This window comes from uncultured Mucilaginibacter sp. (assembly GCF_937859865.1).
Taxonomy (GTDB): Bacteria; Bacteroidota; Bacteroidia; order Sphingobacteriales; family Sphingobacteriaceae; genus Mucilaginibacter_A.
The window spans coordinates 1-47,859 of record NZ_CALMAT010000084.1 but is presented as its reverse complement, the minus strand read 5'-3'; the positions used below and the strand labels follow the sequence as shown (position 1 = coordinate 47,859).

The following is a 47,859-nucleotide window of genomic DNA, read 5'->3' as shown; positions in this document are numbered from 1 at the left end:
GTTTGGTTATATTGACAAGGAAATTGCGAATGCCAAAAAAGGCAACAAGGCATACATGATCTTAAAAATGAACAGCCTGGCCGATGAACAAATGATTGCACGTTTGTACAAAGCCAGCAATGCCGGTGTTAAAATTACGCTGATTGTGCGCGGCATGTGCTGCCTTGTTCCGGGTGTAAAAGGCTACAGCGAAAACATTGAGGTGATTAGCATTGTGGATAAATATTTGGAACATGCCCGAGTTTATATATTTTGCAACGGCGGAAAGGAATTAATTTTTCTAACATCTTCTGATTTGATGACCCGAAATTTAGACCATCGCGTGGAAGTTGGTTTCCCAATCTACGATAAGGATCTGAAGCAGGAAATCCGCGACATCATCAACATCCAACTGCACGACAATACTAAAGCCCGCGAAATCAACAGTTTAAACAACAACCGTTACCACAAAACGGACGAAAAGATAAAAGTGCGCTCGCAGTTTGACATTTACACCTATTTGAAACAAAAAAAATAACATTTTGAGATACGCTGCCATTGATATTGGTTCCAACGCGATTCGGCTGCTCATTGCAGACCTGTCCGAAAACAGCGAACCGGTTACTTTTAAAAAAAACACGCTGCTCCGTGTGCCGCTACGTTTGGGCGATGATGCGTTTATCCAGAAAAAAATCTCCGAAAAAAAGATCAATGATTTGGTAAAAACCATGCATTCGTTCCGGCTTTTAATGGATGTTTACGGCGTTTCGGCTTATCTGGCTTGCGCAACTTCGGCCATGCGCGAATCAGAAAACGGGCCGGAAATTGTAAAACAGGTAAAAGAGCAGGCAGGCGTTGACCTGGAAATTGTTGGCGGCCAACGCGAAGCAAAAATTATTTACGCCAGCCATTTTGAAGAAAAGTTAGACCGGAAAAAGAACTACCTGTACATTGATGTTGGCGGCGGCAGCACCGAACTTTCTTTTTTTTCGGATGAGATTTTGGTGGCCTCCCAATCTTTCAACATCGGCACCATCCGTATGTTGGACAACCAGGACAAGGCCGAAACCTGGAAAGAAATGGAACGTTTCATCCAATCCAAAGTCAAATCTCATAAAAACATTACCGGTATCGGCACCGGCGGCAACATCAACAAATTGTTCCGGCTTTCCGAAGAAAAAGAAGGGAAACCGATGTCATTGTCTAAGTTAAAAAGTTTGTACAACCACCTCAATTCGTATTCCATGAAAGACCGCATCCAGGTTCTGGGTTTAAACCACGACCGTGCCGACGTGATTATTCCCGCTGCCCAGATTTTTATTACGGTAATGAAATGGGCAGGCGTGGCAAACATTTACGTACCGAAAGTGGGCATGGTTGATGGGATTATCCAAATTTTGATCGAAGAAAACTTTAAATAGCATACTGTTTTTACCACCTAAAAATTGATGAAGAAAAAAATTGTAGTGGCCATAACCGGCGCCAGCGGTTCTATTTATGCCAAGTTGTTGTTGCAGCAATTGCAGGTTTTGCAGGAACAAATTGCCGAAGTTGGCGTGGTCATGTCTGACAATGCAAGAGACGTTTGGCGTTTTGAGCTGGGCGATGAAAGCTACCAAAATATACCTTTCAAAATTTATGGCAAAACTGATTTTATGGCGCCTTTTGCTTCGGGTTCGGCCAGGTTTGACACGATGATTATCGTTCCCTGTTCGATGGGTACTTTAGGCCGAATTGCCGGCGGCATTTCCAATGATTTGACTACGCGTGCCGCCGATGTAGTTTTGAAAGAAAGGCGCAGGTTGATTTTAGTTGCCCGCGACACGCCACTCAACCTCATCCATTTACGCAATATGCAAACGGTTACCGAGGCTGGCGGCATTATTTGTCCGGCTGTTCCTTCTTTTTATAGTTTGCCCAAAACAATTGAAGATGTTGCTATGACGGTGGTAAACCGCATTATAGATCTCGCTGGTTTTGAACACGAAAGCTATCGTTGGAGCGAAGGGGGAAAGTAATAAAAAGCCGGTTTTTTGTCATCTCAACCAAAGGGAGAGATATTTTTCAAAGTAACTTATCTTCTTCAATTTTAGGTTGATAAAAGAAGTATCGGTTGAAAAAAGATTTTTCCCTTCGGTGCGAAATGACAATGCTTCTTTTACCATATAAAAATTAGTGCCTGTATTTTCCCATAAAAAATGAACCATTAACTATTATCCTACGATCTAACATACTTCTTTTAGCACACAAATTTTTATCTTTGCAACCTCGAATGAACAGGAAAGTTGCCTTTTACACGCTGGGTTGCAAACTCAATTATGCCGAAACTTCTGCAATTGGCAGACAGTTTAAACAGGCTGATTATGAAATTGTTAATTTTACAGACCAGGCTGATGTTTATGTAATTAACACTTGCTCGGTTACCGAAAATGCTGACCGCAAATGTAAAAAGGTGGTAAAAGAAGCATTAAAGATTTCTCCAAACGCTTATATCACCATTGTGGGTTGTTACGCACAATTGAAGCCAAAAGAAATTTCTGAGATTGAAGGCGTGGATTTAGTTTTAGGCGCTGCCGAGAAGTTTCAGTTGGTTGACCACATTACCGATCTTACCAAAAACCCAAAAGCACTTGTCTATAATTCGCCGGTAAAAGAAGCAAACCAATTTATCCCTTCTTATTCTTTTGGCGACCGAACGCGTACTTTCCTCAAAGTTCAGGATGGCTGCGATTATTCGTGTTCCTTTTGCACCATTCCGATGGCACGTGGTGCAAGCCGAAGCGATGCGATTGAAAATGTGGTCAAACAAGCGCAGGAAATAGTTTTGTCAGGCGTCAAAGAAATTGTTTTAACGGGTGTTAATTTGGGCGATTTTGGTTTGGTTGATGGACTTCGTCAATACCGGTTTCTCGACCTGATTAAAGTTTTGGATGAAGTGCAAGGCATTGATCGTATCCGTATTTCTTCCATCGAACCCAATTTGTTAACCGATGAAATTATTGCTTTTGTAGCCGCTTCCAAACGTTTTGTGGCTCATTTTCATATTCCTTTGCAATCCGGTTCCAACAAAATATTGAGTTTGATGCGCCGCCGTTACAAACGCGAACTGTATGTAGAAAGGGTTGCCAAGATCAAAGAACTGATGCCTGACTGCTGCATCGGCGTGGATGTGATCGTTGGTTTTCCGGGAGAAACGCGTGAAGATTTTATAGACACCTACAACTTTTTAAACGAATTGCCGGTTTCTTACCTCCATGTTTTTACTTACAGCGAACGCGAAAATACACCGGCAAAAGAACTATCCGGAGTAGTTCCGGGTTCAACACGGGCAGAACGAAGCAAAATGCTGCATATTTTATCCGATAAAAAACGCCGCGCTTTTTACGAATCCCAAGTTGGCACCACGGCCGATATTTTGTTTGAGCGCGAAACGAACGATGGCCTAATGCACGGTTTCACGCGCAATTATGTTAAAATTGAAACCGTTTACGATCCTTTATTGGTGAACGAGATTAGGCCAGTGCTTTTAACTGCTATTGCCGCATCCGGCCATATGGAAATTGAGGAAACAGCAGAAATTCTGGTTCATTAGTTTTATCTTCGCCCGAAACAGCGCCATCCATGTTTCCAACCATCACCGAACTGCTCCGATATTTAACCGGGTTAAACATTCCGCTTCCCATACAAACTTTCGGTTTTTGCGTGGCACTGGCTTTTATGTTTTCGTACTGGGCTTTCGAGCAGGAGTTTATCCGCAAAGAAAAGCTGGGTTACATTCATCCTTTTAAAAAAACAATTACCGTTGGCGAGCCTGCTTCTATTGGCGAGTTGGTTGGTAATGCGCTTTTTGGTTTTCTCATCGGCTACAAAATTCTGGATGCCGTTTTTCATTACCGTGCTTTGGTTGATAACCCGCAAGAATTTTTGCTTTCTACCCGCGGCAACCTGATTGGCGGAATACTTGTTGCCGCTGTTTTTGCTTATTGGGCTTATGCCGAAAAGAAAAAATACGCCTTAGCGCAACCCAAAAAAGAAGAAGTAACCGTTCATCCATACGAGTTGATGGGAACAATGCTGATTTGGGCCGCTTTTTGGGGTTTTGCCGGAGCAAAATTGTTTAACGGGTTGGAAAACTGGAACGAATTGATAAAAGATCCGGTTGGGATGCTGGTTGGTTTCAGTGGATTAACTTTTTATGGCGGCTTGATTTGTGGGGGTGCGGCGGTAATGTATATCGCCCATAAAAACCACATCAAACTTATTCATATGGCTGATATTGGTTCGCCGGGGATGATGATTGCTTATGGCGTTGGCCGCATCGGTTGCCAGCTTTCCGGCGATGGCGATTGGGGGATTGCCAATACTTCACCAAAACCCAATTGGTTAAGCTGGGCACCCGATTGGATGTGGGCTTTTCGTTTTCCGCATAATGTTGGCGATGAAGGCATTCCTATTCCGGGTTGTGTTGGTAAATATTGTCATCAACTGCCGGTTCCGGTTTACCCGACTTCTTTTTACGAATCTGTTATTTGTATTTTATTGTTTCTGTTTTTGTGGAGCATTCGTAAGTATATCAAAACGCCCGGTTTGATGTTTGGCATTTACCTCATTTTAAATGGTGTTGAACGTTTTCTGATCGAACTGATCCGCGTAAACACCAAATACCATGTTGCCGGTATTTCTTTTACCCAAGCCGAATTTATATCTGCTGTTTTGGTTTTAACGGGGATTGGATTTGTTGCCCACGCATTTTTAGGTGATAAAAGAAGCATTGATCCTCAAGTTTGATGGCCAAAAGTAACCGAAAACCTTTGATCAAAAAGCTGCTCAAAAATGAGATGGTTCGGTTCTTTTTGTCAACCGGCGTTGGTTTTATTGTTGATGCTTTGGTTTACTACTTCGTTTATCATTATATTTTTATTACGGCTGAAGTAAAAATCTTAGGCTTTCTTATTTCGAGGGATGTAATTTCTTTAATCATTTCCTACAGTTGCTGCATTGTTTGTAATTTTTTGCTCACCAAATACTTTGTGTTTGCGCATTCTAAGCTTTCTTCCCGAAACCAGTTTGCACGCTTTTTTACCGTTGCTTTTTTAGGTTTTTTTGCCAATTTATTGATGCTGCGGTTGTTTGTTTCTATCTTCAAAGTTTATCCGCCACTGGCCCGGATTATTGCCGCATTAAGTTTGGGCGTGGCCAGTTATTTCGTCCACAAGTTTTTTTCGTTCAATATTAAAAGGAACCCAAAATGAATTTAGAAATATTATGCCGGGAAGTTGTTGTCTTGGCCAAACAAGCCGGAACATTCATCAAAACCGAAGCCGGAAAGTTTAAGGCCGAAAGCGTTGAGTTTAAAGGTTTAAACGATATGGTTTCTTACGTGGATAAAACTTCCGAAGAAATGATTGTGGCAAAACTACAGCAACTTTTACCTGAAGCAGGATTTATCACCGAAGAAAAAACAGTGGTAAAAACAGCATTGCAATACAATTGGGTGATTGACCCGCTGGACGGAACAACGAATTTTATTCATGGTTTGCCGGTTTATTCGGTTAGTATCGCTTTAAAAGAGTACGAAGAACTGGTTTTGGGCGTGGTTTATGAGATTAACCAGGACGAGTGTTTTTACGCCTGGAAAGATGCGCCTGCTTTTTTAAACGGCAAACAAATCCGTGTTTCTGATAAACCAACCGTTAGCGAAAGTTTAATTGCCACCGGTTTCCCGTATTACAACTTCGAGAAAGCTGATGCGTATATGAATTTGTTTAAAGATTTGATGCAAAGCTGCCAGGGTTTGCGCCGTTTAGGTTCGGCCGCCGTTGACCTGGCTTATACCGCTTGCGGCCGTTTTGATGCCTATTACGAATACAACCTGAATGATTACGATATGGCTGCCGGCATCCTCATCGTCAAACAAGCCGGCGGACAAGTTTTTGATTTTACCGGTGGCAGAAACATGCTGAAAACGCGGGATGTAATTGCTACAAATGGCAAGGTTAGCCAGGAGTTGTTGAATAAGGTTTTGTTTGCGTTTAGGAAGTAAAACAGTAAATTAGCAATACAAAACCAGGGCGATACTTCTTTTATCGCATTAATTTTAATTCATAGTGCTGATTTAAAATTTACAAAATGGATATTAAAGCTATTATCACAGTAGATCAAGATATTCTTGGCGGCCAACCCGTTTTTAAAAACACCCGCGTGCCGGTGGAAAGTTTGTTCGACCATTTGGAAGCAGGCGTTTCATTGGACGAGTTTTTAGATGATTTTCCAACCGTTTCTAAAACGCAAGCCGTTGCATTGTTAGATTTGGCCAATCAACTTTTAACTTCTAAAAATGTAGAGCAATTGTATGCGGCTATTGCTTGATGAAAATTTGCCCAAACTTCTCAAGTTTGATTTTTCAGATCATGAAATATTCACCGTTCGCGAGATGCAATGGAACGGAATTAAAAACGGCGAATTGTTAAAGTTGATGGTTGCAAACTCTTTTGATGCTTTGTTAACTTTTGATAAAAACTTACGCTATCAACAAAATTTTTCAAAATATACCCTTACTGTTTTTGTTCTCACAGCTCCGATCAATCAGTACGCAGCACTCACCAAGTTGACACCAAAAATAAAGCAGTTTTTGAACCGTGGGAATTTACCTGTTGGACCTGTAATTATCTCTGCTGGTTAAGATTGCCTCACCGCTTTTACTTCCTCAGAAATTTCATCCATCATCATTTTAGAAAGTCCATACTTTGCTGCAAGCTCACCACATTTGTTTAAATTTTCACGCATCTATTCTTTTCTAACAAGATGAATCAAATCAATGAAAGTCAGCTCATCTTGCCTTATACCAAATTTGTTGAATTTAGAATCTGAAATAGAAATGTCTAAGAAGCTGTTTAAATTTCTCTCAAGAAAAATCCTGATGCTTCTTTTAGCACTAAAAAATTGGTATCTATGCTTTGCTGCCGCTACAAAAAGCAATTGGCCTTGATGGTTTTTAGGTGATAAAAGAAGCATTGCCAATAACTTGAACAAAATTTAAACAGCTTCTAAGGTTTTCATAACATGATATTAGTTTTAAATTTAACAATTATTTATTGTAAATTTTCGTTGCTTTTTTATTCTTACACTACACTCATTTTTGAATTTGTGTAGTTATAAATAAACAATTTTACAACAAAATAATACATGTTCATATCCAAATCAACAAACTTTATCAATGTAAATTTTAGTATATAAAAACAAAGGGTAAAAGAAGCATCCAAATACTTCTTTTACCCCTATAAATTCAATAAAACTTATTTCCTACAAAGCCTCAGAAACTACCTCCGTAACCTCTGGAACCATACGTTTGAATAAACTTTCAATGCCAGGTTTAAATTCAAAAATGAAAACAAGTTATTTTTACTTACTTAACTGATTTAGGTAAACCATTCAACCCATTTTTTTGAAAGAATGATTTAGCTTCTTCTACTTTCTTTACAACAAAAGGGTCGTTGCCATGATCTGTTATTGGTGATACGCTTGTTTGCGGCAATGCTATTTTTTTTGGAAGCCCAACTTTGGCAATTACTTCTTTTGCCTTTTCAACCTTTTCCGGGAAAAGCACAACATCGTTTAGTTCGTCTAATGACTTATCAATTATCACAATTGGCACTTTACTCGTATTTAGTTCTTCAATCGTTTTCATAATAGGTAAATTTAAGATAATTTTCGCTGGGCAAGAAATGCTAAATATTCTTTCCCTTTTTCAAATAATTCCCACTGGTCTTCCAATTGTCCATAAATTTCAAAATCGTCTTTAATTTCATCAAAATATTTCGCTAGTCCAATTCGGTATAATCTTGTTCGGGCAGGAGTACTGCCTAATGCAAAAATGGATGCTTCTGGGTGTTTATCGCAAAATGCATAAACAGCACTTACTACAGTTGACAAAACTTTTTCACTATCGCCATTATTGCTTACCACTAAGTCATCAATTTCTCCTGTTATCGGGTCTTTATCACCGAACGCAAGATTATAAACTTCCTCTTGGTTTAACAAAGTAAACTGAATACGTTTTTCAATAAGTCCCTTCGGTCCCTGGCTAATAAATTCATAACTTAATAATTCCCGCCCTGATTTTAGCTGATATTTTGGTAATTGCATTTAAAGCTAAAGATAGAAATCGCCTAAGATTTTATAGCAGTATCTCTCAACTTGCTTACATAAAGTTTTGTCGCCATTTTTGTTAAAAATTAAAGATGAAACTTGAAAATTTAAAAATAACAGGTTTAGATCTTCTAAATGTATTTCAAAAAAACAAAGGGTAAAAGAAGCATCATACTCCTTTTACCCCTATAAAGTTGATAAAACCTAAATCCTACAAAGCCTCAGAAACCACTTCCGTAACTTCCGGAACCATGCGTTTCAATAAACTTTCAATCCCTGATTTTAAAGTGATGGTGGAGGATGGGCAACCGCTGCAAGAACCGCGCAATTCAACGGTTACTACGCCATCTTCAAAAGATTTGTAGGTGATCGCGCCGCCATCCTGCTCTACTGCCGGACGAACGTAGTCGTGCAAAATTTGCTGGATTTTAATTTCGGCATCGTCGCCTTCAAAAGCAACCACTTCCTGCTCTTTTTCCTGCACGCTCAGTTCAGATTCTACCGCGCCTTTTACAAACTCTTTTAAAATCGGCTCCAAATCGTTCCAGTCAGAACCTTCGGTTTTGGTAACCGTTACAAAATTGCTGGCGAAAAACACACCGTTCACAAAGGAAAACTTAAACAATTCTTTCGCAAAAGCCGATTTTTCTGCGCTTTCCCGCGTTGCAAAATCCGCGCTTCCGTTGATCAGCAACTTGTTTACAATAAACTTCATGGTTGCCGGGTTCGGCGTGGTTTCGGTATATACGTTGATGTTCATGATGATCTTTTTTTATAAAATTACAAAATTTAAAACAGCTTGTTTAGAATGCTTCTTTTATCGCTACTTTTTTTACCACTTGTTGACTTAGCCACTAAATGCCGGTATAGTTGAAAGGCGTAATCGCCATCAATTCCTGTTTTAGCTCCGCAGAAACCTGTAAATTGTTTACAAATTCAGCAATCACATTTTCATCAACTTTTCCGGCAACACGCGTTAAATCTTTCAACGCTTCATACGGGTTTGGATAGCCTTCACGGCGCAAAACAGTTTGGATCGCTTCGGCCACCACAACCCAATTATCTTCCAAATCTTTGCGGATAACTGCTTCGTTTAACACCAATTTATTTAAGCCTTTTAAAGTTGATTTAAAAGCGATGATGGTATGCGCAAACGGGACGCCGATATTGCGCAAAACGGTAGAATCCGTAAGGTCGCGCTGCAAACGGGAAACGGGCAATTTTGCAGAAAGATGCTCAAAAACAGCATTGGCCAATCCTAAATTTCCTTCCGAATTTTCAAAATCAATTGGGTTTACTTTGTGCGGCATGGCCGAAGAACCAACTTCGCCGGCTTTAATTTTTTGTTTGAAATAATTGTTGGAGATGTACGTCCAAATGTCGCGGTTCAGGTCAATCAAAATCGTGTTGATGCGTTTCAAATTATCACATTGCGCAGCAAAATTATCGTAATGTTCAATTTGTGTGGTGAGTTGCGATCGGCTTAAACCTAAAACTTCGTTTACAAATTGGTTGCCAAAAGCTTTCCAATCAATTTGCGGATAAGCAACATGGTGCGCGTTAAAATTTCCGGTTGCGCCGCCAAATTTTGCAGAAAACGGGATTTGCTGCAGCAACTTAATTTGCGCTTCCAATCGTTCCACAAAAACCAACAATTCTTTGCCCAAGCGTGTTGGCGATGCAGGTTGCCCATGCGTTCTGGCCAGCATAGAAACGTCTTTCCAATCTTCGGCCAAAGCCTTCAACAGATTGATCAATTCATTCAAAGTTGGCAAATATTGCTCGTTCACAGCGAGTTTAAAAGAATATGGAATGGCGGTATTGTTAATATCCTGGGAAGTTAAACCAAAGTGAATGAACTCTTTATATTCACCCAAACCCAAACGGTCGAAATGCTTTTTCAAAAAATATTCCACCGCTTTTACGTCGTGGTTGGTGGTTTTTTCGATTTCTTTAATCTCCAACGCATCTTTCTCCGAAAAATCAACATAAACCTTCCTTAAATCCGTGTAATCTTTCTCATCGGTGTAATTCTTATTAAAAAATTTATGAAGCTGAGGCAAAGGCAGTTCGCACAGGCTGATAAAATATTCTACTTCTACAAAAACCCGAAATTTAATGAGCGCTGCCTCGGAAAAATATGGACTTAGTTGATTGGTTACAGCATAATATCGGCCGTCAACAGGCGAAATAGCAGAAAGGGGGGATAAAGGCATGTTGCTTAAACTTGTAGCTGCAAAAGTAGAAATAACCGCAACTGTTTACGCGGTTTCTTGATGCCGATGCTTCTTTTATGCCCTAAAAATTGGTGATACAAAAAAAGGCCGTACAAATTGCACGGCCTTTTTTTATAATTGGTAAAAAACTTATGGTTTTTTAGTAGTGTCTTTTTTAGTGGTATCTGTAGATGTTGTACCAGTTGTACCGGTAGTTGAAGTTGCTGAAGAATCAGTAGATGTTGTGCTGGTAGTGCCAACTGCTGAAGAATCAGAAGTGCCCATGGCTTTTTTATCAGAGCTGCAAGCTGCAACAGATAAAGATATTGCAAAGGCAACAAAGCCTAATTTAAATACGTTTTTCATAATGTTTGGTTAATGTTTTAAAAAAAATTGACAGAACTGGGTTTATAACACTAATAACCCAGTTCTGTTTTAACTATTAGTTTAGCAATTGCTAAAAATTACATTTTTTTCTTGGTAGAATCCATAGCTGAAGACATTGCTTTTTTAGCAGTATCTGCACCTGAAGCCATGCCTTTTTTGGTAGAGTCCATCATTTTTGATGAAGTATCGGTAGAAGTAGATACTGAAGTGGAATCAGCAGAAGTAGAAGTTTTGTTTGAGTTACAAGCGCTAACAGCGAAAGTGATTGCCAAAGCTAAAAAGCCTAATTTGAATGAGTTTTTCATGTGTTTCTTAAATTTTAAATTGCAGTGAAATTTTAACTTAATACCCAAACCTTAAAAAGGTAACCCGCTAATTGAAAAAATATTTTTTTTTCGGAAAATGGGTTACATTTTTGTACAAACTGTATTAATTAGTGAATTTAAAGATAAAAAACCCGGCACCTACCGACAGCGAAGACATAATGGGGATTTTAAACAATTCCCCGGATACGTTAAGGCGTATCTACAAAACCCATTTTCCGATGGTGCTGCAGATGGTGCTGAACAATAACGGGAGCGAAGCCGATGCGAAAGATGTTTACCAGGAAAGCATCATCATTTTGTACAACAAGGTTAAAGCCGGGGATTTTGAACTGACCAGCAAACTGAAAACGTATATTTATTCGGTTTGCAGGCGTATTTGGCTAAAAAAGTTGAACCAGTTGAACAAAAAAGAATGCGAGCTGAAAGATGTGCACGATTTTTTGCCGGTAGAAAACGACTTGGAACAACACGAAATGCGCGACTTGCAGTTTAGTAAAATGGAAGAATCGTTGCTGATGCTGGGCGAGCCCTGCCGGACGATTATCCAGGATTTTTACATACGGAACCGGTCTATGCAAGAGATTTGCGAAAAGTTTGGCTATACCAATGCGGAAAACGCAAAAACGCAGAAATACAAATGCCTGCAACGTTTAAAAAAGCTGTTTTTTCAGCCATAAATTTGAATTAAAATGAGCGAGCCACAACTGTTGGATTGGATTGAAAGGTATCTTGGCCATAAGCTTTCTGAGGATGAGCAATTGGAATTTGAGGTGATGCGCCTGGGCGACCCGCGTTTGAACGAGCGGATCAAAGAACATCAGCAGTTTATGAAATACCTGTCGGGCTGGAACGAGCGCGTAGAATTTGAACATAAACTGAACGCCATCCATGATGAAATTGATGTGGATGCCGTTAAACAAACTTTGGGTTTCCGCCAAAACCGTGTGATTGCTTTATGGCGAAACCATCATTCAAAAATATCGGTTGCCGCTTCGGTTGCCATTTTTGCCGTGATGCTCACTTTGTTTTTCACCGGCTATTTCAACAACCAAAGCCAGCAATCAAAATACAGTGCATTGCGCCGCGAGCTGGATAATGTAAAACGCTCGCAAAGCGCTTTGATGCGTGATATTTCGGGCAAAAGCATCAGAAAAAACAACCTGAACCCGGGCAATTTTGGCGGAACTGGTTTTGCCATCAATACCAACGGCGATATCATCACCAATTTTCATGTGATAAACGGAGCAGATTCTGTTTATGTGCAAAACTCTAACGGCGAATCTTTTAAAGTAAAACCAATTTATATCAACGAAGATTATGATCTGGCCGTTTTGAGGATTACCGATCCTTCTTTTAAACATTTAAGCCCGGTGCCATACGCATTCAAAAAATCCAAGGCTGATTTGGGCGAAGATGTGTTTACCATCGGTTATCCAAAAGATTCGGTGGTGATCGGAAAAGGTTATTTAAGCTCGTTCACCGGTTTTGAAAACGATAGCCTGGCTTACCAGGTTTCTATCCCTGTAAACCCGGGCAACAGTGGCGGACCTTTGTTGGACAATTATGGAAACATCATCGGCATTATCAAAGGTAAGCAAACGCAGGTTGATGGTGCCGCTTTTGCCACCAAATCCAATTATTTAATGAAAGCCATTCAGTCTATTCCTGCCGATTCTATCGGTAAAAAAATCGTTTTAAATAGCAAAAACAACATGGTTAAACTGAGCCGTGCCCAGCAAATTAAGAAACTGCAGAACTATGTGTTTATGGTGAAAGTTTATAATTGAGATACTTCTTTTAGCCCCCTAAAATCTATCTATAAATTCGAAAAAGCTCCTGTAAAAGGGAGCTTTTTTTGTTATCGGTCCAATTCGCCCAAAACAATATCAATAGAACCGATCATGGCAACTACATCGGCAATCATCGCACCTTTGCTGATAACAGGCAATACTGACAGGTTGTTGAAACTTGGGCCGCGTGCTTTGACGCGTTTCGGGATTTCCGTTTTGCCGTCGGCGATAAAATAAAAACCCAGTTCGCCTTTCGGGTTTTCGCCACGCATATAATAATCTTGCGCTTTCGGGATAATTTTGCGGGGAAGTTTAGCCCGCGGGTCAAAATCAGGCGTACGTTTCAGTTCTTTTTGCAAACGTTCCACACACTGCTCGATCATTTTTAAGGATTCGCCGATCTCATCAATCCGCACTTTAAACCGGTCCCAGCAATCGCCTACGCTGCCCATTTCTCCTTTTCCGATTGGAATGTCAAAATCCAGCTCCGGGTAAACCGAATAACCATCCACACGGCGCAAATCCCACTTCAAGCCCGATCCGCGCAGCATCGGCCCGGAACAACCATAATTGATCGCCACATCCATTGGCAATACGCCAACGTTAGCCGTGCGGTTGATAAAAACCTGATTATCGGTCAGCAATTGGTTCAGTTCCGCCATTTTTGGCTTAAAATAATCTACAAACTCTTTGCAGCGTTCTTCAAAACCAACCGGCAAATCGTAAAACAAGCCGCCCACCCAAATAAAATTGTACAGCAACCTTGAACCTGATGCCCATTCCAGTAAGCCCATAATATGTTCGCGGTCGCGGCAGCACCACAAAAAAGGCGTAAAAGCGCCAATATCAATGCCGTAAGTGCCCAAAGCAATCAGGTGCGAGCCGATGCGGTTGAGTTCGCATACCAAAACGCGGATATATTCTACCCGTTTTGGTATTTCTTTGTCAATGCCCAGCATCCGTTCCACCCCCATCACAAATGCGTGGCTGCTGTTCATGGACGACAAATAATCCAAGCGATCTGTAAAAGGAATGGTTTGCTGGTACGACATGGACTGCGCGTGCTTTTCAAAACAGCGGTGCAAATAGCCAATGTGCGGGATCACTTCTTTCACAATTTCGCCATCGGTAATCAGTTCCAAACGCAAAACGCCGTGGGTTGACGGGTGCTGCGGGCCCATGTTCAGTACCAAATCCTCCGCGCTTAAGTTTTGGATGCGCTGCTGGTACCGTTTAAATGCTTCGTTTACCATACAAAAATTATTGTGCTAAAAGAAGCATTAATCAATCTTGATGCCTTTGTAATATTCGGCGCTTTTATAATCTTCCCGTAAAGGAAAACCTTCCCAATCGTCGGGCAGTAAAATGCGGCGCAAATCCGGGTGGCCTTTAAAATCAATGCCCAACAAATCGTAGGCTTCCCGCTCAAACCAATCTGCCGTGCGGTAAACGTTGGAAACGGTTGGAAAGGAGGGAAGCACTTCCGGATCGGTAGGTTTTTCGGTGCTTACTTTGAGCGTCAATTGTGTTTGATACGGCAGTGAAGAAAGGTGATAAACCACGCCAAAACGGTTTTCCTGGTGATAATCCACGCCCGAAAGGCAGGCCAAAAAATCAAAATAAGTTTGCGGATGGTTGCGCAGAAAAAGGCAAACCGCTGCAATTTGATCCGGCTCGATGAGCAAGGCAGGTTGCAGGCCGCTCGTTTCTTCGCCCAAAATTACGCCATCGCCAAATTGTGCCGATAAAAGAAGCTTGATCTCTTCAAAACTCATGGCGCCAAACGTACTATTTTCCAGTTTTGCTGATCGGCTTTTTTGTACAAAATGCGGTCGTGCAAGCGGCTCGAACGGCCTTGCCAAAACTCGATCAGCCTTGGTTTTACGATGTAGCCGCCCCAGTGCGCCGGTTTTGGCACTTCCTTGTTTTCGTATTCCTGTTCCAGTTGCTGCCACTTTTGTTCCAGTTCTTCGCGCGAAGAAATTTCCTGGCTTTGCGGAGAAACTACGGCACCAATCTGGCTTCCTTTTGGCCGCGAATGAAAATACGTCGAAGAATATTCTTTGCTCAGTTTTTCGATCGTGCCTTCAATCCTGATCTGTCGTTCCATTTCCGGCCAGTACAAAATCAGGCTGGCCAAAGGGTTTTTGGTGAGTTCTTTTCCTTTCCGGCTCAAATAATTGGTGTAAAATTTAAAGCCGTTTTCGCTGAAACCTTTCAACAAAACAATACGTGCGGAAGGCCGTCCGTCGGTGGTTGCCGTGGCCAAAGTCATGGCGTTCGGTTCGTACAACTTGGCGTTGATGGCCTCGTTAAACCACTTTTCAAACTGCTTGATTGGATTCGGGTTCACATCAGCTTCCGATAACGTAGCCGAACGGTAATCCCGTCTTAAATTTTCTATTGCTTCCTGTTCCATCTGCTGCAAACTTACAAAATGCCGGTCGAATTGGGTGTAAACTGTTTCCGGTTGATAATGCTTCTTTTATCCTATAAAAACTGGTAACCGCCGAAAAGTTTTGAACGAAATTAAGGGTGTGTACTTTAGCACAATACCAAAATTGAAATTTAAACAGGTTTTAAAACTTAGCATCACATTTAATGCGCTATATTTAACCATATGATGCTTCGTTTATCCATCCTTTTTTTCCTCCTCGCCTTGCAAACCTCCGCCCAAAAAACTGATACCGTTTTTCTAAAAAATTTACTGGAAAAGCACCCCGAATATTTTGCCGGAATTTTAAACCATCCAACTAAAAACGAAGTCCAGGTTTTGTACACGCAGATAGATCGTGATGAACATAATATTCCGCATTTCCGTTCGTACAGCTTCAACTTAAACCCGAAACGCTATTTCTATCCGGCCAGCACCGTTAAATTGCCGACGGCTATTTTTGCTTTGGAGAAATGCAACCAGCTTAAAATCAAGGGCATAAAAGAAGCATCCATGCAACTCGACAGTGCTTTTGCCGGGCAAACCAAAGTCAGCGTTGATACTTCTGCCGAAAACGGTTTGCCAAGCATCAATCAGTACATCAAAAAGATTTTGCTGGTGAGCGATAACGATGCCTACAACCGTTTGTACGAGTTTGTGGGCCGCGAAGAAATCAACCAAAAACTGAAAAAATATGGTTTGAACCAAACGCGCATTATCAGCCGGTTGGCCGTTGGCGATGCCGGCGAAAGTACCAAACATACCAACCCAATCGAATTTTTTGCCGGTAAAAGAAGCATTTATCAAAAACCTGCTCAATTCGACCCGAAGGATTATCCGATGCAATTGGAAAACATGTTGCAGGGAAAAGGTTATTTGGACAACTACGACCAATTGGTCAATCAACCTTTTGATTTTTCGGAAAAAAACATTTACACAATTTCCGATCAGCAGGAAGTTTTAAAGCGGTTGTTGTTCCCGGAAGTTTATCCGAAAGAACAGCAGTTTCAGCTTCAAAAAGAAGATTATCAGCTTTTGTACAAGTACATGAGCATGTTTCCAACCGAAAGTAATTATCCAAAATATTCGGCACCTAACTACTGGCCAACGTTCTGCAAGTTTTTGTTTTATGGTTCAGAAAAAGATGCAAGTTTAAATCCAAACATCCGCATTTTTAACAAAGTTGGCGATTCTTACGGTTACGATATTGATAACGCTTACATCGTAGATTTCAAAAACAAGGTAGAATTTATGCTGACTGCCGTAATCCAATCCAACGAAGACGGCATTTACAACGACAACAAATACGAATATGAAACCGTGTGTTTGCCGTTTTTAAAACATTTGGGCGAAGTGGTTTATCAGCACGAATTGCAAAGGCAAAAGAAGTATTTGCCGGATTTGAGGAAGTTTAAGTTTGATTATCTTTCGAAAGATTAAGCTCCGATTATTGTTTTCGCCACTTCCAAGCCCGAAACCAGTGCAGCTTCCACCGTGCCCAATTGTTCGCCTTCAAACAAAGCTTCTCCTGCAAAATAAATAGTTTGGGCAACCGGCGTTTTTAAAATTTTTAAGGCCGAGGCGGTTTGCAAAGTGGCATAACTGTAAGAGCCGCGGGCAAAAGGATCGGCCGTCCAATTATAAACTTTTGCGGCCACCAATTTTTGTTCGATAAAAGAAGCATCGGCATTAACAATATGTGCCGGTGATATGAGGGCTTCCTGCAGAAGTTCTTCGTCGCTTAAATGCTGCATTCCGTCCTGCGGTTTACCGCCCAGCCAGCCTGTCAAAACGTTGTTTTGCTGTGGGTTTTGCGTCCACCAAGTTGGTATTTTTTCTTCGGAAAACAGGAACTGCATATTGTTTAAACCTTGTTTTTTCCAAAAAGGATCGGCAAATTCCATCAGGATTTTGATGATGGCACCAAAACCCATTTCGGTAGCTGCTTTTCGTTGTTTGGGCAAATCAGGATCGAAAGTGATTGCGCCGGTTTCGTTTCCGCTTAAAGTTAAAACACCTAACGGAACCGTTAACACCAATTTTTTGCCGGTAAAAGAAGCATGCTGATTGGCGATAACTTCGACTGAGTTTGGCTGCCAGTTAACTTGCCGAACCATTTTTTCCAAGTGAACTTCGCTGCCTAAATCCTGTACTTGTTTTGCCAGATAATCCATCAGTTGGATGTAGCCGCCGGGAATGCGGAACTGCGTTTCTTCTTTATGGCCGCCCAGCCATTCGTCGCGCAGCGAAAACAGACTAACGCGCGCCGGGTCGGCCGTATCATAACCAGCCGCAAACTGTTGGATAGATTTACGCAACCCTGCAAATTTTTCTTCGTGGAAATGTTGCTGCAAAAACGTTTCGAGCGATTGGTCTTCCTGTACTTCCAGCAACGCTTTTTCAAACGCGTCCCAGTTCTCCGTAAAAAATTCGGATTTAACAATTTCCCCGTTTTTCGATTGGAAGCTTTCTCCGGAAACGGCTTCATATTTAATCTGTGCTTCTTTTAGCAGCTTTAACGTAAGCGGCAATTCGCCGTGGATAAACTCAGCGCCTAATTCTACCGGCGTTATAAATTCGTCGCCTGAAAACGTAAAACAACGGCCACCAATACGGTTCCTGGCTTCTAAAACGATTACTTTTTGTCCGGCTTTTGTGAGTTCATAAGCCGTTATTAAACCTGCAGCTCCGGCACCGATGATGATTGTATCAGCTTGATCCATGAAATTATAAACTGAAATATCTGCCGAATGTGTTGCTGGGATTTTGAACGGAGAGTGAAATCTTTTTCAAATCGTCCACCTAATTTATACCGGTAAAAGAAGTATCTGAAAAGATTGTTGAACAAGTGCAAGATAACCACCGGACATTCCGAAGCGGCAGGCAATGTTTAAGGTTTACTGATTGACATTTTTAATTCTGCAACTACAAAACTCCCATACTTCTTTTACCACCTATCTTTTAGTAAAATCAGAAGTGGTATAAAATTCAGTTTCGTGGAAACCGCGCTTGGTTTGTTGATGAAATAGGCTTGACTTATGAAAAATCATTAATAAAAAGGGCAACACGAATATGCTCGTGTTGCCCTTTAAAAATATTATTGCTTCGCAAAAGTTACTGCACCTTGATCTGTTCAGGATCTGTAATGTTCATGATTGGCCTGCCCTGGTAATCGCCTATCGTTCCGGTTACGCAAGCTTTTTTCCCTTTAAAGGTTTCTTCCGGTTTTGTTTTAAACTTTGCTTTGTCTGCACTCATAATCACCAGCGTAATCAAACTTTTATCGCCTTCGCCGCCCATGTTTAAAATGATAATGTCCGGCCCGTCTAAAACCCTGCCGCCATAAATCTGATCGCAAATGGTTACTTTTTCGCCACTGTGCTTCGCGATATCTTTTATATCAATGGTTTTTGTTTCGGTGGTAGTTTGACTAAAGCCTTTTAATACAATCAATGTAAAAAAGGCGATGGAAAGGATCAATTTTTTCATGTTTTGCTTTTTTTGCTTGGTATAAAGATAAGCTAAAAGTAAAGTTCTACATGCAATTATAAAAGCATCAGGTTAAATTTTGTTGCTGTTCATTTACAAAACCCTCATACTTCTTTTACCGCCTAATTTTTGGTGAACTCCAAAGTGGTATGAAATTCAATTTCCGGGAAATCGCGTTTGGCCAAGTTGATCATGTAATCGTTATCGGCCATAAAAACGGTGTTGCCGTCTTTGTCCGTGCCGATCTGGTGTTGCTTGCGGTACATAATCTCTTCCGTTTTCTTTTTATCGGTAGAAGTGAGCCAACTGGAATCTAAAAGTCCGGATTGGTAAGTAAATTAATGGTATTCGAAAGAATGCGTTAAATGGAACTTATGTATAGATGAGAATGATAATTATTACCTTAGGCTGTATACCGATAGTTTTGTTTATTTGGGAATGGAGGCTTTATTTTACGCAAATGAAAACAATGAGCCAATTCATATCCATGCAGAGAAAGGCGATATGGATTGCAAATATTGGCTTTTAGTTGAGGAAATGGATATAAAAGAAGAGTTTAGTTATAATATGTCGCCAAAAGATAAACGAAAAATAAGGAAGATCATATTTCAAAACTTTGATACGATAACAGATTCTTGGAATAATTTTTTAAAAAAGACAATATGATAGCTACACATAAAATTGAAGCCATTCGTTTTAAAAAAGATTTTATTATGCTAACTATTGATGGCAATGAACTTACCATACCTTTAGATAAGTTATCTGGTAAACTGCAAGCTGCAACTGATGTAGAAAGGGCGATGTATAGGATTTCTCCTTCGGGTTATGGCATACATTGGCCTTTAATTGACGAGGACCTTTCTGTTAATGGTATTCTTAGGGATTTTGCAAAATAGCTTCTTTACCGAATAATTGTATTGCCCACATAAGCTGGACGTTAGAGCAATATACTTCTGGATTATTTGCACCACAATCCTGTTGCAGCAGGTATTATTTACGTTTACAGTTCGGCTATTAATTATGCCGGGCAGATGGGGTTGCTTGATGTTTTATTGATTGAGTAGAAAGGATTGGAAATCCTTAGCTCGGAGGACGGGATTACAAATCCCAACTAGCAATATGCTTCTTTTATCGGTATAAAATGGTTGATTTCTAAAATACTTCTGAAAATCTATTATCTTGCCAGCATTTAAGTAAGTAAACTCTTGATAAAAATAAGATTTTAACCTTTAAAATTATTGATTTGAAATGGTTTAATAGTATCTGGAATGATCCTGTAGTAAGTAAGCTACTTGCAGCTTGGATTGATCGGGCGGCAATTTTTTTAATTGCCTGTTTTATGGGTGCAATCTTTTCTAAAGGTATTTTTCAGATCATATGTACAGCATTGTCAGCAGTCATGTTAATAAGTATACTTTTATATGTATTTTGGAAACGATTTAATTTCGATTTTAATATATCAACTCCTGTAGTATTCGAAAAAGTTACAACTCCAATAACTGTTAATGGTACTTATAACAAAGCCCCTTCAAAAGGTAAGTTAATGATTATTGTATTTAACAGTATCAAAAATGAATATTGGCCCAAAAATGAAGTAACATTAGATAATATAAATAAAAAATGGCAGTCTAAAATAACTATTGAGGGTGGCTATAATGAAAATAGAATTATAATTGTTGCTTGCTTAAAACCTTCTGCTCAAGAATTAGTGAATTTTTATATAAGAGCTGGCAGTAGTATAGCTATACCAAATAATAAAATTATGAACGAAAATATAAAAATACTTGCCCAAGTTACAGTAACGATAGAGGCTAAATAATTTATTTAATCAACAAATGCACAACGTTTCCAAACATTTACTCGATTTTCCTTTCGATCTATTAGTTAACGCTTTCGAAAACCAGTATCTTCATGAGCACGGGGAGATGAAAGCAACAGCAGCAATTAAAACTATTTCAGATTCAAGTAAAGTACAAAATTACTTGATAAGCTTAAGAACACATTCCCATTATCCAGCATCTAATGACATCGTAATTTTACTAAATAGTATGTCTTATTTTATGTTTAAAAATTCTGAAACTATGTGTCTTGCAGCTTTAACAATTGCTAATTTTGGCTTTTCTCAATATGAAACGCTAATTAAATCAATTGATGACAAAATCAAGACAAGGATTATTATTGAAATAATGATTAAATGCTCTAATATGAAGATAGTCAAAACTGGACGTTTTTTCGACCGATATTTTGAAAGTTTAAGCTAAACTTGCTAATTACTTGCTAAGTATATATAACAAAAGGACATTCTCTACTGGTCGGAATTTGTAATCCGTACAATTAAGCTAAGGACTTTCTGCTGGCCCTTGAGCTAAAGATTCTTTCTATCTACGGATTTCTAATTCTTAAACATACACCTCATACTTCTTTTACCACTAATTTTTAGTAAACTCCGATGTCGTATGAAATTCAATCTCTGGGAAATCGCGTTTGGCCAAATTGATCATGTAATCATTATCCGCCAGAAAAACCGTGTTACCGTCTTTGTCCGTTCCAATCTGGTGTTGCTTGCGGTACATAATCTCTTCCATTTTCTTTTTATCGGTAGAAGTGAGCCAACTGGAACGGCGGAAAGTAAGCGGACGGAAATGACATTTCGCCCCATATTCATGCTCCAAACGGAAACTGATGACTTCAAACTGCAACTCGCCAACAGTGCCAACAATTTTGCGGTTGCCGGGTTGCTGCGTAAACAATTGCGCCACGCCTTCTTCGGTTAATTGCTGGATGCCTTTTTCCAACTGCTTGGTTTTCATCGGGTCGGCATTTTCCACTTCCTTAAAAATCTCCGGCGAGAAACTTGGGATGCCTTTAAACTGCAGTTTTTCGCCTTCGGTCAAGGTATCGCCAATTTTAAAGTTGCCGCTGTCGTACAAACCAACCACGTCGCCGGGCCATGCTTCTTCTACCAGACTTTTTTCATTGGCCATAAAATCCATCGGGTTGCTAAACTTCAATTTTTTACCTAAACGGGTGTGGTAATAAAATTTGTTTCGCTCAAATTTCCCCGAGCAAATTCGTAAAAAAGCAATCCGGTCGCGGTGGTTTGGATCTAAGTTGGCGTGGATTTTAAACACAAAACCCGAAAAAGGTTTCTCCGTAGCCAAAACTTCCCGTTCTATCGCTTCGCGGCTTTTCGGACTTGGTGCAATATTGATGAACGTATCCAGCAATTCGCGGATGCCAAAATTATTAACGGCGCTGCCAAAAAACACCGGCGCCAGCAAGCCGTCTAAATACAATTCCTTGTCCAGCTTGCCGTAAACGCCGTTGATCAGTTCCAAATCGTCTTTCAAGCCGTTTATTTCTTTAGGTTGAAGAAATTCTGTCAACGACTCATCATCCAAATTATCGGCCTGAATAATTGGTTTTGTTACTTTGGATTTATCCGGCTGAAACAAATTCAGCTGTTTTTCATAAATATTGTAAACGCCTTTAAAAGTATAACCCTGACCAATTGGCCAGCTTAGCGGGCACAAGCTCAGGCTCAGTTTTTTCTCGATTTCGTCCAGCAAATCAAAAGCGTCTTTACCTTCGCGGTCCATTTTATTGATAAAAATAATTACCGGTGTGTTGCGCATCCGGCAAACGCCCATTAGTTTTTCGGTTTGCTCTTCCACGCCTTTTACGCTGTCCACCACCAAAATCACACTATCAACTGCTGATAAGGTCCGATAAGTGTCTTCGGCAAAATCCTTGTGGCCGGGCGTATCTAAAATATTGATGCGCTTGCCGTTATATTCAAAACCCATTACAGACGTAGCCACCGAAATACCGCGCTGTTTTTCGATTTCCATAAAATCCGAAGTATTGCTTTGGTTGGCTTTGTTGCGTTTTACTGTTCCGGCCGTGTTGATGGCACCGCCAAACAGTAAAAATTTTTCGGTCAACGTGGTTTTACCGGCATCGGGGTGGCTGATAATGGCAAAGGTTTTTCTTTTTTCTATTTCGGGGTAATCCATATATCGTTAAGCTGCACAAATACGGGCAGTTGGGTTGCTGTTTTTAAAATTTTTGGTGAACAGAAGCAGCAGGAAAACAGGTTGTTAAGCAATTGCTTCATGTGCCGCAAAGATAAATAATTGTTCGGGGATTGAAAATGGCTGAAACCTTTGTTCATTTTTAAGTGGTAAAAGAAGCATTCGACAATTATTTTACGCGGAATTATTAGTTGCGGCATTTAAACATTTTAAAGAAAATGCTGTTCACAAAACAAAGTTGGCCGTTCTGAAACAAAAAAAAATTAATTAGTAGCGCGGGAAATTTTCGTTTAGTTGAAAAAAAATAATCCGTTTAGAAACAGCGTACGTAAAAAACAAAAAATGAATTGCAATAAGCTATTTCTAATGAAGAATTATAATGACAGATAATAACATGCCTAAGAAAGTATTGATTTTTGATGACGATGAAGATATCCTGGCGATTTGTACTTATATTTTGGAAGAACAAGGTTGGGAAGTTAGTACATTTTCAAACTGCAACAATGTAATTGAAAAAGTAGAAAGTATAATGCCGGAAGTGATTTTTATGGATAACTGGATCCCGGATTCGGGCGGCATTGTTGCCACGCAGGCCATCAAACAACAGGAGCATTTGAAGCATATCCCGGTGATTTATTTTTCGGCCAACAACGATATAAAATCTTTGGCAAAACAAGCCGGTGCCGATTCTTTTCTGGCCAAACCATTTGATTTGGAAGAACTGGAAAATATTGTAAACCAGGTTTCTACGCCGCATTCTCCAACAGGGCAAGCGTAGCAACAACAAACAGCATTACAAAAAATGAACAAACCTAAACCATTAAAACGTTTTTGGCCAACCACCGGCCTGGCCCTTGTTTCGGGCATGCGCACCATGGCTTCCATTTCTGCTTTAAGCAGTCATCTTGCCAAAACGCCTTCGCCTTTTTTAACAGGTTCCCCATTAGGTTTTATGCAAAAAAAATATGTCGCTATTATTTTAAAGGCATTAACACTGGCAGAAATGGCCGGCGATAAATTGCCCGATGCGCCAGACCGTATAGAAAAACCAGGTTTAATAGGCCGCGGGTTAGCTGGCGCTTTAACCGGTGCAGCACTTTATAAATCCAGAAATGGGAATGCTTTTGCAGGTGCTATAGTTGGCAGTACCATTGCTGTTGCCGCAACTTACGGCAGTTATTACCTGCGGAAAAAAGTAGTGCATTCTTCCGACGTAAACGATCCGACCATTGGTACTTTAGAAGATATTTTAGCTTTGCACACCGCTAATTTAATGCTGTAAAAGAAGCATTTAGCTATTAATTTTTAGGTTGTTTTACTGTGTAAAGCAACCGTCATATTGCCTTGTTTTCTTTCTGGAAACAAGGCTTTTTTGTATTTTTATATATGCAAATAAGCGAAGATTTTGATACGGTAAAAGAAGTATCGGCTCCCGAAGACGATTACAAACCTTACAAATTGTGGATGCCTAAACGCGTAGTGATTACGCCTGATGCTTTGAAAGAACCTTACGGCCAGGAAATGTACGAACGCATTAAAAGCCAGGGTTTGCAGGTTGAAGAGTTAAAGAACAACCGCATTACTGGTTTGCGCGGCGCTACCGAACGCGAAACTTATAAAATTGCCAAAAACACGTTGGCTATTGTAAACGCTCCGCCAAGTGCCTTCAATCTGCGTCCAATTCCGCCTTCTGCGGATTGGCAGTTCCATTTGGCCGAAGGCTGCCCGGCGCATTGCCAGTATTGTTATCTAGCGGGAAGTTTGTCTGGCCCGCCAGCAATTCGTGTTTTTGCAAATCTGCCTTCAATCCTAAACAATCTGGAACGGTTTGAGCGTTTGAACAAGCCGGTTACTTTTGAGGCCAGTTGTTATACTGATCCTTTAAGTTTAGAGCATTTAACCAGCGGATTGGAAAAGACGATCAAGTTTTTTGGCGAGCGCGAGAATTCTTACTTGCGTTTTGTTACGAAGTTTGATGCCGTAAAACCTTTGCTTAACATTCCGCACAACGGACATTCCCGTTTCCGTATCAGTTTAAATGCCGAGCCTGTTGCCAAACGTTTGGAAGGCGGCACGGCTTCTGTTCCGGCCCGGATTAAAGCGTTGCGAAAATTGGCGCAGCCGAAAGAACTGGGTGGCGGCAATTATCCGATCGGTGTGGTTTTAGCGCCCATTATGCCGATACCGGATTGGGAATTGCATTACAGCAATTTGTTCGACCAGTTGGAGCAAAACCTGAATTTTCCTTGTGATTTGACTTTTGAGTTGATCAGCCATCGTTTTACGCCGGGTTCTAAAGATGTTTTGATGGAATGGTATCCGAACACGAGTTTGGAAATGGACGAAGCATCGCGTGCAACCAAAACCAATAAGTTCGGCGGGACGAAATATGTTTACATCAAGGATACGATGAAAGCTTTGAAATCCTTTTTTGAACAGCAAATTGCACGGCGTTTTCCGAAAGCTACGATTTTATATTGGACGTAAGCACGCGTTTCCGCAAATCGCTTAAATCTCCGGTCCCGGCTTTTTTTAGATACGGGATAAAGCAAACAACGGCAATCACACCGGCAATACCTTCGGCACAAACAATGGTAGAAGCGCCAAAATAATGCGCTAAAAAACCAATCAGCAAACTGCCGATCGGTGCCATTCCCTGGAAAGCCATCACATAATAACTGATGACGCGGCCACGCATGTTTTCGTCCACATGCGTTTGGATGTACGTATTTGAAGCAGCAATTTGCGATAACATGCCAAACTCCGCAGCCATGATAAAACACAAAGCCAACGGAAACAGACCGGTCAGCGAAAATAAAATCAGGCCGATGGCAAACTGTGCACTGCAATAGGCAATCACTTTCAACAAACTGTTTCCGGGCTTTAAAGTGGCCATGTAAATTGCCCCACCCAACGCGCCCAAACCCGATACTGCGTTTAGCCAGCTAAAAGTAGTAACGTTGCCATGAAAGATGTTGGTTGCAAAAACCGGCAGCAAAGTTGAATAAGGCATCACGAAAAAACTGGTACAAGCCATTAGCAAAATTACCGAACGAATACCGGTATGTTGCTGCAAATAAGTGTAACCTTCGCTCAATCCTTGCCAAATGTCCTGCTTGTTGATTATTTTAGGCACCGGCGGGATTTTCATCAGCAAAAGCGAAGCAATTACCGCCACAAAGCTGAGGAAGTTTACCAAAAAACAAATGCCTTCGCCAAAACTGCTTAAAATAAAACCGGCAGCAACCGGGCCAAGCAACCGGGCCAGCGTAACCATCGAGGAATTTAAAGCAATCGCATTGGGCAAATCCTTTTTGTCCTCCACCAAATTGATCATCAACGATTGCCGGGCAGGCGTATCAAAAGCGTTGATGATCCCCAAAACCACACTTAAAATAATGATGATCGTGATATTGTGGTGGCCGGTCAGCACCACCGCAGCCAGTACGCCAGCCTGGATCATGGAAGCAATTTGTGTAAACAATAAAGTTTTGTAACGGCTGTGCCTGTCAGTCAAAGCGCCGCCATAAGGCGAAAGCAGCATGATCGGGATTTGCCCCGCAAAAACCACTACGCCCAGCATCAGTTCGGAATGGGTGAGCCTGAAAACCAGCCAGCTCACGGCCATCCGTTGCATCCAGGTGCCGATCAACGATATAGCCTGGCCCGAAAAGTACAACCTGAAATTGGGGTATTTTAATGCCCTTACTGCCGTGAAATCCATAACAAGAAAAATAATTTTTACCAATGCTTCTTTTACTGCCCTAAAATTCGTGCCTTAAAAACAGTATCCTACTTTTTTAAAGGGTTTTGATTGGCCAAAACTGGTTTTGCAATTACCGGCGGCGCTGTTTTTGGTTTAGGCGGCGGCGCTGCTTTTTTAGCTTTTCGTGCCAAGCCCGGAATGATGGATTCTTTGGAAACCGGACGGTCTTTCGGCTTCCAGATAAAGCCTTTTAAATATTTATCGTCATCTTTTAAGCGGGCAATAGGCGTTATAAAAGCATCAGGCTTGCTTAAAAGTACAATTTCACTCGGTTTGTTGTTTTTCAGGTTGATCCTGATCCTGCTGCTCAACGAGTGGTTCATGTTGGTAAATTGGTTGTTCTCGTACGTGTAATACAAACTTTCGGCGTTGCCATCCACAAACAAAGTGCTCAATTTGTTATTCCTGAAAATGCCACGAATTTTTTTGCCCGAAACCTGGTTAAAATAAGTCGAATCGCCTTGCGTGTTCACCACAAAAGAAGAACGGATCAAGTCCATGTTGTCCAGTTTTTTGTTCTTAAGTTGAAGGAAAATTGTGTCCGCCGTCAACTGCGAACCTTCCGCTCAAATAATCGGTTTAATGTACAAGCTCACCAACGAATCGCTGTTGCTAAACGTGATCGAATCTGCAACGGCCTGCAAATCAGATTTAAAGATTTTGGCGCGGTGCCAAGCCGTAATATTCCGAACGCGTGAAGTATCGCTCAAAACCACTTTCCGCGATGCATAAACCGGGTCTTTTTCCAACGCTTTTTTGATGGAATCCTGCCGTGCCAGCCGCAGTTTTCGCAAAGCAGCCGTGTCTGGCGCACGTTTTTTTTCTACTTTCGACAAAATCATCTTGCCAAAAAATTCGCGGTGCCGGTAAGTGGTGTCCTGCAAATTCCGCAAATCAAGCTGCACCGCTTCCAGTTCGTTTTTGCCTTTGATGCGTCGTTTTGGCCGCGTTCGTGCTTTAACGGAAGTATCGCGCAAACCATACAAACGCATTTTTTCGCGCCTTTCCTTTTCAGCTTTAAAAGTGAGGATTTGCGTTTCCAGCGTGTCGGCCGTCATATAAATCGAATCCCGCTTCGTAATCACCGTATCTTTTACCAGCGTTCGGATTGGTTTTTCAGCCGAAGCCAGTTTTGCCGGAGAACTTTTTGCCGGTTCATTTTTTGGCAATGCTGTTTTTACCGTACTATTTTTGGTGTTGGCAACTGGTTGGTTTTTTGGCAATGCTGTTTTTACCGTACTATTTTTGGTGTTTGAAGTTTTTGCAGAAGCTGCTGGTGCTTCTTTTACCGCATATTTTTCGGGATGTTTTAGCGAATCGCGGTTTACCGAATCGCGCTGCTCAGTTACAAAAATCACGTAGGCGTTTTTGGTAACCACCGTCCGTTCCTGCGCTTTGTAATAATTGGCCAGGTCGCCGCGCAGGTTGATGCGTTGCTCGGTATCGTTAAAAACAATATGGTTGTTGGCGCGGCCAAAACCTTTTAGATCATCAAAGAACAGCGTATCGCCCACCAATGTTCTGCTTCCGCTGTCGTAACGGTTGTTTTTAGTGCCCAAAGCCTGCTGCGTAATGGTGTTGTACGTACCAAATTCGGTGTACAACGTGTCGGTTTTTTGGTAGATATGCGTTGGCCCGTAAAAGTAAGCGATTTTAGAATTGGAGTTGTAACGCATTGTGTCTGATTTTACCAGCGCATCTTTTCCCGTTAAAACCACATTGTACCGAAAATAAGCATCGCGCGAAAAAGCAAAATAATAACCGTTGCGGCTTACCAGCGTGTTTTCTTTTTGGATAAGTTTTCCGCCTTCAACATAAGTTCCGTAGCGGGTTTGGGTGTTGTAATTAAGGTGATCGGTGGTAAGCGTGGCATCTTTATCCACCAAAATCACATGGTTGGTGAGGATGGCAATATGTGTGTTGCCGTTGTAATTGAGCAGATCAGAATAAATATTCAACGTATCGGCCTGATGGATAACGACGTGGCCAAAAGCATCAAAAGCGTTTTTTTGCGGATAAAAATACGCGCTGTCTGATTGCAAAGTGGCGTTTTCGTGTTGGAAAGTGCCGTTGTAAACTTTCAAAAAATCCCTATTTTTAGAAAGCACAGTTTTGCTGGAAGAAACCAAATTAACTTTAGTTGTTTTTTTCTGCTGCGCCAAACTACAAATGCCCAACAGCAACAAACAAAACGTGATCAATATTTTCTGCACAACACAAAATTAAATTTTTGAACGGGTAACCAAAACAATTAAATTTGAACCTCATGCTGCCCGTACCACAATTTCAGGAATTTGCCCGGCGCCATGCTCTTTTTACCCCGCAAAATTTGGTGCTGGCTGCCGTAAGCGGCGGCAAAGATTCTGTTTTACTGGCGCACCTGCTTAAAAGTTCGGGCTTTAAATTTGCCCTAGCGCATTGCAATTTTTTGCTCCGTGGCGAAGAATCGCAACGCGACCAGGATTTTACCGCAAATTTAGCTGATCGGTTGCAAGTGCCATTTTTTTTAACAGCATTTAACACCGAAAATTATGCCGCTAAAAACAGTATCTCCATCCAAATGGCCGCGCGGAAATTGCGTTACGAATGGTTTGAAAAGCTTTGTGCCGAACACAATTTTGATTGCATTGCCCTGGCGCACCACCAAAACGATGCCGTTGAAACTATCCTTTTAAACTTAACACGCGGCACCGGTATTGCCGGCCTGCACGGAATTTTACCGAAAAATGGAAAATTGGTGAGGCCGATGCTGTTTTTATCCAAAGAAAATATAGATGAAATTTGTGCCAAAGAAAAACTGGATTTTGTGGAAGACAGTTCCAACGCTTCTGCAAAATATGCCCGAAATAAAATCCGGCTGGAAGTGGTGCCGAAGCTGAAAGAACTCAACCCAAACCTCGAAAAAACATTTGAGCAAAATTTGGAACGTTTCCGCGAGTTGGAAGCTTTGCTTGAAACTCAGTTGCAGCATTTGCGCGATACTGTTTTTATCAGGCAAAATTTGGAATTGCGGATTAAGATTTCGGATTTGGTAAACTTGCATCCACAAAAATTATTGCTTTTTGGTTTGCTGCGCGGATTTAATTTCAGCGAACAAGTGGTTGGTGATTTAATTGGATCGTTGGAAAAACAGCCGGGAAAAATCTTTGAATCACCTTCGCACCAACTAATTTTAGATAGAACTGAAATCATTATTCAACCTAAAAAAACACCGATAAAAGAAGCATTACAGATTCAGGAAAACCAAAACGAAATCCATTTCCAGGATTTTAAGTTGAAGCTTTTGCACGATGATTCGGCCTTGATCGTTAAAGACAACCCGCTGGCAGCTTCCGTTGATGCCGAAAAACTCATCTTTCCACTCATCATCCGCAACTGGCAAACCGGTGATTATTTTTTCCCGCTGTGGATGAACCACAAACAAAAACTAAGCGATTTTTTTGTGCACCAAAAGTTGCCTTTGCACCAAAAATCAAAAGTTGCGGTGTTGGTAAACGGCAATCAGGAAATCATTTGGGTTGCTGGTTTCAGGCTGGACGACCGGTACAAAGTGCGCGCCCAAACCAAAAAAGTTATTATCTTCGAATTGTCCAACCTTTTACCATGAGCACAAAACCGGCTTTTACCGAAAAGCAATACCTCGGCCGCGAGTTTATCCCGATCACCATTCGTTTGGCGTTGGCCATCCTTTGTTTTGCCATTTATTTTTTTACGGCCGAGCGCGAACGCAACGGCGATTTGCTGCTGGTGGTTGGTTTCGGTATTTTGGTGATTTCCATCCTCATGGGTTTTATGCTGCATTTCCGCATCCGCGTACTTAACAAAAGCGTGCTGATTGACGGTTTGTGGACGACGCAGTTGGTGAAGATTGATTTAAACAGCATCACCCACGTGGAGCAGAAACCGTATAGCCGTTACATCCTTAACAACCCGGTTTATAATTTGCACAAAAGAGGGACGATCCGTTTTTACACCGGCGGCAATTGCGCAGTGCATTTAACTGACCGGGATGGTTTGGTTTATATCATCGGTTCGCTGTATCCGAATGAATTGGAACGGGCGATCTTGGGGGAAATGGGAAAAAAATAATTTTAGTTCATATTCTCAAGCATTCAAGGTTGAAAAGTGAGTTAGGTTTAATCAACATTAAAAAATAAACCTGCACTTAAAATAGTTTTACATTACTTATCCAGCTAAAATAAGTGCTTTAAATGGTTAACAGTTATATTGAGGATATACGGGAAATTTTGTCGAGGGCACGACAAACAGTGTATGCAACCATTAATGCTACAATGGTTCAGGCTTATTGGCAAATAGGCAAACGTATTGTGGAACAGGAACAGGAAGGAGAGAAGCGTGCAGCGTATGGCGAGCAGGTTTTAAAGGAATTAGCCATAGCTCTTACTACTGAATTTGGAAAGGGTTTTTCTGCTGCTAACCTTCGTAACTTCCGGCAATTTTATTTAACTTATCCTAACCAAAAGATTTGCTACACACTGTGTAGCAAATTAACCTGGAGCCACAACAGGTTAATTATGAGAATTGATAATAATGAGGCTCGAAACTGGTATTTAAAAGAAGCAGCAGAGCAAGGTTGGAGTGTAAGAACTTTGGAACGTAACCTTAATACACTTTACTACCAACGCTTAATTTCTTCGCAAAAAAGTCAGAATAATTCAAATGAAAGCCAAATAGAAAAATCAAATCTGACCGACTTTATAAAAGACCCATACATCTTCGAATTTTTAAATATTTCTGAACCAATAACCACATCAGAGAGGGAAATAGAAACAGCTTTGATCCAAAACCTACAACAATTTTTATTAGAATTAGGCAAAGGGTTTTCTTTTGTAGCAAGACAATTCAGGATTAGTTCAGAAATGGAGCATTACTATATTGATCTTGTTTTTTACAATTACCTGCTCAAGTGTTTTGTTTTGATTGATCTTAAAGCAGGAAAATTATCTCATCAAGATATTGGGCAGATGGATATGTACCGTAGAATGTTTGATGACTTGAAGAAACCTAAAGGTGATAACCCTGCCATTGGTATAATTCTCTGCTTGGAAAAAAGCGAAACAGTAGTAAAATATTCTGTGATGAATGATAATCTTGCATTATTTGCTGCTAAATATAAACCCTATCTTCCTACCGAAGCAGAATTAATTACAGAAATAGAAAGGGAAAAAATCAGGCTTAAACTATCAGACGCAAAAAACGAATGATTCCAATTTTACTTTCCTCCCACAACTTCCCGTTTGTTACTCCTTCCAAAACTTTTATATTTGCACCACTCCACACGATGAAAAGTTTGGTTTATACAGAAGAGGTGAGAGATCAGGCTCCGTAACCCTCTGGCAACCCGCTTCCAATTTTTGAGGCAAGGTGCCAAATCCTGCTCCGCAAGGAGAACTATAAATTAAAGATGAAAAAAATATTTTTACTACTTATTTTACGGCTGTTTATTCAAGCTTGAGTTGTCATATTCATTTTAGTAATTTTTGCTGAGACAAACTAAAATGATAATCCAGAGATTGAATAAAATAAACAACCTACAAAACCGATAGACATAATGGAAGCAGCCCAATTGACAGCACTGGAAAAAGAATTTGAAAATATACCGCTAAAAGAAGCATTGCAATTAGTGGCAGTGCGCTTTCCGGGGCAGGTTTCTTTTTCAACTTCTTTCGGAATGGAAGACCAGGTAATTACATATGTCATTGGAAAAAATAAAATTCCGATGAAAGTTTTTACGCTGGATACTGGCCGGCTTTTTAACGAAACCTACGAAGTTTGGTCTTCAACGGCAAATGCTTTTGATCTGCAAATTGACCCTTTTTATCCCGATGCCGAAGAAATCCAAAATTTTGTACAGGAAAAAGGCATCAATAGCATGTATTTATCTGTGGATAACCGAAAAGAATGTTGCCGCATCCGCAAAATTGAGCCGTTAAAAAGAGCATTAAAAGGTGCAGCGGTTTGGGTTACCGGCGTTCGTGCGGCGCAGTCGGCCAATCGGCAGAATTTTAAACTGTTTGAGTGGGACGAAGCTTTTCAAACCATCAAATTCAATCCGCTGTTGTATTGGAGCGACCAGGACGTTGCCGATTTTGTTCATCAAAACCATACACCTTATAATAAATTACACGATCAGGGTTTCTTAAGTATCGGTTGCGCGCCTTGCACCCGCGCGATTCAATTTGGAGAAGATCCGCGCGCCGGACGCTGGTGGTGGGAAAATTCTAAAAAAGAATGCGGATTGCATCAAACCAAAGTATTAGCAGATATTACCGACCCAGAATTAACACAAAACGACTTACATTCATGAGTTCCAATCATTTAAAAGAACTGGAAGAAGAATCCATTTATATTATGCGCGAAGTGGCTGCGCAATTTGAGCGGCCGGCTTTGCTTTTTTCGGGCGGAAAAGATTCGATCACGCTGGTTCATCTGGCGCGTAAAGCTTTTTATCCGGCCAAATTTCCGTTTCCTTTAGTACATATTGATACCGGCCATAACTTTCCGGAAACGCTCACTTTCCGTGATCAATTGGTCGGAAAAATTGGTGCACAACTGATCGTTCGTTACGTTCAGGACAGCATCAACCAGAAAAAAGCAACCGAAGAAACCGGAAAATATGCCAGCAGAAACAGCCTGCAAACGGTAACGCTTTTGGATACGATTGAAGAATTTAAGTTTGATGCCTGCATCGGCGGTGCACGCCGTGATGAAGAAAAAGCACGTGCGAAAGAACGTATTTTCTCTGTCCGTGATGAGTTTGGTTCCTGGGAACCGAAACGCCAGCGGCCGGAATTGTGGGGACATTTAAACGGCATGATCAATTATGGCGAAAATGTGCGTTGTTTTCCAATCAGCAACTGGACGGAACTGGATGTTTGGAATTACATCAAACAGGAAAAACTGAATCTGCCAAGCATTTATTTTACGCATCAACGCGAAGTTTTAATTCGTGATGGCCAGATTTTCCCATATTCTGAATTTTTGAATATGGATGGCGAAGAAATTTCGACACAAGATGTACGTTTCCGCACCGTTGGCGATATGACTTGTACCGCTGCCGTTTCTTCCACCGCCGGAACTTTGGACGATATTATTTCTGAAATCAAATCTTCCCGTATTTCTGAACGTGGCGCGCGGATGGATGATAAAAGATCAGAAGCGGCAATGGAAAAACGGAAGCTGGCAGGATATTTTTAGGGAAAGGTTAAAAGATGAAGGGATGAAAGGCGAAAGTTAGCAGAAATTTCAGACAGCCAATACCACAAAATAGACAAACAATTATTTTCGAACAAATGGAGCAAAAGGAATACACCCAAATGACAGACCAAGAATTGCTGGACGAAGCAAAAAAAATGAAATCTTTTTCTATTACAAACGCCTTGTTAATTGGGTTTTTAGCAGGAGTTATAGTTTTCAGTTTTGTTAAAAACAGTTGGGGAATGTTAACATTAATTCCTTTATATTTTATTTACAAGATGGTTAACGACCCAAAAAACAAAAAAGTAAAAGAATTACAAAATTTATTTAAAGAACGTAATTTAAAATGGTAACAACTGAAAATTGTCTAAACTGTACAAATCCAATTACAGACAAATTTTGCCCTAACTGCGGACAAAAATCAACTGTACATAGATATTCATTAAAACATTTTGTTGAACACGACTTAATTCACGGAATATGGCACATTGACAATGGAATTGTTTTTACAATTAAAGAATTGTTTACTAGCCCAGGTCATAGTATTAGAGAATTTATTAATGGAAAGAGAGTTAGCTATTTCAGTTTTGTTACTTTGTTGCTTCTAATTCTTGGGATTTCACATTTTTTAAGTGAGTATGCACAAGTTAAATTGTTAGATTTAATGCCCGAAAGTAGTAAAGGGGCAATGAATGAATTGCAAGAATTCACAAAGAAAAATCCTAAAACAATACTGCTTATAACTATTCCTTTTTACTCAATTTTTAGTTTTATTTGGTTTAGAAAATCAAGATTAAATATAACCGAGCATTTTGTTCTGAATTCATATAAAATTGTTGCAGAATCATTATTTGGACTACTATTTTTGATAGTAACAATATTCTATACTAATATCAAAGTGTTGACTATAATTTATAGTTTTATCAGTCTTCTCACAATAGTTTATGCTTTTTGGTTTTATAGACAGTTTTTTTCGATTTATGGCTATTCAAAAAAATCTTTGATTATTAGAAGTTTGGGTGTTGTATTTTCATATATGTTTTTGTCAATGCTTGCTGGAGTAATCATGGGAATTATGAAATATGGAAAATAAAGAAACTTCTGCTAACATCGGTTTGGCAATATGGCGGCTGAAGTGCTTCTCTGAAACATTTGTGCAAGGTTCAACAGCAGTAATTATATTGAGCTTTTGTGCTAAAAATCCGCCACATCGCCAAGCCGAAAAACGGTAAACGGTAGAAAGGTCCGCGCCATGCTTCCCACTTTGAAGGAGGTTAGGGGGATGACCTTCTCAGCATAAAAAAACATCGATAAAAACAGTATCAAAACACCATACTGTTTTTATCACCAAAAAATTAACATGAAACTTTTAAAATTTTCAACCGCCGGCAGTGTGGACGATGGCAAAAGTACACTCATTGGCAGGTTGTTGTACGATACCGGCTCGCTGACCGAAGACCAATTAGAAGCGGTAGAAGCAGCCAGCAAACGCAAAGGCTTCGATTATTTAGATTTGTCGCTGCTAACAGACGGTTTAAGTGCCGAACGCGAGCAAGGCATCACCATTGATGTGGCGCATATTTATTTTGCCACAGCAAACCGCAAATTTATCATTGCCGATACGCCCGGCCACGTCGAATATACGCGCAATATGGTTACCGGCGCATCCAATTCCAGGCTTTCTATTATTTTGATTGATGCCCGAAAAGGTGTGATCGAGCAAACACAACGCCATTTTTTTATCGCTAACTTATTGCAGATTCCGGAGATTGTGGTTGCTATAAATAAAATGGATTTGGTGGATTATCAGCAGGCAAAATTTAATGCGATAAAAGAAGCATTTCTGCAGTTTACACAAGGTTTCCCTAACTTCAAACAAAACATTACGTTCATCCCAATCTCTTCCTTGAAAGGCGATAATGTGGTAAATGAATCCGAAAATATGCCCTGGTACAAAGGGAAATCGTTGCTGCATTACTTGGAAAATGTGGATGTAAACAGTTATGTAAACAAGAAAGATGCACGTTTCCCTGTTCAATATGTAATCCGTCCGCATTCCGAAGAGTTTCATGATTACCGCGGTTATGCCGGCCAGGTGATCAGCGGTGCGTTTTCGGTAGGCGAGGAAGTTACGGTGCTGCCTTCACAACAAAAATCGAAAGTTAAACAAGTAGTTACGTTTGATGGCGATTTAGAAATTGCCGAAACGAATTCCTGCGTTACGTTATTGCTGGAAGATGAAGTGGACATCACCCGCGGAAATATGCTGGTAAAAACAGCAAACCAACCGCAAATTGATAAAGAAATTACGGCCGATATTTGTTGGATGGACACGCAGCTTTTGGTTCAGGGTGGAAAATATCTGATCGAACACAGCCATAATTTGATAAAAGCGATGGTGCGGGAAGTGGATTATATCGTGCATACCAGCACTTTAAAGAAAGATACGGAAACCAAAACCATCAAATTAAACGATATTGCTCGTGTGAAAATCAAAACTGCGCAACCGCTTTTTTTTGATGCTTACGAACAAAATCAGGCCAACGGTTCTTTTATTTTAATTAACGAACAGACTAAAAATACGGTAGCGGCGGGGATAATTGTGTAGGAAGCTGTCAGCAATTAGCTGTCAGCAATTAGCGATTTGCAGACGACGTTAGAAAGGCGGCACTTTGTTATTTTGATGATAGGAGGGGTTTTCTTCAAGCCTGATTTTTAGGTGGTAAAAGAAGCATCAGAAATTAGAAAAGATTTCTCCCTTCGGATCGAAATGACAAAGCGACGAAACAGCAAAAACCCACAACCTGCAACTCAAAACTTATAACAGAAATGCAAATCAACCTCAGCAGAAAAAATCAAGCTTATCATTTTGAAGCTGTAAATGCGCAAGGCAACACATTAAACATGGATGCAAATCCGGCAATTGGCGGAGAAAACCAAGGATTTCGCCCGATGGAAACAGTATTAGCAGGTTTAGGCGGATGCAGTGCAATTGATATGATTTCTATCCTAAAAAAGCAAAAAGAACCGATTGAAGATTTAAAAATCAGCATTAACGGGCATCGTTTTGAAGGTAAGGAACCGTCTTTGTTTGAAACCATTGATATCGAATTTCATGTTTTTGGTGCGGTAAACGAAGCAAAAATACAGCGCGCTTTGGAACTCACTTTCGAAAAATATTGTTCCGTCGCTTTAATCCTCAGTAAAACCGCAAAAATCAACTTTTCTTACAAGCTCAACTAAATACTATGAGTCAGCATTTTGAAACGCAAGCCGTTCGCACCCAATTAGAGCGCACACAGTACAAAGAGCATTCTGTGCCTATTTACATGACTTCCAGTTACAAATTTGACGATGCGGAAGAAATGCGCGCGCTGTTTACCGGCGAACAGGAAGGCAACATTTACAGCCGTTATGCCAACCCAAACGTGGATGAATTCATCACCAAAATGGCGGTTTTGGAAGGTGCCGAAGACGGTTGGGCAACGGCAACAGGCATGGCGGCTATTTTTACCACTTTTGCTACGTTTTTAAAACAAGGCGACCATGTGCTTTCGAGTCGTTCGGTTTTTGGTTCTACGCACCAATTGCTTAACAATATTTTGCCAAAATGGGGCATCAGTTATACGTATGCTGATCTCGACAAAACGGAGCAATGGGAAGCAGCCATCCAACCCAACACCAAAATGATTTTTGTGGAAACGCCTTCCAACCCGGGAATTGATATCATTGATTTGGAATGGCTGGGCAACTTCGCCAAAAAACACCAAACGTTATTGGTTGTAGATAACTGTTTTGCAACGCCTTACCTGCAACAACCCATTAAATACGGAACCGATTTGTCCATCCATTCGGCCACAAAATTTATTGACGGACAAGGCCGTGCTTTAGGCGGCATTATTTTAGGCCGAAGCGAACTGATTAAAGAAATTGAAGGATTTGCACGGCATTCTGGTCCGTCATTATCGCCTTTCAACTCCTGGATTTTAAGTAAAAGCTTGGAAACCTTAGCTGTTCGGATGGACCGTCACTGCGAAAGCGCGCTAAAAGTAGCTACGGCTTTGGAAGCAAATCCGGAAGTGGAACTGGTAAAATATCCGTTTTTGCCTTCGCATCCGCAGTACGAAATCGCCAAAAAACAAATGAAACAAGGCGGTGGCATCATTACTTTTATTCCAAAAGGCGGATTGGAACGGGCAGCTAAATTTTTAGATGCTTTAAGGCTGTTTTCAATTTCGGCTAATTTGGGTGATACACGTTCCATTGCCACGCATCCTGCTTCCAGCACGCATTCTAAACTAACAGAAGAACAACGCAACGAAGTTGGTATTCAACAGGGAACCATCCGTTTATCGATTGGTTTAGAACATGTGGACGATATTTTGCAGGATATCGAGCAGGCGCTGAAAGCTTCTGTTATGGAAGAATTGGAAACCTCAAACTAAGGTAAAATTAGGTGGTAAAAGAAGCATTTACTTAAATGCTTCTTTTATCAGCAAAAAATATAGTTTACTATTGTATATTAATTCTATAGAGTATAATGCAAAGTTTCAGAACTGAGTTAGAGAATCCTGTGGTTGAGAAAGACATTCTGGATTTAGAAAAGAAAATCCGTTTGTTTCGTGAGGGAAAGATTGATGAAGAAAAATTTCGCAGCTTGCGTTTGGCGCGCGGCGTTTACGGTCAGCGGCAGCAAGGCGTGCAAATGGTGCGCATCAAATTGCCTTACGGCAAAGTCTCAATGCAGCAATTGAGCAAGATCAGCGATGTTTCGGATGAATATGCAACTGGTAATTTACATATCACTACCCGTCAGGATATTCAAATTCACTTTGTAAGTTTAGATAGAACGCCGCAATTGTGGGCAGAACTGGAAGAAGACGATATTACGTTGCGCGAAGCTTGCGGCAATACCGTTCGAAACGTAACCGCTTCGGCAATGGCCGGCATTGACCCAAAAGAACCTTTTGATGTTTCGCCTTACGCCCATGCGGTTTTTGCTTATTTTTTGCGAAACCCGATTTGTCAGGAAATGGGCCGCAAGTTTAAGATCGCTTTTTCTTCTTCCGAAGACGATTCTGCTTTTGCATTTATGCACGATCTGGGTTTTATCCCGAAAGTAAAAATCGAAAACGGTGTAGAAATCAGAGGTTTTAAAGTGGTTTTGGGTGGAGGCTTGGGATCGCAGCCATACATGGCCGATGCCGTTACCGATTTTATGCCCGTTAACCAAATTATCCCTTTTGCAGAAGCGGTGTTGCGTGTTTTCGATCGTTACGGCGAACGCAACAAACGTCACAAAGCACGGATGAAATACTTGGTGCAGGAAATTGGCGCCGAAGAACTGATCCGTTTGGCAGAAGCAGAACGTTTGGCTTTAAAGAATAAAACTTACGAGATCAGTACAATTGGACAAGAAATAATTGCTCCGGAGCAAGGAATTTTTAGTGCTAAAATTACCGATCCGTTAAAGTATGAGCAATGGCTCAAAACCAATGTTTTTCCTCAAAAACAACCTGGCTTTGTGGCCATCGGTTTACGCATTCAAAACGGCGATATCAAAACACCAATTGCACGCCAGTTAATTGAACTGGTAAAAACAGCAGCGGCAGATGATATCCGTTTAACCAACACACAAGGCATGTTGCTGAAGTTTGTGCGCGAAGAAAACCTGCCTTATGTTTTTGAAGAACTGGACAAACTGAACCTGGCCGAACCCGGTTTTGAAAGCATGGCCGATATTACTTCCTGCCCCGGAACGGATACTTGTAACCTGGGAATTTCCAACAGTACCGGCATCACGCGCGAGCTGGAAAAGGTGATGAAAAACGAATTTCCGGATTTGATTTACAATACGGATATTAAGATAAAAATCAGCGGTTGCATCAATTCCTGTGCGCAACATGCGATGGCCAGCATTGGTTTCCATGGTTCGAGCATGAAGATTGATAAAATGGTTGCGCCGGCTTTGCAAGTGCTTTTGGGCGGCGGCCCAACCGGAAACGGGGCAGGCGTTGCGGCGGATAAAGTAATCAAAGTGCCAAGCAAACGTGGCCCGCAAGTGCTACGCGATTTGTTGTTTGATTATCAAACCAATTCTATTGAAGGCGAGCTTTTTAACCAATATTACAACCGCCAGGGCAAAATTTATTTCTACGATTTGCTCAACCCTTTAGGCGATACCAAAACCGTTACGCCTGATGATTTTATTGATTGGGAACAAGATGCGCCCTACAAAACCGAAATTGGCGTGGGCGAATGTGCCGGCGTGATGATTGATTTGGTGGCCACTTTATTGCTGGAATCCGAAGAAAAACTGGATAACGCCGATGCTTCTTTTAAGGCACAAGATTTTGCCGATGCCATTTATTACGCTTATTCGGCTTTTGTTCATACCGCAAAAGCATTGCTGATTTCAGAAAATATCAAAACCAACACGCAGGCTGGCATTATCACGGATTTCGACCAGAACTTTGTGGCGAATAATAAAATCGAACTGCATTTAAGTTTTGAAGATTTGATTTACCAGATCAACCAGCAGGAACCGGGCGAAGAGTTTGCCGCTTATTACATCGAGCAATCGCGTTTGTTTAAACAGAAAGCTGCGGATTATCGCGCCGAACAATTATCGGAAAAGACACTAAAATTATAGTGATAAAAGAAGCATGGACACAGCGGGCGTAGCTATTGGCAAAACAGCGGAAGTAAACACGCTTTTTCCGGTTTTTTTAAAGCCGGACAAGCTGAATATTTTGCTGGTGGGCGGTGGTTATGTGGCAATGGAAAAGCTGGAAGCGATTTTTGGCAATTGCCCAAATGCCAACGTGAAGCTGGTTGGGCGTGAGGTTTCTGCGGAAATCAAAAATTATACCGATAAAAGAAGCATTCCTTTTGAAGAACGCGCTTTTACGGAAACTGATCTTTTGGAAAGGGATTTGGTGATTGTTGCGGTTGATGATAAGCAAACCGGCCGCCACATTTACGAATTGTGCAAAGCGCGAAATCTGCTGGTTAACGTGGCAGATACGCCGCCGCTTTGCGATTTTTACCTCAGTTCCGTCGTACAAAAAGGCAACCTTAAAATTGCCATTTCTACCAACGGAAAATCGCCAACAGTTGCCAAACGCGTAAAAGAGGTTTTAAACGAGACTTTTCCGGCAGAGATTGATGATGTACTGACCAACATGACGCAAATCCGCCAAAAACTAAACGGTGATTTCTCTGATAAAGTAAAACAATTGAATGAAATTACGGCAGGTTTGGTGAACGAGCAACCGGCGAAAGTTAAAATTACACGTCCGGTTGCCATCACTTTTGCAATTTTATCGGCCATTAGTTTGATGATTTTAGGCCATGTGCTTTTTACTTTTCTTAACCACGACCGGATTTCAAATGTGCGATATTGGTTGAGCGCGCAATTTAACCAGCAATTGTTGCTGTACATGCTGGGCGGTTTTATTGCTTCGTTGATTGATGGCGCCTGCGGCATGGCTTACGGCGTAACTTCTACCACTTTCCTGCTTTCTCTTGGGATTCCGCCTGCTGCGGCAAGTGCCAGCGTTCATGCTTCCGAAGTTTTTAACAACGGCACTTCCGGTTTAATGCACTGGAGATCAGGGAATGTTAACTTTAAACTCTTTAAAAAAATGTTGATCCCGGGAATTATCGGTGCTGTTTCCGGTGCTACCATTTTGTCTTCGTTGCATCAATACAGTCAGTATTTAAAACCGGTGGTAGGTTGTTATACGCTGTTTTTGGGTGTGCTGATTATCCGTAAAGCGTTAAACAAAACACGTTCGACCACAAAAATCAAAAGGATTGGTTTGCTGGCTGGCATTGGCGGTTTGCTTGATGCAATTGGCGGCGGTGGCTGGGGACCGATCGTTACCACCGGATTAATTGCCGGCGGCCGAAACGTACGTTACACTATCGGCACCTCAACGTTAACTAAAGGCTGCGTGGCTTTTACCAGCGCCGTTACGTTTATTTTGCTGATTGGTTTGCACCATTTCCAGGTGATTTTAGGTTTGGTTTTGGGCGGAATGATTGCCGCGCCGATTGCCGTGCGCATCTCCAATAAACTGCCCGTAAAAACACTCATGATTTTTGTAGGCATTGTTGTTATTTTGGTTTCGCTACGTATCGTTTCGGGGATATTTTTCAAATAACGCCCTCGCTAAAAATCTTTACATTTGTTTAGTCGTTCCAGATTTAAACACCATTTCCATTGCTTACCAAAAAAACAAAATACGCCGTAAAAGCCCTGATGGCATTGGCCCGGAATACGGAAAACAAGCCGATGCTGATTGCCGATATTGCCAAAGGCGACCAGTTGCCCAAAAAATTCTTGGAAGCCATTTTGTTGGAACTGAAGCGCGGCGGGTTTTTAAGCAGTAAAAAAGGTGCAGGCGGCGGATATTACCTGCTCAAAACAGCAGAAGAAATTAAGCTTTCGGCCATCATCCGCGTAATTGATGGCCCGATTGCGTTACTTCCCTGCGTGAGCTTAAACTTTTATGAAAAATGTGCCGAATGTGTGGACGAGCATTACTGCGGCATCCGCGATGTGATGGCCAATGTACGTGATGCAACGTTAAAAATTTTAGGTGATACGAGCGTTGCAGATATGGTGAAACGCGAAGATACGTTGGCCAAAGCGGAAGGGAAAGTGGCAGATGATAGTTTGCTGAGTTGAGGTTATAAATTTTTAATCTTTTATTTAAATTGCTGCCATGCAAAAAATCACCACCTTCCTAACCTTTAACAGTCAGGCCGAAGAAGCTGCAAACTTATACGTTGCTGTTTTTAAAGATGCAAAAATTACCAGCATCAACAGAAACGGCGAAACGGTTTTTTCGGTAACCTTTCAATTATTCGGGCAAAATTTTTATGCGTTAAACGGCGGTCCGCATTTTAATTTTTCACCAGGCATTTCTTTGTTTGTTGATTGCGAAACGCAGCAGGAAGTGGATGAATTGTGGGAAAAGCTTTCGGAAGGCGGCGAAAAAGGGCGCTGCGGCTGGTTGAAAGACAAGTTTGGTGTTTCCTGGCAAATTATCCCTTCGGATTTAAGCAAATTGATGCAAGACAAAAATCCCGAAAAATCAAAACGCGTAATGCAGGCCATGATGCAAATGAACAAGATTGTGATTGCGGATTTGCAAAAAGCTTATGATGGATAAAATTACTCAATTGTTTTAGTAGGCCCTCGATAACCTTTGCAATAGTAAACCCAAAACTTGCGCACATTACTATTTCCGTTTTTGATAATAATGGGTTCCAATTCCTGCACTTCGTTAAAATAAGTTTTTAACTCCGGAGGAATAGTCCCATTCTTCGCAGTGTTTTTAAAACCAGGATCCGAATCTACAAAAAGCGCATTTTTACCTGCTAAAAGAAGCATGTTATCACCTACATAATCAAACTGCAATGCAGGTTGATTAAAGACGTTTTGTGCGTATATTTTTTGTGGGAGAAAAAAGCTCAACTCGGCACTGGTTTTATAACCATCCGTGGAAAAAATAAAGGTGTTTGGATAGGTTTTTTGAAGGGTTTCTACACGCTTTGCTAATTGTTGCCAACCAAACCAAGTATCATCGCTTTTAATTGGTACTGGATAAAAAATCACTTCCACGGCAAAAGCCAGGTGCAAAATGGCTGCAATCCAAATATTTATTTTAGTTGATTTTTGGGAGATGAATATCGCCAGGAAAATAAAACCGGTGATGTAGGAAGGCATCATCCAATTGATTTTGACCCAATAAAACAGACTGATCAAAAAGAAACCCAAAAACGCAGGTAAAAAAAAGCATAGTAAAAACAGTACCTGGTCAGTTGGTAATTTCCATTTAACCAATACTTTTTTAATGGTTTTAAAAGTGAGTGCAACCAATCCGAAAAAAGCGACGGGCAGCAACAGAAAGAGTTGTGTGCCAATCGTTCCCAAAAAGAGTTTTGGTTTAAGTTGAAATTTGGCGATATCGCCCGTACGGTTTGCCGATTGAAACAGGAACGATGCAAACTGATGCTGGTAATTCCAGTAAAAAACTGGAAAAGTTACCAAAACAGAAATTAGCAAACTCAGCCAAAACCAACCGGAAAGCAACAGTTTTCGATATTGGTTGGAAAAGATCAGGAACAGAATCAAACCGATTTGCAGCAATACGGCCGTGTATTTGCTGTCAAAAGCCAAACCCATCAGCAAACCGGCCAATAACCAGTACAATTTTTGATGCCTAAAAACAGCATGGTAAAGTGCAATTAAACTTAACGTCCAGAATAACAAAAGCGGAACATCAGGCGTGGAAATGGTTTCCAAAATGGAAATCAGGAAAGTTGATCCAACCAGCACTAAAGCCAAATTTTGCTTTTGCTTCGACAAAAAACAACCGGCCAATTTATAAAATGCAAAAAGTGTTAAGCTGGTTACGGTAAAATCAGCCAGCTTGATGACGAAAACGTGTTTCCCGAAAATGGTGGTAAATAAACGAAGCAAGTAGCCAATCATGCCCGGATGGTCGAAGTAGGACCAGGCCAAATGTTCGCCGTAAAAATCGTAGTAAGCATCTTGCGGCATCATCCCAAAAAACGGCAGCAACAGCAGACGGAAAAGTTGGAAGGCAAACAGGATGGTTAGGAAGGGATGTTGCTTGTAAAAGCGATTTAATTGATTCATTTCCCTCGCTTGCTTTTTTAAAAATTTATTATTTAAATAGTGCTTATTTATCTTTTAAGATTATAACAGGATAGTACCGTTACTCATCATCTTTCAGGCCCTGCTCAAATATTTCATGCAGTTTTTTTTGTAGCAGTTCTTTTTGAGGAAGCATGATATGGTATTCTGCTACTAAAGCAGGAGACAGGTTTCTGTTTAAAGCATATTCTACAACTTCACTGTCTTTATATTTACAAAGCAAAACACCAATGGAAGGATTCTCATTTTTCTTTTTCACATCGCGGTCAAGTGCTTCTAAGTAAAAATTGAGCTGGCCTAAGTGTTCCGGTTTAAATTTATCTACTTTCAATTCAAAAGCCACAAGACATTGAAGGCTTCGGTGATAAAACAGCAAGTCAATTAAAAAATCACTGTTTCCTACCATAATCCTATACTCTTCACTCACAAACAAAAAATCTTTGCCTAATTCCAATACAAAGCTTTTCATTTTTGTGGTTAAAGCCTTTTGCAATTGCCTTTCGTTATGTGTTTCCGGTAGGTTTAAAAATTCAAAAATATAATGGTCTTTAAACTTATTAAAAATATCAGGATTAGATTCTCTCATCACTGCCGAGAGTTTCTGATTTCCCATCATCACTCTTTCATAAACGCCTGTGTTCATTTGTCTTTCAAGTTCCCGGGAACTGTATCTTTCAGTACTGCACAAACGCAAGTAGAACTCTTTCTCCTCTATAGTTTTAGCCCTGCTTAAAATTATCAAGTTGTTTGTCCAACTGGTTTCTCTCAGCAATGCCGAGATATTTGGAACAGCTTTATAAGTGTCAAAAAACTGTTTCATCCGCCAAAGGTTCTTATCAGAAAACCCCTTTAAATCCGGTTCAGACTTTTCGATGTATTGTGCTAATTGCTGCACTACAGATTTCCCCCATTCCGATCTGTCTAAACGCTTACTGATATATTCTCCGATTTTCCAATAGAGGTTAATTAATTCAACATTTACTGATTTTAAGGCGTTGATCCGTGCTTCCTTAATTAGTTCAATAACGTCAAGAAATTGCCTGTTGAAAATTTCTAAACTCATAACACTATTGTTAGTTGTAAAGGCGATAAAAAGGCCGGTTATTTGACCAGCCTTCTATTTTTGAGATGCAAGGTTTATAGATAAAAATATTTATGGTAAACTTTTTCTTACTTTGTTCCCAATACTTCTTTTACCACCCCAAAAACCTACATCTTCAATCCAATTTCCCGCAAACGCTCATCCAGGTATTCTCCGGCAGTAGCATCAGGATAAGCTTTTGGATGCGCTTTATCAATGCAAGTATCCAAACAAGCCAAACTAACGGTTGATTTTGGGTGCAAGAAAAACGGGACCGAATAACGGGAAGTTTTCATCATTTCGCGCGGCGGGTTAACAACGCGGTGTGTGGTAGAACGCAGTTTGTTGTTGGTCAATCGTTGCAGCATATCGCCTACGTTTACCACAATATCTTCGCCGTGTGCTTTTACCGGAAACCATTCGCCTTCGCGGGTCAATACTTCCAAACCATCGGCACTGGCACCAATTAACAAAGTAATTAAATTGATGTCTTCATGCGCACCGGCACGAACGGCATCGTCAGGAACAGCATCCGGATTTTCGATCGGGAAGTAATGGATGCCGCGCAAAATAGAGTTGCCGTTGTGTACTTTGTCATCAAAATAATTTTCGGGCAGTTCCAGGTAAACGGCAATGGCGCGCAGCAAATGTTCGCCGGCCTGCTCTAATTTTTGGTAAACTTCGCGGGTTATCGGGTTAAATTCGGGTAGTTCTTTTACCACCAAATTTTCAGGGTACAATTCTTTCACCGGGTCGCCATCGGTAACTGTTTGTCCGATTTGCCAAAACTCTTTTAAATCCGGCGTTTTGGCGTCTTTTGCTTTTTCGCGGCCTTTGCTGGTGTAACCGCGCTGGCCCGCCAGTTCGGGTTTTTCGTAACTGAGTTTGATTTCATCCGGCAGGGAAAACAGTTTTTGCACCTGTTCGTATAATTTTGCAATCAGTTCTTTACTTAAACCATGGTTGCTCACGGTGATAAAACCGGTATCGTTAAAAGCCTGGCCAACTTCGTTTGAAAAGCTTTTTTTCTCTTCGGCCGTACCATTGATATAGGTGTTTAAATCTACACGCGGGATATTTATCGTTTTCATACAGGAACAATTTGCTGCTAAAATTACTTATTCTGATGCAATTGCAGCAGGTGTTGACAAAATATGCGAATTTGCTGTTGCCGAAAAAATGGTGCTAAAAGAAGCATCAGATTGATATACCCGACTGGAAATTAAACGTTTTTGTTAATTATCAGTCGAAATAAGATATTACCTGTCAACCTTATATAAACCTCACCATGATAAATATAATTCGAAAAGCAACAGCCGCATTTATGCTCGTTTTAGCGGTAATTTGTTGCCTCAATATACCTGTTGCAAAGGCACAACCAGGCGCAACTATAACGATGCAAACTTTTTATAACGAGCTGGAGCCTTACGGGCAATGGATTGACGACCCCGAACTGGGCTATGTTTGGGCACCCGATGTGGACCAAAGTTTTAAACCTTATGCTACCAATGGCCATTGGGTAGAAACAGAATACGGCAACACCTGGGTTTCTGATTATGACTGGGGCTGGGCAGCTTTCCACTATGGCAGGTGGCGGTATGATAATAACTACGGCTGGGAGTGGATACCCGGAACAGAATGGGCACCGGCTTGGGTAAACTGGCGCACTGGTGGCGATTATTATGGTTGGGCTCCGCTTGGCCCCGGCATTGATATTAATGTTGCTATTGGCAGCGGCTATTATGCGCCTAATAACTATTGGGTTTTTGTGCCGAGGCAATACTTGTGCTCGCCTTCCATCAACCGTTATTATTTGCCGTCCAGCCGTAATGTGGTCATCATCCGCAATACAACCATTATCAGCAATGTTTATAACGGTGGCAGCCGCAGGTATATCAGCGGGCCGCGGCCGGCAGAAATTGAACGATATGCAGGAAACCGGATCAATGTTTACAACATCAACAACAATAACCGGCCGGGCGCAACCAGGATCAATAACAATACCATCAACATTTACAGGCCGGAAATTGCTGCCAACGGCTACGGAAATAACCGGCCTGCCCCGGCACGTGTGATCCAACGTGGCAGTTATGATGATAACCGCAACCGCACGAACAATAACTATGGGCAGAACAACGGCAACCCAAACAATAATGGAAGGTTTGGCAATTCGCGCCAGTGGGGCAGCCAGGGAAATGGTTCGGTACAAAGCAACAATCCCGCAAACCCAAATTATGGCGGAAATAGCAACAATGGTTATGGCCGACCTGCCCGGACAGACAACCCTAACAGCAATGG

General features: G+C 41.0%; 54 protein-coding genes and 1 riboswitch. Of the genes, 35 read left to right on the top strand and 19 right to left on the bottom strand.

The window, feature by feature from the left end; translation table 11 throughout:
• The 9 genes from Q0192_RS09130 to Q0192_RS09090 all read left to right on the top strand — a co-directional run.
• A partial coding sequence (locus tag Q0192_RS09130) for a phospholipase D-like domain-containing protein (protein ID WP_299289175.1) occupies positions 1–517 on the top strand: 517 nt, incomplete at its 5' end.
• A 4-nt stretch (positions 518–521) separates the two neighbouring features.
• Entirely contained in the window at positions 522–1,400 is an 879-nt protein-coding gene (locus tag Q0192_RS09125) for an exopolyphosphatase (RefSeq protein ID WP_299289174.1), read from the top strand.
• Positions 1,401–1,427: 27 nt separating this feature from the next.
• Positions 1,428–1,997: a UbiX family flavin prenyltransferase gene (locus Q0192_RS09120; protein WP_299289173.1), complete on the top strand. Its 570-nt coding sequence runs from the start codon at positions 1,428–1,430 to the stop codon at positions 1,995–1,997.
• 254 nt (positions 1,998–2,251) lie between these two features.
• Positions 2,252–3,571, top strand: a complete 1,320-nt coding sequence (mtaB, locus tag Q0192_RS09115) for a tRNA (N(6)-L-threonylcarbamoyladenosine(37)-C(2))-methylthiotransferase MtaB (protein WP_299289172.1) — start codon at positions 2,252–2,254, stop codon at positions 3,569–3,571.
• Positions 3,572–3,600: 29 nt separating this feature from the next.
• On the top strand, positions 3,601–4,767 hold the full coding sequence (locus Q0192_RS09110) for a prolipoprotein diacylglyceryl transferase family protein (protein WP_299289171.1): 1,167 nt from the start codon (positions 3,601–3,603) through the stop codon (positions 4,765–4,767).
• Positions 4,767–5,231 carry a GtrA family protein gene (locus tag Q0192_RS09105; protein ID WP_299289170.1) on the top strand — a complete coding sequence of 155 codons (465 nt, stop codon included), beginning with the start codon at positions 4,767–4,769 and terminating at the stop codon, positions 5,229–5,231. The genes Q0192_RS09110 and Q0192_RS09105 overlap by 1 nt, the downstream gene beginning before the upstream one ends.
• Complete coding sequence (locus Q0192_RS09100; protein ID WP_299289169.1) at positions 5,228–6,022, top strand: inositol monophosphatase family protein; 795 nt, start codon at positions 5,228–5,230, stop codon at positions 6,020–6,022. Before Q0192_RS09105 ends, Q0192_RS09100 begins: the two co-directional genes overlap by 4 nt.
• 86 nt (positions 6,023–6,108) lie before the next feature.
• A complete protein-coding gene (locus Q0192_RS09095) occupies positions 6,109–6,348 on the top strand; it encodes a DUF433 domain-containing protein (protein ID WP_299289168.1) in 240 nt (79 codons plus the stop codon).
• A complete protein-coding gene (locus Q0192_RS09090; RefSeq protein ID WP_299289167.1) occupies positions 6,332–6,661 on the top strand; it encodes a DUF5615 family PIN-like protein in 330 nt (109 codons plus the stop codon). The genes Q0192_RS09095 and Q0192_RS09090 overlap by 17 nt, the downstream gene beginning before the upstream one ends.
• A gap of 723 nt (positions 6,662–7,384) precedes the next feature.
• Here the strand turns inward: Q0192_RS09090 and Q0192_RS09085 are convergent.
• The 6 genes from Q0192_RS09085 to Q0192_RS09060 form a co-directional block, all read right to left on the bottom strand.
• Positions 7,385–7,666, bottom strand: coding sequence for a hypothetical protein (locus Q0192_RS09085; RefSeq protein ID WP_299289166.1), 282 nt, complete (start codon positions 7,664–7,666; stop codon positions 7,385–7,387).
• Positions 7,667–7,677: 11 nt separating this feature from the next.
• On the bottom strand, positions 7,678–8,124 hold the full coding sequence (locus tag Q0192_RS09080) for a hypothetical protein (protein WP_299289165.1): 447 nt from the start codon (positions 8,122–8,124) through the stop codon (positions 7,678–7,680).
• 214 nt (positions 8,125–8,338) lie between these two features.
• Entirely contained in the window at positions 8,339–8,887 is a 549-nt protein-coding gene (locus Q0192_RS09075; RefSeq protein ID WP_299289164.1) for a NifU family protein, read from the bottom strand.
• Between the two features lie 94 nt (positions 8,888–8,981).
• Complete coding sequence (gene purB, locus Q0192_RS09070) at positions 8,982–10,343, bottom strand: adenylosuccinate lyase (protein ID WP_299289163.1); 1,362 nt, start codon at positions 10,341–10,343, stop codon at positions 8,982–8,984.
• Between the two features lie 150 nt (positions 10,344–10,493).
• The gene (locus Q0192_RS09065; RefSeq protein ID WP_299289162.1) at positions 10,494–10,709 is read right to left on the bottom strand and encodes a hypothetical protein; all 216 of its coding nucleotides are present in this window, start codon (positions 10,707–10,709) and stop codon (positions 10,494–10,496) included.
• 98 nt (positions 10,710–10,807) lie between these two features.
• Positions 10,808–11,035, bottom strand: a complete 228-nt coding sequence (locus Q0192_RS09060; protein WP_299289161.1) for a hypothetical protein — start codon at positions 11,033–11,035, stop codon at positions 10,808–10,810.
• Positions 11,036–11,166: 131 nt separating this feature from the next.
• Between Q0192_RS09060 and Q0192_RS09055 the strand changes: the two genes are divergently transcribed.
• Both Q0192_RS09055 and Q0192_RS09050 read left to right on the top strand, forming a co-directional pair.
• A complete protein-coding gene (locus tag Q0192_RS09055) occupies positions 11,167–11,733 on the top strand; it encodes a sigma-70 family RNA polymerase sigma factor (protein ID WP_299289160.1) in 567 nt (188 codons plus the stop codon).
• Between the two features lie 12 nt (positions 11,734–11,745).
• Positions 11,746–12,843 carry a serine protease gene (locus Q0192_RS09050; RefSeq protein WP_299289159.1) on the top strand — a complete coding sequence of 366 codons (1,098 nt, stop codon included), beginning with the start codon at positions 11,746–11,748 and terminating at the stop codon, positions 12,841–12,843.
• A gap of 71 nt (positions 12,844–12,914) precedes the next feature.
• Here Q0192_RS09050 and Q0192_RS09045 read toward each other — a convergent pair whose 3' ends face one another.
• Genes Q0192_RS09045 through pdxH form a run of 3 tightly spaced genes read right to left on the bottom strand, consistent with a single transcriptional unit; the run spans position 12,915 to position 15,265 of the window.
• On the bottom strand, positions 12,915–14,099 hold the full coding sequence (locus tag Q0192_RS09045; protein WP_299289158.1) for an NADH-quinone oxidoreductase subunit D: 1,185 nt from the start codon (positions 14,097–14,099) through the stop codon (positions 12,915–12,917).
• A 27-nt stretch (positions 14,100–14,126) separates the two neighbouring features.
• Positions 14,127–14,621: an NADH-quinone oxidoreductase subunit C gene (locus Q0192_RS09040; protein WP_299289157.1), complete on the bottom strand. Its 495-nt coding sequence runs from the start codon at positions 14,619–14,621 to the stop codon at positions 14,127–14,129.
• Positions 14,618–15,265 carry a pyridoxamine 5'-phosphate oxidase gene (pdxH, locus tag Q0192_RS09035; protein WP_299289156.1) on the bottom strand — a complete coding sequence of 216 codons (648 nt, stop codon included), beginning with the start codon at positions 15,263–15,265 and terminating at the stop codon, positions 14,618–14,620. The genes Q0192_RS09040 and pdxH overlap by 4 nt, the downstream gene beginning before the upstream one ends.
• A gap of 201 nt (positions 15,266–15,466) precedes the next feature.
• On the opposite strand from pdxH, the gene Q0192_RS09030 reads away from it, so the two are divergent.
• The gene (locus Q0192_RS09030) at positions 15,467–16,720 is read left to right on the top strand and encodes a serine hydrolase (RefSeq protein WP_299289155.1); all 1,254 of its coding nucleotides are present in this window, start codon (positions 15,467–15,469) and stop codon (positions 16,718–16,720) included.
• On the opposite strand, the gene Q0192_RS09025 is transcribed toward Q0192_RS09030, so the two are convergent.
• From Q0192_RS09025 to Q0192_RS09015, 3 genes are all read right to left on the bottom strand, one after another.
• Positions 16,717–18,003 (bottom strand): NAD(P)/FAD-dependent oxidoreductase, encoded by a 1,287-nt coding sequence (locus tag Q0192_RS09025; protein WP_299289154.1) that lies wholly within the window; start codon positions 18,001–18,003, stop codon positions 16,717–16,719. The genes Q0192_RS09030 and Q0192_RS09025 overlap by 4 nt on opposite strands.
• A gap of 391 nt (positions 18,004–18,394) precedes the next feature.
• Positions 18,395–18,769 (bottom strand): hypothetical protein, encoded by a 375-nt coding sequence (locus Q0192_RS09020; RefSeq protein ID WP_299289153.1) that lies wholly within the window; start codon positions 18,767–18,769, stop codon positions 18,395–18,397.
• Positions 18,770–18,891: 122 nt separating this feature from the next.
• Complete coding sequence (locus tag Q0192_RS09015; protein WP_299289152.1) at positions 18,892–19,035, bottom strand: hypothetical protein; 144 nt, start codon at positions 19,033–19,035, stop codon at positions 18,892–18,894.
• A 172-nt stretch (positions 19,036–19,207) separates the two neighbouring features.
• On the opposite strand from Q0192_RS09015, the gene Q0192_RS09010 reads away from it, so the two are divergent.
• From Q0192_RS09010 to Q0192_RS08995, 4 genes are all read left to right on the top strand, one after another.
• Positions 19,208–19,435, top strand: a complete 228-nt coding sequence (locus tag Q0192_RS09010) for a DUF4160 domain-containing protein (RefSeq protein ID WP_299289176.1) — start codon at positions 19,208–19,210, stop codon at positions 19,433–19,435.
• Entirely contained in the window at positions 19,432–19,665 is a 234-nt protein-coding gene (locus tag Q0192_RS09005) for a DUF2442 domain-containing protein (RefSeq protein ID WP_299289151.1), read from the top strand. The genes Q0192_RS09010 and Q0192_RS09005 overlap by 4 nt, the downstream gene beginning before the upstream one ends.
• Before the next feature lie 347 nt (positions 19,666–20,012).
• Positions 20,013–20,588, top strand: a complete 576-nt coding sequence (locus tag Q0192_RS09000) for a hypothetical protein (protein ID WP_299289150.1) — start codon at positions 20,013–20,015, stop codon at positions 20,586–20,588.
• Between the two features lie 106 nt (positions 20,589–20,694).
• Positions 20,695–21,030: a hypothetical protein gene (locus Q0192_RS08995; protein WP_299289149.1), complete on the top strand. Its 336-nt coding sequence runs from the start codon at positions 20,695–20,697 to the stop codon at positions 21,028–21,030.
• 168 nt (positions 21,031–21,198) lie between these two features.
• Here Q0192_RS08995 and Q0192_RS08990 read toward each other — a convergent pair whose 3' ends face one another.
• Complete coding sequence (locus Q0192_RS08990; RefSeq protein ID WP_299289148.1) at positions 21,199–22,785, bottom strand: peptide chain release factor 3; 1,587 nt, start codon at positions 22,783–22,785, stop codon at positions 21,199–21,201.
• Between the two features lie 412 nt (positions 22,786–23,197).
• On the opposite strand from Q0192_RS08990, the gene Q0192_RS08985 reads away from it, so the two are divergent.
• The 3 genes from Q0192_RS08985 (at position 23,198) to Q0192_RS08975 (ending at position 25,290) form a co-directional block, all read left to right on the top strand.
• Positions 23,198–23,581, top strand: coding sequence for a response regulator (locus tag Q0192_RS08985; RefSeq protein ID WP_299289147.1), 384 nt, complete (start codon positions 23,198–23,200; stop codon positions 23,579–23,581).
• Between the two features lie 24 nt (positions 23,582–23,605).
• Entirely contained in the window at positions 23,606–24,085 is a 480-nt protein-coding gene (locus Q0192_RS08980) for a DUF4126 family protein (protein ID WP_299289146.1), read from the top strand.
• A gap of 104 nt (positions 24,086–24,189) precedes the next feature.
• Positions 24,190–25,290, top strand: a complete 1,101-nt coding sequence (locus tag Q0192_RS08975) for a spore photoproduct lyase family protein (RefSeq protein WP_299289145.1) — start codon at positions 24,190–24,192, stop codon at positions 25,288–25,290.
• Here the strand turns inward: Q0192_RS08975 and Q0192_RS08970 are convergent.
• The 3 genes from Q0192_RS08970 to Q0192_RS08960 all read right to left on the bottom strand — a co-directional run bounded on the left by Q0192_RS08970 (position 25,268) and on the right by Q0192_RS08960 (position 28,782).
• A complete protein-coding gene (locus Q0192_RS08970; RefSeq protein WP_299289144.1) occupies positions 25,268–26,527 on the bottom strand; it encodes an MFS transporter in 1,260 nt (419 codons plus the stop codon). The genes Q0192_RS08975 and Q0192_RS08970 overlap by 23 nt on opposite strands.
• A gap of 68 nt (positions 26,528–26,595) precedes the next feature.
• The gene (locus tag Q0192_RS08965; protein WP_299289143.1) at positions 26,596–27,069 is read right to left on the bottom strand and encodes a hypothetical protein; all 474 of its coding nucleotides are present in this window, start codon (positions 27,067–27,069) and stop codon (positions 26,596–26,598) included.
• Positions 27,070–27,135: 66 nt separating this feature from the next.
• Positions 27,136–28,782 carry an OstA-like protein gene (locus Q0192_RS08960; protein WP_299289142.1) on the bottom strand — a complete coding sequence of 549 codons (1,647 nt, stop codon included), beginning with the start codon at positions 28,780–28,782 and terminating at the stop codon, positions 27,136–27,138.
• A 53-nt stretch (positions 28,783–28,835) separates the two neighbouring features.
• Between Q0192_RS08960 and tilS the strand changes: the two genes are divergently transcribed.
• The 15 genes from tilS (at position 28,836) to Q0192_RS08885 (ending at position 42,969) form a co-directional block, all read left to right on the top strand.
• Positions 28,836–30,176 (top strand): tRNA lysidine(34) synthetase TilS, encoded by a 1,341-nt coding sequence (gene tilS / locus Q0192_RS08955; RefSeq protein ID WP_299289141.1) that lies wholly within the window; start codon positions 28,836–28,838, stop codon positions 30,174–30,176.
• On the top strand, positions 30,173–30,658 hold the full coding sequence (locus tag Q0192_RS08950; protein ID WP_299289140.1) for a hypothetical protein: 486 nt from the start codon (positions 30,173–30,175) through the stop codon (positions 30,656–30,658). The genes tilS and Q0192_RS08950 overlap by 4 nt, the downstream gene beginning before the upstream one ends.
• 122 nt (positions 30,659–30,780) lie before the next feature.
• On the top strand, positions 30,781–31,794 hold the full coding sequence (locus Q0192_RS08945; RefSeq protein WP_299289139.1) for a PDDEXK nuclease domain-containing protein: 1,014 nt from the start codon (positions 30,781–30,783) through the stop codon (positions 31,792–31,794).
• Between the two features lie 88 nt (positions 31,795–31,882).
• Positions 31,883–31,990, top strand: a riboswitch (SAM riboswitch).
• 151 nt (positions 31,991–32,141) lie between these two features.
• A complete protein-coding gene (locus tag Q0192_RS08940) occupies positions 32,142–32,897 on the top strand; it encodes a phosphoadenylyl-sulfate reductase (RefSeq protein ID WP_299289138.1) in 756 nt (251 codons plus the stop codon).
• The gene (gene cysD / locus Q0192_RS08935) at positions 32,894–33,787 is read left to right on the top strand and encodes a sulfate adenylyltransferase subunit CysD (protein ID WP_299289137.1); all 894 of its coding nucleotides are present in this window, start codon (positions 32,894–32,896) and stop codon (positions 33,785–33,787) included. The genes Q0192_RS08940 and cysD overlap by 4 nt, the downstream gene beginning before the upstream one ends.
• 95 nt (positions 33,788–33,882) lie before the next feature.
• Positions 33,883–34,140 (top strand): hypothetical protein, encoded by a 258-nt coding sequence (locus Q0192_RS08930; protein WP_299289136.1) that lies wholly within the window; start codon positions 33,883–33,885, stop codon positions 34,138–34,140.
• Positions 34,134–34,880, top strand: a complete 747-nt coding sequence (locus Q0192_RS08925) for a DUF3667 domain-containing protein (RefSeq protein ID WP_299289135.1) — start codon at positions 34,134–34,136, stop codon at positions 34,878–34,880. The genes Q0192_RS08930 and Q0192_RS08925 overlap by 7 nt, the downstream gene beginning before the upstream one ends.
• Complete coding sequence (locus Q0192_RS08920) at positions 34,870–35,019, top strand: hypothetical protein (RefSeq protein ID WP_299289134.1); 150 nt, start codon at positions 34,870–34,872, stop codon at positions 35,017–35,019. Before Q0192_RS08925 ends, Q0192_RS08920 begins: the two co-directional genes overlap by 11 nt.
• A gap of 128 nt (positions 35,020–35,147) precedes the next feature.
• On the top strand, positions 35,148–36,395 hold the full coding sequence (locus tag Q0192_RS08915; protein ID WP_299289133.1) for a GTP-binding protein: 1,248 nt from the start codon (positions 35,148–35,150) through the stop codon (positions 36,393–36,395).
• 221 nt (positions 36,396–36,616) lie between these two features.
• Positions 36,617–37,030, top strand: coding sequence for an OsmC family protein (locus Q0192_RS08910; protein WP_299289132.1), 414 nt, complete (start codon positions 36,617–36,619; stop codon positions 37,028–37,030).
• 5 nt (positions 37,031–37,035) lie between these two features.
• On the top strand, positions 37,036–38,232 hold the full coding sequence (locus Q0192_RS08905) for an aminotransferase class I/II-fold pyridoxal phosphate-dependent enzyme (RefSeq protein WP_299289131.1): 1,197 nt from the start codon (positions 37,036–37,038) through the stop codon (positions 38,230–38,232).
• 95 nt (positions 38,233–38,327) lie between these two features.
• On the top strand, positions 38,328–40,439 hold the full coding sequence (locus tag Q0192_RS08900) for a HEPN domain-containing protein (protein ID WP_299289130.1): 2,112 nt from the start codon (positions 38,328–38,330) through the stop codon (positions 40,437–40,439).
• Between the two features lie 13 nt (positions 40,440–40,452).
• On the top strand, positions 40,453–41,955 hold the full coding sequence (locus Q0192_RS08895) for a TSUP family transporter (RefSeq protein WP_299289129.1): 1,503 nt from the start codon (positions 40,453–40,455) through the stop codon (positions 41,953–41,955).
• Between the two features lie 59 nt (positions 41,956–42,014).
• Entirely contained in the window at positions 42,015–42,482 is a 468-nt protein-coding gene (locus Q0192_RS08890) for an Rrf2 family transcriptional regulator (RefSeq protein WP_299289128.1), read from the top strand.
• Between the two features lie 37 nt (positions 42,483–42,519).
• Positions 42,520–42,969: a VOC family protein gene (locus tag Q0192_RS08885; RefSeq protein ID WP_299289127.1), complete on the top strand. Its 450-nt coding sequence runs from the start codon at positions 42,520–42,522 to the stop codon at positions 42,967–42,969.
• A gap of 2 nt (positions 42,970–42,971) precedes the next feature.
• On the opposite strand, the gene Q0192_RS08880 is transcribed toward Q0192_RS08885, so the two are convergent.
• From Q0192_RS08880 to Q0192_RS08870, 3 genes are all read right to left on the bottom strand, one after another.
• On the bottom strand, positions 42,972–44,462 hold the full coding sequence (locus Q0192_RS08880) for a glycosyltransferase family 39 protein (RefSeq protein ID WP_299289126.1): 1,491 nt from the start codon (positions 44,460–44,462) through the stop codon (positions 42,972–42,974).
• Positions 44,463–44,541: 79 nt separating this feature from the next.
• Positions 44,542–45,543, bottom strand: a complete 1,002-nt coding sequence (locus Q0192_RS08875; RefSeq protein ID WP_299289125.1) for a PDDEXK nuclease domain-containing protein — start codon at positions 45,541–45,543, stop codon at positions 44,542–44,544.
• A 146-nt stretch (positions 45,544–45,689) separates the two neighbouring features.
• The gene (locus Q0192_RS08870) at positions 45,690–46,652 is read right to left on the bottom strand and encodes a 2-oxoglutarate and iron-dependent oxygenase domain-containing protein (RefSeq protein WP_299289124.1); all 963 of its coding nucleotides are present in this window, start codon (positions 46,650–46,652) and stop codon (positions 45,690–45,692) included.
• A 197-nt stretch (positions 46,653–46,849) separates the two neighbouring features.
• Here Q0192_RS08870 and Q0192_RS08865 point away from each other — a divergent pair.
• Positions 46,850–47,859: DUF6600 domain-containing protein (locus tag Q0192_RS08865; protein ID WP_299289122.1), on the top strand; the 1,010-nt coding region annotated here is incomplete at its 3' end.

What these genes read in the sequence shown, in the direction of transcription:
- Q0192_RS09120 (WP_299289173.1), top strand. Translation starts at nt 1,428, where the DNA reads ATGAAGAAAAAAATTGTAGTGGCCATAACCGGCGCCAGCGGTTCTATT.
- mtaB (WP_299289172.1), top strand. Translation starts at nt 2,252, where the DNA reads ATGAACAGGAAAGTTGCCTTTTACACGCTGGGTTGCAAACTCAATTAT.
- Q0192_RS09110 (WP_299289171.1), top strand. Translation starts at nt 3,601, where the DNA reads ATGTTTCCAACCATCACCGAACTGCTCCGATATTTAACCGGGTTAAAC.
- Q0192_RS09105 (WP_299289170.1), top strand. Translation starts at nt 4,767, where the DNA reads ATGGCCAAAAGTAACCGAAAACCTTTGATCAAAAAGCTGCTCAAAAAT.
- Q0192_RS09100 (WP_299289169.1), top strand. Translation starts at nt 5,228, where the DNA reads ATGAATTTAGAAATATTATGCCGGGAAGTTGTTGTCTTGGCCAAACAA.
- Q0192_RS09095 (WP_299289168.1), top strand. Translation starts at nt 6,109, where the DNA reads ATGGATATTAAAGCTATTATCACAGTAGATCAAGATATTCTTGGCGGC.
- Q0192_RS09090 (WP_299289167.1), top strand. Translation starts at nt 6,332, where the DNA reads ATGCGGCTATTGCTTGATGAAAATTTGCCCAAACTTCTCAAGTTTGAT.
- Q0192_RS09085 (WP_299289166.1), bottom strand. Translation starts at nt 7,666, where the DNA reads ATGAAAACGATTGAAGAACTAAATACGAGTAAAGTGCCAATTGTGATA.
- Q0192_RS09080 (WP_299289165.1), bottom strand. Translation starts at nt 8,124, where the DNA reads ATGCAATTACCAAAATATCAGCTAAAATCAGGGCGGGAATTATTAAGT.
- Q0192_RS09075 (WP_299289164.1), bottom strand. Translation starts at nt 8,887, where the DNA reads ATGAACATCAACGTATATACCGAAACCACGCCGAACCCGGCAACCATG.
- purB (WP_299289163.1), bottom strand. Translation starts at nt 10,343, where the DNA reads ATGCCTTTATCCCCCCTTTCTGCTATTTCGCCTGTTGACGGCCGATAT.
- Q0192_RS09065 (WP_299289162.1), bottom strand. Translation starts at nt 10,709, where the DNA reads ATGAAAAACGTATTTAAATTAGGCTTTGTTGCCTTTGCAATATCTTTA.
- Q0192_RS09060 (WP_299289161.1), bottom strand. Translation starts at nt 11,035, where the DNA reads ATGAAAAACTCATTCAAATTAGGCTTTTTAGCTTTGGCAATCACTTTC.
- Q0192_RS09050 (WP_299289159.1), top strand. Translation starts at nt 11,746, where the DNA reads ATGAGCGAGCCACAACTGTTGGATTGGATTGAAAGGTATCTTGGCCAT.
- Q0192_RS09045 (WP_299289158.1), bottom strand. Translation starts at nt 14,099, where the DNA reads ATGGTAAACGAAGCATTTAAACGGTACCAGCAGCGCATCCAAAACTTA.
- Q0192_RS09040 (WP_299289157.1), bottom strand. Translation starts at nt 14,621, where the DNA reads ATGAGTTTTGAAGAGATCAAGCTTCTTTTATCGGCACAATTTGGCGAT.
- pdxH (WP_299289156.1), bottom strand. Translation starts at nt 15,265, where the DNA reads ATGGAACAGGAAGCAATAGAAAATTTAAGACGGGATTACCGTTCGGCT.
- Q0192_RS09030 (WP_299289155.1), top strand. Translation starts at nt 15,467, where the DNA reads ATGATGCTTCGTTTATCCATCCTTTTTTTCCTCCTCGCCTTGCAAACC.
- Q0192_RS09025 (WP_299289154.1), bottom strand. Translation starts at nt 18,003, where the DNA reads ATGGATCAAGCTGATACAATCATCATCGGTGCCGGAGCTGCAGGTTTA.
- Q0192_RS09020 (WP_299289153.1), bottom strand. Translation starts at nt 18,769, where the DNA reads ATGAAAAAATTGATCCTTTCCATCGCCTTTTTTACATTGATTGTATTA.
- Q0192_RS09015 (WP_299289152.1), bottom strand. Translation starts at nt 19,035, where the DNA reads ATGTACCGCAAGCAACACCAGATCGGCACGGACAAAGACGGCAACACC.
- Q0192_RS09010 (WP_299289176.1), top strand. Translation starts at nt 19,208, where the DNA reads ATGGAGGCTTTATTTTACGCAAATGAAAACAATGAGCCAATTCATATC.
- Q0192_RS09005 (WP_299289151.1), top strand. Translation starts at nt 19,432, where the DNA reads ATGATAGCTACACATAAAATTGAAGCCATTCGTTTTAAAAAAGATTTT.
- Q0192_RS08995 (WP_299289149.1), top strand. Translation starts at nt 20,695, where the DNA reads ATGAAAGCAACAGCAGCAATTAAAACTATTTCAGATTCAAGTAAAGTA.
- Q0192_RS08990 (WP_299289148.1), bottom strand. Translation starts at nt 22,785, where the DNA reads ATGGATTACCCCGAAATAGAAAAAAGAAAAACCTTTGCCATTATCAGC.
- Q0192_RS08985 (WP_299289147.1), top strand. Translation starts at nt 23,198, where the DNA reads ATGCCTAAGAAAGTATTGATTTTTGATGACGATGAAGATATCCTGGCG.
- Q0192_RS08980 (WP_299289146.1), top strand. Translation starts at nt 23,606, where the DNA reads ATGAACAAACCTAAACCATTAAAACGTTTTTGGCCAACCACCGGCCTG.
- Q0192_RS08975 (WP_299289145.1), top strand. Translation starts at nt 24,190, where the DNA reads ATGCAAATAAGCGAAGATTTTGATACGGTAAAAGAAGTATCGGCTCCC.
- Q0192_RS08970 (WP_299289144.1), bottom strand. Translation starts at nt 26,527, where the DNA reads ATGGATTTCACGGCAGTAAGGGCATTAAAATACCCCAATTTCAGGTTG.
- Q0192_RS08965 (WP_299289143.1), bottom strand. Translation starts at nt 27,069, where the DNA reads ATGGACTTGATCCGTTCTTCTTTTGTGGTGAACACGCAAGGCGATTCG.
- tilS (WP_299289141.1), top strand. Translation starts at nt 28,836, where the DNA reads ATGCTGCCCGTACCACAATTTCAGGAATTTGCCCGGCGCCATGCTCTT.
- Q0192_RS08950 (WP_299289140.1), top strand. Translation starts at nt 30,173, where the DNA reads ATGAGCACAAAACCGGCTTTTACCGAAAAGCAATACCTCGGCCGCGAG.
- Q0192_RS08945 (WP_299289139.1), top strand. Translation starts at nt 30,781, where the DNA reads ATGGTTAACAGTTATATTGAGGATATACGGGAAATTTTGTCGAGGGCA.
- Q0192_RS08940 (WP_299289138.1), top strand. Translation starts at nt 32,142, where the DNA reads ATGGAAGCAGCCCAATTGACAGCACTGGAAAAAGAATTTGAAAATATA.
- cysD (WP_299289137.1), top strand. Translation starts at nt 32,894, where the DNA reads ATGAGTTCCAATCATTTAAAAGAACTGGAAGAAGAATCCATTTATATT.
- Q0192_RS08930 (WP_299289136.1), top strand. Translation starts at nt 33,883, where the DNA reads ATGGAGCAAAAGGAATACACCCAAATGACAGACCAAGAATTGCTGGAC.
- Q0192_RS08925 (WP_299289135.1), top strand. Translation starts at nt 34,134, where the DNA reads ATGGTAACAACTGAAAATTGTCTAAACTGTACAAATCCAATTACAGAC.
- Q0192_RS08920 (WP_299289134.1), top strand. Translation starts at nt 34,870, where the DNA reads ATGGAAAATAAAGAAACTTCTGCTAACATCGGTTTGGCAATATGGCGG.
- Q0192_RS08915 (WP_299289133.1), top strand. Translation starts at nt 35,148, where the DNA reads ATGAAACTTTTAAAATTTTCAACCGCCGGCAGTGTGGACGATGGCAAA.
- Q0192_RS08910 (WP_299289132.1), top strand. Translation starts at nt 36,617, where the DNA reads ATGCAAATCAACCTCAGCAGAAAAAATCAAGCTTATCATTTTGAAGCT.
- Q0192_RS08905 (WP_299289131.1), top strand. Translation starts at nt 37,036, where the DNA reads ATGAGTCAGCATTTTGAAACGCAAGCCGTTCGCACCCAATTAGAGCGC.
- Q0192_RS08900 (WP_299289130.1), top strand. Translation starts at nt 38,328, where the DNA reads ATGCAAAGTTTCAGAACTGAGTTAGAGAATCCTGTGGTTGAGAAAGAC.
- Q0192_RS08895 (WP_299289129.1), top strand. Translation starts at nt 40,453, where the DNA reads ATGGACACAGCGGGCGTAGCTATTGGCAAAACAGCGGAAGTAAACACG.
- Q0192_RS08885 (WP_299289127.1), top strand. Translation starts at nt 42,520, where the DNA reads ATGCAAAAAATCACCACCTTCCTAACCTTTAACAGTCAGGCCGAAGAA.
- Q0192_RS08880 (WP_299289126.1), bottom strand. Translation starts at nt 44,462, where the DNA reads ATGAATCAATTAAATCGCTTTTACAAGCAACATCCCTTCCTAACCATC.
- Q0192_RS08875 (WP_299289125.1), bottom strand. Translation starts at nt 45,543, where the DNA reads ATGAGTTTAGAAATTTTCAACAGGCAATTTCTTGACGTTATTGAACTA.
- Q0192_RS08870 (WP_299289124.1), bottom strand. Translation starts at nt 46,652, where the DNA reads ATGAAAACGATAAATATCCCGCGTGTAGATTTAAACACCTATATCAAT.